Origin of the sequence: Brevibacterium sediminis (assembly GCF_013623905.1) — a bacterium.
GTDB lineage: Bacteria > Actinomycetota > Actinomycetes > Actinomycetales > Brevibacteriaceae > Brevibacterium > Brevibacterium sediminis.
On record NZ_JABKDD010000017.1, the window covers coordinates 1 to 57,671 of the forward strand.

The 57,671-nt window shown below is 65.7% G+C and carries 50 protein-coding genes and 1 riboswitch (1 of these 51 running past the window's edge); of the genes, 23 read left to right on the forward strand and 27 right to left on the reverse strand.

Annotation, left to right across the window (positions count from 1 at the left end):
• Nucleotides 1–162 precede the first annotated feature (162 nt).
• On the forward strand, nucleotides 163–798 hold the full coding sequence (locus HK108_RS16100) for a class I SAM-dependent methyltransferase (protein WP_181272251.1): 636 nt from the start codon (nucleotides 163–165) through the stop codon (nucleotides 796–798).
• 70 nt (nucleotides 799–868) lie between these two features.
• Here HK108_RS16100 and HK108_RS16105 read toward each other — a convergent pair whose 3' ends face one another.
• The 4 genes from HK108_RS16105 to HK108_RS16120 all read right to left on the reverse strand — a co-directional run bounded on the left by HK108_RS16105 (nucleotide 869) and on the right by HK108_RS16120 (nucleotide 5,806).
• A complete protein-coding gene (locus HK108_RS16105) occupies nucleotides 869–2,272 on the reverse strand; it encodes an aldehyde dehydrogenase family protein (protein WP_219922504.1) in 1,404 nt (467 codons plus the stop codon).
• A 124-nt stretch (nucleotides 2,273–2,396) separates the two neighbouring features.
• The gene (locus tag HK108_RS16110; RefSeq protein WP_229664227.1) at nucleotides 2,397–3,788 is read right to left on the reverse strand and encodes an APC family permease; all 1,392 of its coding nucleotides are present in this window, start codon (nucleotides 3,786–3,788) and stop codon (nucleotides 2,397–2,399) included.
• 289 nt (nucleotides 3,789–4,077) lie between these two features.
• Complete coding sequence (locus HK108_RS16115; RefSeq protein ID WP_181272253.1) at nucleotides 4,078–5,040, reverse strand: AraC-like ligand-binding domain-containing protein; 963 nt, start codon at nucleotides 5,038–5,040, stop codon at nucleotides 4,078–4,080.
• 169 nt (nucleotides 5,041–5,209) lie between these two features.
• Nucleotides 5,210–5,806, reverse strand: coding sequence for a TetR/AcrR family transcriptional regulator (locus HK108_RS16120; protein ID WP_181272254.1), 597 nt, complete (start codon nucleotides 5,804–5,806; stop codon nucleotides 5,210–5,212).
• Nucleotides 5,807–5,906: 100 nt separating this feature from the next.
• Between HK108_RS16120 and HK108_RS16125 the strand changes: the two genes are divergently transcribed.
• The 3 genes from HK108_RS16125 (at nucleotide 5,907) to HK108_RS16135 (ending at nucleotide 11,039) form a co-directional block, all read left to right on the forward strand.
• Entirely contained in the window at nucleotides 5,907–7,844 is a 1,938-nt protein-coding gene (locus HK108_RS16125; protein WP_181272255.1) for a primary-amine oxidase, read from the forward strand.
• A 194-nt stretch (nucleotides 7,845–8,038) separates the two neighbouring features.
• Entirely contained in the window at nucleotides 8,039–9,679 is a 1,641-nt protein-coding gene (locus tag HK108_RS16130; RefSeq protein WP_181272256.1) for a GMC family oxidoreductase, read from the forward strand.
• 124 nt (nucleotides 9,680–9,803) lie between these two features.
• Nucleotides 9,804–11,039, forward strand: a complete 1,236-nt coding sequence (locus HK108_RS16135; protein WP_181272257.1) for a threonine/serine exporter family protein — start codon at nucleotides 9,804–9,806, stop codon at nucleotides 11,037–11,039.
• Nucleotides 11,040–11,123: 84 nt separating this feature from the next.
• Here the strand turns inward: HK108_RS16135 and HK108_RS16140 are convergent, their stop codons facing one another.
• From HK108_RS16140 to HK108_RS16150, 3 genes are all read right to left on the reverse strand, one after another.
• Entirely contained in the window at nucleotides 11,124–12,089 is a 966-nt protein-coding gene (locus HK108_RS16140) for an aldo/keto reductase (protein ID WP_229664223.1), read from the reverse strand.
• Between the two features lie 72 nt (nucleotides 12,090–12,161).
• Nucleotides 12,162–13,025 (reverse strand): SDR family oxidoreductase, encoded by an 864-nt coding sequence (locus HK108_RS16145; protein WP_181272259.1) that lies wholly within the window; start codon nucleotides 13,023–13,025, stop codon nucleotides 12,162–12,164.
• Nucleotides 13,022–14,398: a flavin-containing monooxygenase gene (locus tag HK108_RS16150; RefSeq protein WP_181272260.1), complete on the reverse strand. Its 1,377-nt coding sequence runs from the start codon at nucleotides 14,396–14,398 to the stop codon at nucleotides 13,022–13,024. The genes HK108_RS16145 and HK108_RS16150 overlap by 4 nt, the downstream gene beginning before the upstream one ends.
• A 48-nt stretch (nucleotides 14,399–14,446) precedes the next feature.
• Between HK108_RS16150 and HK108_RS16155 the strand changes: the two genes are divergently transcribed.
• Nucleotides 14,447–15,127 (forward strand): TetR/AcrR family transcriptional regulator, encoded by a 681-nt coding sequence (locus tag HK108_RS16155; protein ID WP_180345638.1) that lies wholly within the window; start codon nucleotides 14,447–14,449, stop codon nucleotides 15,125–15,127.
• A gap of 77 nt (nucleotides 15,128–15,204) precedes the next feature.
• On the opposite strand, the gene HK108_RS16160 is transcribed toward HK108_RS16155, so the two are convergent.
• A complete protein-coding gene (locus HK108_RS16160) occupies nucleotides 15,205–16,050 on the reverse strand; it encodes a DNA-formamidopyrimidine glycosylase family protein (RefSeq protein WP_139469154.1) in 846 nt (281 codons plus the stop codon).
• Nucleotides 16,051–16,281: 231 nt separating this feature from the next.
• Here HK108_RS16160 and HK108_RS16165 point away from each other — a divergent pair, with 231 nt between their 5' ends.
• Entirely contained in the window at nucleotides 16,282–18,216 is a 1,935-nt protein-coding gene (locus tag HK108_RS16165) for an aconitate hydratase (RefSeq protein ID WP_181272261.1), read from the forward strand.
• 181 nt (nucleotides 18,217–18,397) lie between these two features.
• Here HK108_RS16165 and HK108_RS16170 read toward each other — a convergent pair whose 3' ends face one another.
• The 3 genes from HK108_RS16170 to HK108_RS16180 all read right to left on the reverse strand — a co-directional run bounded on the left by HK108_RS16170 (nucleotide 18,398) and on the right by HK108_RS16180 (nucleotide 22,212).
• Nucleotides 18,398–19,876, reverse strand: coding sequence for a catalase (locus HK108_RS16170; protein ID WP_181272262.1), 1,479 nt, complete (start codon nucleotides 19,874–19,876; stop codon nucleotides 18,398–18,400).
• Nucleotides 19,877–20,111: 235 nt separating this feature from the next.
• Nucleotides 20,112–21,479 carry a hypothetical protein gene (locus HK108_RS16175; RefSeq protein ID WP_181272263.1) on the reverse strand — a complete coding sequence of 456 codons (1,368 nt, stop codon included), beginning with the start codon at nucleotides 21,477–21,479 and terminating at the stop codon, nucleotides 20,112–20,114.
• 199 nt (nucleotides 21,480–21,678) lie between these two features.
• Nucleotides 21,679–22,212 (reverse strand): HutD family protein, encoded by a 534-nt coding sequence (locus HK108_RS16180; protein ID WP_181272264.1) that lies wholly within the window; start codon nucleotides 22,210–22,212, stop codon nucleotides 21,679–21,681.
• A 310-nt stretch (nucleotides 22,213–22,522) separates the two neighbouring features.
• Here HK108_RS16180 and HK108_RS16185 point away from each other — a divergent pair, with 310 nt between their 5' ends.
• Nucleotides 22,523–23,905 carry an MFS transporter gene (locus HK108_RS16185; RefSeq protein ID WP_229664224.1) on the forward strand — a complete coding sequence of 461 codons (1,383 nt, stop codon included), beginning with the start codon at nucleotides 22,523–22,525 and terminating at the stop codon, nucleotides 23,903–23,905.
• A 54-nt stretch (nucleotides 23,906–23,959) separates the two neighbouring features.
• On the opposite strand, the gene HK108_RS16190 is transcribed toward HK108_RS16185, so the two are convergent.
• Nucleotides 23,960–24,322, reverse strand: coding sequence for a VOC family protein (locus HK108_RS16190; protein ID WP_139469148.1), 363 nt, complete (start codon nucleotides 24,320–24,322; stop codon nucleotides 23,960–23,962).
• Between the two features lie 128 nt (nucleotides 24,323–24,450).
• Here HK108_RS16190 and HK108_RS16195 point away from each other — a divergent pair, with 128 nt between their 5' ends.
• The 4 genes from HK108_RS16195 (at nucleotide 24,451) to HK108_RS16210 (ending at nucleotide 28,545) form a co-directional block, all read left to right on the forward strand.
• Nucleotides 24,451–25,476: an ATP-grasp domain-containing protein gene (locus tag HK108_RS16195; protein WP_181272265.1), complete on the forward strand. Its 1,026-nt coding sequence runs from the start codon at nucleotides 24,451–24,453 to the stop codon at nucleotides 25,474–25,476.
• 14 nt (nucleotides 25,477–25,490) lie between these two features.
• Entirely contained in the window at nucleotides 25,491–26,165 is a 675-nt protein-coding gene (locus HK108_RS16200) for a nucleoside/nucleotide kinase family protein (protein ID WP_229664225.1), read from the forward strand.
• Between the two features lie 56 nt (nucleotides 26,166–26,221).
• Nucleotides 26,222–26,328, forward strand: a riboswitch (TPP riboswitch).
• Nucleotides 26,323–27,009 (forward strand): TenA family protein, encoded by a 687-nt coding sequence (locus HK108_RS16205; protein ID WP_181272266.1) that lies wholly within the window; start codon nucleotides 26,323–26,325, stop codon nucleotides 27,007–27,009. (Overlaps the previous riboswitch by 6 nt.)
• 54 nt (nucleotides 27,010–27,063) lie before the next feature.
• Entirely contained in the window at nucleotides 27,064–28,545 is a 1,482-nt protein-coding gene (locus tag HK108_RS16210; RefSeq protein ID WP_181272267.1) for a phytoene desaturase family protein, read from the forward strand.
• A 57-nt stretch (nucleotides 28,546–28,602) separates the two neighbouring features.
• Here HK108_RS16210 and HK108_RS16215 read toward each other — a convergent pair whose 3' ends face one another.
• Together HK108_RS16215 and HK108_RS16220 are read right to left on the reverse strand one after the other, a co-directional pair.
• The gene (locus tag HK108_RS16215) at nucleotides 28,603–29,799 is read right to left on the reverse strand and encodes a hypothetical protein (RefSeq protein WP_181272268.1); all 1,197 of its coding nucleotides are present in this window, start codon (nucleotides 29,797–29,799) and stop codon (nucleotides 28,603–28,605) included.
• The gene (locus HK108_RS16220; RefSeq protein ID WP_181272269.1) at nucleotides 29,796–30,785 is read right to left on the reverse strand and encodes an EamA family transporter; all 990 of its coding nucleotides are present in this window, start codon (nucleotides 30,783–30,785) and stop codon (nucleotides 29,796–29,798) included. Before HK108_RS16220 ends, HK108_RS16215 begins: the two co-directional genes overlap by 4 nt.
• 72 nt (nucleotides 30,786–30,857) lie before the next feature.
• Here HK108_RS16220 and HK108_RS16225 point away from each other — a divergent pair, with 72 nt between their 5' ends.
• A complete protein-coding gene (locus tag HK108_RS16225; RefSeq protein WP_219922503.1) occupies nucleotides 30,858–31,763 on the forward strand; it encodes a LysR family transcriptional regulator in 906 nt (301 codons plus the stop codon).
• Here HK108_RS16225 and HK108_RS16230 read toward each other — a convergent pair.
• The 3 genes from HK108_RS16230 to HK108_RS16240 form a co-directional block, all read right to left on the reverse strand.
• Nucleotides 31,760–32,644, reverse strand: coding sequence for an HTTM domain-containing protein (locus tag HK108_RS16230; protein ID WP_181272270.1), 885 nt, complete (start codon nucleotides 32,642–32,644; stop codon nucleotides 31,760–31,762). The genes HK108_RS16225 and HK108_RS16230 overlap by 4 nt on opposite strands.
• Nucleotides 32,641–33,261, reverse strand: a complete 621-nt coding sequence (locus HK108_RS16235; RefSeq protein ID WP_181272271.1) for a hypothetical protein — start codon at nucleotides 33,259–33,261, stop codon at nucleotides 32,641–32,643. Before HK108_RS16235 ends, HK108_RS16230 begins: the two co-directional genes overlap by 4 nt.
• Nucleotides 33,262–33,390: 129 nt before the next feature.
• The gene (locus HK108_RS16240) at nucleotides 33,391–34,206 is read right to left on the reverse strand and encodes a DUF8083 family protein (protein ID WP_172175322.1); all 816 of its coding nucleotides are present in this window, start codon (nucleotides 34,204–34,206) and stop codon (nucleotides 33,391–33,393) included.
• A 127-nt stretch (nucleotides 34,207–34,333) separates the two neighbouring features.
• On the opposite strand from HK108_RS16240, the gene HK108_RS16245 reads away from it, so the two are divergent.
• Nucleotides 34,334–34,543 (forward strand): DUF3073 domain-containing protein, encoded by a 210-nt coding sequence (locus HK108_RS16245; RefSeq protein WP_139470410.1) that lies wholly within the window; start codon nucleotides 34,334–34,336, stop codon nucleotides 34,541–34,543.
• A gap of 405 nt (nucleotides 34,544–34,948) precedes the next feature.
• Here the strand turns inward: HK108_RS16245 and purM are convergent, their stop codons facing one another.
• From purM to HK108_RS16260, 3 genes are read right to left on the reverse strand one after another with little or no spacing between them, the layout of a single operon-like run.
• A complete protein-coding gene (purM, locus tag HK108_RS16250) occupies nucleotides 34,949–36,046 on the reverse strand; it encodes a phosphoribosylformylglycinamidine cyclo-ligase (protein ID WP_181272272.1) in 1,098 nt (365 codons plus the stop codon).
• A gap of 1 nt (nucleotide 36,047) precedes the next feature.
• The gene (gene purF, locus HK108_RS16255; protein ID WP_181272273.1) at nucleotides 36,048–37,529 is read right to left on the reverse strand and encodes an amidophosphoribosyltransferase; all 1,482 of its coding nucleotides are present in this window, start codon (nucleotides 37,527–37,529) and stop codon (nucleotides 36,048–36,050) included.
• A gap of 44 nt (nucleotides 37,530–37,573) precedes the next feature.
• Nucleotides 37,574–38,059, reverse strand: coding sequence for a hypothetical protein (locus HK108_RS16260; RefSeq protein WP_181272274.1), 486 nt, complete (start codon nucleotides 38,057–38,059; stop codon nucleotides 37,574–37,576).
• Between the two features lie 188 nt (nucleotides 38,060–38,247).
• On the opposite strand from HK108_RS16260, the gene HK108_RS16265 reads away from it, so the two are divergent.
• The gene (locus tag HK108_RS16265; protein WP_181272275.1) at nucleotides 38,248–39,225 is read left to right on the forward strand and encodes a universal stress protein; all 978 of its coding nucleotides are present in this window, start codon (nucleotides 38,248–38,250) and stop codon (nucleotides 39,223–39,225) included.
• A gap of 12 nt (nucleotides 39,226–39,237) precedes the next feature.
• Here the strand turns inward: HK108_RS16265 and HK108_RS19150 are convergent, their stop codons facing one another.
• From HK108_RS19150 to HK108_RS16285, 4 genes are read right to left on the reverse strand one after another with little or no spacing between them, the layout of a single operon-like run.
• Entirely contained in the window at nucleotides 39,238–40,131 is an 894-nt protein-coding gene (locus HK108_RS19150; RefSeq protein WP_181272276.1) for an EamA family transporter, read from the reverse strand.
• A gap of 25 nt (nucleotides 40,132–40,156) precedes the next feature.
• Nucleotides 40,157–41,599: an aldehyde dehydrogenase family protein gene (locus HK108_RS16275; RefSeq protein ID WP_181272277.1), complete on the reverse strand. Its 1,443-nt coding sequence runs from the start codon at nucleotides 41,597–41,599 to the stop codon at nucleotides 40,157–40,159.
• A gap of 2 nt (nucleotides 41,600–41,601) precedes the next feature.
• Nucleotides 41,602–41,997, reverse strand: coding sequence for a sterol carrier family protein (locus HK108_RS16280; protein WP_172175334.1), 396 nt, complete (start codon nucleotides 41,995–41,997; stop codon nucleotides 41,602–41,604).
• Entirely contained in the window at nucleotides 41,997–43,121 is a 1,125-nt protein-coding gene (locus HK108_RS16285) for an asparaginase (protein ID WP_181272278.1), read from the reverse strand. The genes HK108_RS16280 and HK108_RS16285 overlap by 1 nt, the downstream gene beginning before the upstream one ends.
• A 33-nt stretch (nucleotides 43,122–43,154) precedes the next feature.
• Here HK108_RS16285 and purD point away from each other — a divergent pair, with 33 nt between their 5' ends.
• The 9 genes from purD (at nucleotide 43,155) to purQ (ending at nucleotide 54,141) form a co-directional block, all read left to right on the forward strand.
• Nucleotides 43,155–45,395: a phosphoribosylamine--glycine ligase gene (gene purD / locus HK108_RS16290; protein WP_181272279.1), complete on the forward strand. Its 2,241-nt coding sequence runs from the start codon at nucleotides 43,155–43,157 to the stop codon at nucleotides 45,393–45,395.
• Nucleotides 45,396–45,689: 294 nt separating this feature from the next.
• Nucleotides 45,690–47,408 carry an amidohydrolase gene (locus tag HK108_RS16295; RefSeq protein ID WP_181272280.1) on the forward strand — a complete coding sequence of 573 codons (1,719 nt, stop codon included), beginning with the start codon at nucleotides 45,690–45,692 and terminating at the stop codon, nucleotides 47,406–47,408.
• A gap of 15 nt (nucleotides 47,409–47,423) precedes the next feature.
• Nucleotides 47,424–48,611, forward strand: coding sequence for an ABC transporter ATP-binding protein (locus tag HK108_RS16300; protein WP_139906998.1), 1,188 nt, complete (start codon nucleotides 47,424–47,426; stop codon nucleotides 48,609–48,611).
• Nucleotide 48,612: 1 nt separating this feature from the next.
• Entirely contained in the window at nucleotides 48,613–49,776 is a 1,164-nt protein-coding gene (locus HK108_RS16305) for a polyamine ABC transporter substrate-binding protein (protein ID WP_181272281.1), read from the forward strand.
• Nucleotides 49,773–50,711 carry an ABC transporter permease gene (locus HK108_RS16310; RefSeq protein WP_139470422.1) on the forward strand — a complete coding sequence of 313 codons (939 nt, stop codon included), beginning with the start codon at nucleotides 49,773–49,775 and terminating at the stop codon, nucleotides 50,709–50,711. The genes HK108_RS16305 and HK108_RS16310 overlap by 4 nt, the downstream gene beginning before the upstream one ends.
• Before the next feature lies 1 nt (nucleotide 50,712).
• Nucleotides 50,713–51,576: an ABC transporter permease gene (locus HK108_RS16315; protein WP_181272282.1), complete on the forward strand. Its 864-nt coding sequence runs from the start codon at nucleotides 50,713–50,715 to the stop codon at nucleotides 51,574–51,576.
• Between the two features lie 36 nt (nucleotides 51,577–51,612).
• Nucleotides 51,613–53,034: an NAD(P)/FAD-dependent oxidoreductase gene (locus tag HK108_RS16320; protein WP_181272283.1), complete on the forward strand. Its 1,422-nt coding sequence runs from the start codon at nucleotides 51,613–51,615 to the stop codon at nucleotides 53,032–53,034.
• A gap of 115 nt (nucleotides 53,035–53,149) precedes the next feature.
• Nucleotides 53,150–53,407, forward strand: a complete 258-nt coding sequence (gene purS / locus HK108_RS16325; RefSeq protein WP_025780534.1) for a phosphoribosylformylglycinamidine synthase subunit PurS — start codon at nucleotides 53,150–53,152, stop codon at nucleotides 53,405–53,407.
• Entirely contained in the window at nucleotides 53,404–54,141 is a 738-nt protein-coding gene (gene purQ / locus HK108_RS16330) for a phosphoribosylformylglycinamidine synthase subunit PurQ (protein ID WP_139470425.1), read from the forward strand. The genes purS and purQ overlap by 4 nt, the downstream gene beginning before the upstream one ends.
• A 126-nt stretch (nucleotides 54,142–54,267) precedes the next feature.
• Here purQ and HK108_RS16335 read toward each other — a convergent pair whose 3' ends face one another.
• From HK108_RS16335 to HK108_RS16345, 3 genes are all read right to left on the reverse strand, one after another.
• Nucleotides 54,268–55,050 carry a hypothetical protein gene (locus tag HK108_RS16335; protein WP_181272284.1) on the reverse strand — a complete coding sequence of 261 codons (783 nt, stop codon included), beginning with the start codon at nucleotides 55,048–55,050 and terminating at the stop codon, nucleotides 54,268–54,270.
• A gap of 490 nt (nucleotides 55,051–55,540) precedes the next feature.
• A complete protein-coding gene (locus HK108_RS16340; protein WP_181272285.1) occupies nucleotides 55,541–56,035 on the reverse strand; it encodes a peptidoglycan-binding domain-containing protein in 495 nt (164 codons plus the stop codon).
• A 266-nt stretch (nucleotides 56,036–56,301) separates the two neighbouring features.
• On the reverse strand, nucleotides 56,302–57,671 hold the 3' portion of the coding sequence (locus tag HK108_RS16345; RefSeq protein ID WP_181272286.1) for an LPXTG cell wall anchor domain-containing protein. 331 nt of this gene lie beyond the right edge of the window; only the last 1,370 of its 1,701 coding nucleotides appear in the window; its start codon lies beyond the right edge, outside the window; the stop codon is at nucleotides 56,302–56,304.

Consider the following 57,671-nt stretch of genomic DNA (forward strand, 5'->3'; position numbering starts at 1 on the left):
TCCCGACGAGGACATCGTTCGAGTCAGTAGTTCTGCGGGTCATGATGATCGATGGGACGGTCAGTTCCTACTCTGCCAGCCAGTCCCAGACCAGCCACCATCAATACTCACAGTAGTTCTGAGAGCGCGAAGTTGGTGCGGAATGAGTGAGAGACTATGGGGATGGTGCATTCGACCGATCTTTCGGACTACGCCGCAAAGATGCGGCGGTTGGCTCATTCAAGTACCGATCTCGAGGTCGACGCCCGGTTCATCGACATGATTGTGCCTCGCAAATCAACGGTCCTTGACATCGGCTGCGGCATCGGCAGTGCGGTCGCGGCACTGCGCAGAGCCGAACACCGGGCATTCGGCATCGACCCGAATCCCGAGGTGCTGCAGGTGGCGAGGGAGCTCTTCGACTCTGTTTGGTTCCGGCAGTTGTCAGCGACAGACCTGTCACCCGGAACGATGCCAGATCATCAGTTGCCGAAGCGCTTCGATCTCATTCTCATGTCAGGCAATGTGCCGGCTTTTCTGACTCGAGTGGAGCTCGCAAGGGCATTCGCCACTGCCGACGAGCTGCTGGCACCTGGCGGTCGCCTCGTTGTCGGAACAACGACCCACCGACGAGGCGGTCCTGTCGATCTCGATCACTGCGCGGCCGGAACATCACTGAGACTTGAGCATCGTTATGGAGACTGGCACCTCGGCGCATTCGACTCCGACTCACCGTGGTCGGTCAGCGTCTATTCGGCCCTAGGTACCCGCCGCACAGCTGACGGCCCCGACGGCATTCACGCATTACCACCCGAATAGCCCTCCCAGAACTACCTGACGGCGGCCCAGCAACCTCGCGCGAGGTTGCTGGGCCGCCGTCAGGTAGTAATTACCAGGAGATAACTTGGGGGATGCTCACGTGCTTGAGGCCCTCGAGACCGAATTCGAGACCGAAGCCGGACTTCTTCACCCCACCGAACGGCACGCGGGGGTCGACCGCGCCGTGCTTGTTGATCCACGTGGTTCCCGCCTCGAGACGGTCCGCGACCTGTCGGCAGGCGTCGAGGTCTGTGCCCCACACCGAGGATCCGAGGCCGACTTCGAGCTCGTTGGCCCATTCGACGGCCTGGTCGAGGTCGGTGTACTTGATGATCGGCAGGACCGGCCCGAACTGCTCCTCGGCCACCAGCGGGTTGTCGTTGTCGATGTCGGCGACGAGGGTCGTCGGGTAGAAGTAGCCGGGCTGCTCGGCAACGGGATCGCCGCCCATGAGCACGCGCGCTCCCCCGTCCTTCGCCGCGTCGACAAGGCGAGCGACGATGTCGTACTGCTGCTTGTTCTGCAACGGCCCCAGCACGTTCTCCTCTTCCAGCCCCACACCCATCGGGGACTGTCCGGCCACCTCGACGAGGGCCTGGCAGACCTGGTCGTAGAGGGATTCGGGAACATAGAGCCGCTTCATCGCAGCACAGGTCTGCCCGGTATTGATGAACGCGCCCCAGAACAGGTCTCCCGCAATCTGGGCCGGATCGGCGTCTTCGAGGACGATACCTGCATCGTTGCCGCCGAGCTCGAGGGTGATGCGGGCGAGGTTGTCCGCGGCCGTGCGCATGATCGCCTGCCCGGTCTTCGTCGATCCGGTGAACATGATCTTGTCGACGTCTGCATGGCTGGTCAGTGCCGCGCCCACAGAAGCATCACCGGGAACGACGGAGAGCACATCGGCCGGCAGCACCTGGTTGACCACAGCCACAAGCGCCTGCACGGACAGCGGCGTGTACTCCGAGGGTTTGAGGACGACGGTGTTTCCCATCTTCAGAGACGGCGCGAACTGCCAGACGGAGATCATCATCGGCCAGTTCCAGGGGCCGACCGCACCGACGACGCCGACGGGCTTGTAATGGAGTTCAGCATGGGTTTCGCCGTCGTCGACGAGGACCTCGGGTTCGAGTTCGAAGGACGCGTTCGCACGCAGCCAGGCCGCGCAGGCACCGACTTCGAAGCGGGCGTTCGGTCCGTTGAGGGGTTTGCCCTGTTCGCGTGAGAGCAGCTCAGCCAGCGCCTCGGCGGAGGCTTCGATGGCGTCGGCGGCTTTGCTCAGCAGCTCGCTGCGCTCCTGAGAGCTGCGCGCTGCCCAAGCAGGCTGAACCCGGCGCGCGGCCGTCACCGCAGCGTCGATCTCTGCCGGTGTGCCTTCGTGAGTGCGACCGACGACCTCACCGGTGGCGGGATCGTGGATCTCGCGTCCGGAGGGGTCGACGATGGCGGCGAGAATTCCAGCGGTGGTGGTCATTTCGGTGGCGGTTGCCTCGGCGGTCATGGTGCTCCTTTGATCGGCGACCGGGTGGTCGACTGCGGTTGGTGTGGTCATCTTCTGGCGGTGTGTACGGCTGTTTCAGGCGGTCGGAACGCTGACGTCATCCCAGGGAACCACCTGAACCGATTCCTGCATAGAGGTTCGGCGAGGACGAGCGGAGGACGATGGCCCAGATCGTGCCGATGAGCCCGGGGACGAGAACGATGGCCGGCAGCAGCCAGGACAGGACCGTGGTGCCCTCTGCGCCGATGAGAACGTTGAAGTTGATGACGATGGCGACGAAGAGGACGAGGAGTCCGATGGCTGACAGGCCCGGGGCGATCGCGCGGGTCCACAGCGAATACTCCCCCGACTTCGTGCGCAGGAATCCGACGACGGCGAGCGCAGTCAGCGCCATGAGCAGGACGAGTCCGAAGGCCCCCATGTTCGTCAGCCAGGTGAAGAGCGTGACGACGGGGAACAGCGGGTCATCGCTGCCGGAGCCGACCACGGCGAAGACGAGGATGATGACAAGCGCCAGTCCCGATTGGGTGAGGGAGCCGGCCACGGGCGCACCGGTGCGCCGCGAGGTCCTGGCCAGCGACGACGGCAGAACCCGGTCTCGACCGAGGGCGAAGACGTAGCGGGCGACGATGTTGTGGAAAGCCACGAGCGCGGCCAGCAGCGAGGTGAGGAACAGCAGGTTGCCGAGGTCGACGAACCACACCGGGGCGTGCTCGCCGAGGAAGACGAACATGAGGTCGGGCCCGAATTCCTGGGACCGGCCGATGACCTTCGAGGCGCCTTCGCCGACAACCATCGCCCAGGCGGAGAACGCGTAGAACACCGCGATGATGCTCACGGCGATGACGGTGGCCCGACCGGCCGTGCGGCGGGGATCCTTGACCTCCTCGTTGTAGATGGCCCCGGATTCGAAGCCCATGAAAGCCGCGATCGAGAATGCCAGGGCCGCGCCGACTCCAGGGGCGAAGAGCTGGTCGAAAGCGAGCCCGTCGCCGGTGATGCCTTCGGGGCTGTGCGCGAGTCCGATGATGTCGAAGACGATGACGACGAGGAACTCCGCGCCGACGATGATGCCGAGCACCTTCGCAGAGAAGTCGACGCGCAGCACTCCCATGATGCCGACGATGACCCAGGCGATGAGGGCGCAGACCCACCAGGACCAGGAGATGCCGAAGAGAGTGTCGAGGAACGAGGAGAAGACGAAGCCGAACATTCCGGCGATGCCGATCTGCATGGCGTTGTACGCGACGAGCGCGGTCATCGCCGCTCCCATTCCGGTGGGCTTGCCCAGCCCTTTCGAGATGTAGGCGAAGAAGGCCCCGGCGTTGTGGACGTGGCGGCTCATCGCCGCATAGCCGATGGCGAAGAGGATGAGAATGATCCCGAGGACGACGAATGACAGCGGAATCCCCACCAGGCCGGTGACAGCGAAATTGCTGGGGACTCCGCCCGCGACGACGGTCAACGGCGCCGAGGCGGCGATGATCATGAAGACGAGCGCGGGGATTCCGATGCGGCGGGCATCGAGTGAGGCCGTGGCCGAGGGTGCCTGCCCGACGTCCGTGGAGGCCCGATCGGCGGCATTGCCGATCGGGGAACCCATGCCGCCTTTGGCAGGGTCCGAGCTGAGAGTGCTCATGTGATCCACCTAACAGTCAAAGTGATTACTGCCAGTGTGGGTGCCGCCTGCCGACCGCGTCTTGGCTTTGCAGGCAGAGTTCTTGACGATTCGCGCATCCGCGTCGGGGCGCTTCGGTTCAACCGGTGCGAAGACCGGTTCAGTCGGCGTGGATGCTGCGGCGGTACCCGGCGGGCGGCTGGCCGACTGCACTGCGGAACAGCCGGGAGAAGTGTGCGGGGTCGCTCAGTCCCCAGCGGGCACCGATGGCGGCCACCGGGGTCTGTCGCTGTCCGGGGTCGGCGAGGTCGACTCGACACTTCTCGATGCGGCGTCGCCGGATCTCTCCGGCAACGGTCTCCCCGGTGCCTTCGAAGATCTGGTGCAGGGTGCGCACCGAGATGAAGTGGGCGGCGGCGATGGCCGAGGGGGTGAGCTGCGGGTCCGAGAGGTGGACATCGATGTAGTCGGTGATCTCGGCCCACAGTCGCTGCCGTTCGTCGATCTCGCCGCCCGCGGCAGAGAGCTCGTCGGCCATCACGGTGGTGAGCAGATCGACGACGTTGCCGGCCAGCCGCACACCGGTCGCCCGGTTGAGGGTCGGCAACATAGCCCCGGCCTGGGAGATGACCTGGGCGACGACCGCGCCGAGCTGGTGGTCGGCTCCGATCGGGGTGGCGGTGAGTTGGCCGACGGTTCCGGCAGGAAGGTTGACCCGTGATTGCGGGAACATCATGACGTAGGACGAGAAGTCCGAATCGAAGCTGAGCGTATACGGTCGGGACGTGTCGTAGATGGCCAGCGATCCGGGCGCCAGAGCCATCTCACGTCCGTCCTGGATGAGCAGTCCGTGCCCGTCGAGCTGCAGCGAGACCTTGAAGTAGTTCGTGCCGGCCGCGCAGCCGTGCGCCTCCGATCGGGTTCGGGCGATCAGCTCGGGGGTGCGCAGGACGGCATGGGGGTTGGCGTTGATCTGCGACATCACCACGGAGTCGTAGTCGCGCGCGCTGATGCGACCTTGGAATCCGCCTCGGCGCTGGGGTTCCGTATCGAGCGGGACGAACGAGTCCGAGACCAGGCCCTGCCAGCCGTCGAAGTCGTTCGCGGTGTCTTCAAGCAACATCGTCGTCCTTAGATCACTCGGCCCCGACCGCTTCGCCGAAGGCCCGTTGTCCGGTCACTCTATCCCCAACCGTCGCGCCAGTCACGACCCCGAGCACGATTACCGACCATTTGGTCACCCAGCTCCGACAAGGCTCCCTCCGCCCAAGGTTCGCCCCGGTTCCGCCGGATCAGCTCGGTCGGCCGAGTCGGGCGATGACGTAGTCGAGCTGGGCCCGAAAGCCGGCGAAGTCGAATCCGCGCCCGCCGATGATCGCACTGGTCTGCGCCCCGAGCAGATACGTCAGAAGCACTTCGGTCTCGGATTCGATATCGACCTCGGCGCGCAGACGACCGTCGGCGTCGGCCTCGCCGAGCCAGGACACGATCCACGCCCTCCACAGCTCCATGGTCTCTGCGGTCGCGCGGGCGTGTTCGGGGTTCTGGGCCACCTCGGCGAGATAGGACAGGACGACGCGGGCTTCGTCGTGCAGCGCGGGGGTCACCGGGAGCACCTCGTATGCAAAGGCGCGCAGAGCGTCGAGCCCGCGCAGGCCCGTCGTCGAGGTCGCGACCCGGGCGTTCGTGGCCTCGAAGACGTAGAGGTAGGTGGCCGCGAGCAGGTCCGCCTTCGAACCGAAATACGTTTTGACGACCCCATTGGCGAACCCGACCTCGGTCGCGATATCGCGCATCGTCGCCCCGTTGAGGCCCTGCCTGACGATCAGGCGCAGCGTCGCCTGCACGAGGTCCAGTCGCCGCTGGTCGTGGTCGACGATCTTGGGCATGGTTCCTCCACAGCGATGCAGATCGGGTCTTGACTTTATTTCCTACGAGTGTAGATTTTAGCGTGACTCAGCCCACAGGCCCAGATTGCAAAGGTGCACAATGTCCTGCCATTCCTCCCCCTCCGTCGCCGAGGCGACCACCGCCACCCCCTTCACCCTGCCGACCGAGGCCGAGATCTCGACCGTCACCGCGGTGCTGCGCGCGGCCGGGCACTTCCCGGATACCGCGCGCATGGCCTACGTCGGCCTGCTCGATCCCGTGCGCGGTACGAAGCGGGCCATCGCCGAGGTGGATCGCCGTTTCCGTGCCTTCATCCTCGACAAGTCCGCAGGCACTGCCCGCGATATCGTCGTCTCGGCCACCCGTGAGACGGTCGAATCCGTCGCCGAAGTGGACTCCACCGAAGAGGGCGAGTTCCCCGTCATGGAAGAGGAGTTCGAGGTCGTCGAAGAGGTCCTCGCCGCCGATCCGACGTGGCTGGCGAGCCTGGAGAAGCGAGGGCTGTCCGTCGCAGAGGTCCGGGTGGCGCCGTTGTCGGCCGGGGTTTTCGAATACCCGGAGGAGAAGGGACGGAGGATCCTGCGCGGGCTGGCATTCCACCAGCAGCATGAGTCGGACTCGGCGTGGGCGCACCCGATCGACGGACTCGTCGCCTATGTCGATGTCACGAACAGAACCGTCGACCAGGTCCTTGACCTCGAGAACGTTCCGGTGCCGGCCGAGCACGGGAACTACACGGATCCGGAGCTGACCGGACCTGTGCGGACCACGCAGAAGCCGATCTCGATCACGCAGCCGGAGGGGCCGAGCTTCACCGTCACCGAGGGCAATCACATCGAGTGGGAGAAGTGGTCGTTCGATGTCGGCTTCGATATGCGCGAAGGCCTCGTCCTGCACAACATCGCGTTCGACGACGGTGAGCGCCGTCGCACGATCCTCGATCGGGCGGCGATCGCCGAGATGGTCGTTCCCTATGGTGACCCCTCACCGGTGCGATCGTGGCAGAACTATTTCGACACCGGCGAATACCTCGTCGGGCAATGGGCGAACTCGCTCGAGCTCGGGTGTGACTGCCTCGGCGACATCACCTATCTGTCGCCGTGGGTGGCGAACAACCTCGGCGAACCTCGGCAGATCAAGAACGGCATCTGCATGCACGAGGAGGACGCGTCGATTCTGGCCAAACATTCGGACCTGTGGTCGGGTGTCGCCTATACCCGGCGCAACCGTCGCTTCGTCGTCTCGTTCTTCACCACGGTCGGCAACTACGACTACGGGTTCTATTGGTATCTCTACCTCGACGGGACGATCGAGTTCGAGGCCAAGGCCACCGGTGTCGTCTTCACCTCGGCGCTGCCGAACGGGTCGACGGAATTCGCCTCGGAGATCGCGCCCGGACTCGGTGCCCCGTTCCACCAGCATCTCTTCGGGGCTCGACTCGACTTCGCCCTCGACGGCGGCAGATGCCGAGTCGAGGAGGAGGACGTGGTGCGCCTGCCGGTGTCTCAGGACAACCCGCGCGGCAATGCCTTCAGCCGGTCCCGGACCGTTCTGGCCACCGAACTGGCTGCGCAGCGGGATGCGGATCAGTCGAAGGCGCGGACGTGGGTGGTGACGAACCCGGAGTCGACCAACCGCCTCGGCGAACCGGTCGGGTACAAACTGCACCCGACGGGCCTGCCGACGCTGCTCGCGGCCGAGGACTCGTCGATTCATCGCCGTGCCACGTTCGCATCGAAGTCGCTGTGGGTCTCGCAGTATCAGGAGGACGAGCGCTACCCGACCGGGGATTTCCCGAACCAGCATCCCGGACATGCAGGGCTGCCGGCGTGGACGACAGCCGATCGCAACGTCGACGGGGAGGACATCGTGGTCTGGCACAGCTTCGGCCTCACCCACTTCCCGCGGGTCGAGGACTGGCCGATCATGCCCGTCGACACCGTCGGCTTCAAGCTGCGACCCGAGGGATTCTTCGACCGCTCCCCCGTCCTCGACGTCCCCGCCCCGGAGTCCGGCTCCCCCTGCTGCGACTCCTAACCTCCCCAATTGCTACCCGACGGCGGCCCAGCAACCTGGCGCCAGGTTGCTGGGCCGCCGTCGGGTAGCACGGAGAGGTCGGGTGGGACCGGAATTGACGATGCGCGCACGACCGTCGCCGACGGCTTGCCGAATCGTGCACACCTCGTCCGCAGGCATTCCTCACCGGTGACCGACATCACTAGCCTGAGGCCATGACAACCGAGCATGAATCAGGCACCGTGGCCTCGAACACCTCAGACCACCCGGACACGTTCCCCACAGAGATCCCGAACGAGCGATTCGACTACATCGTCGTCGGTGCGGGATCGGCCGGGTGCGTCCTCACCCGCCGGCTGCTCGATGCCGGAAAGAAAGTCTGCCTCGTCGAAGCCGGCGGAGACGAGACCAATCCGAACATCGACCATCTCAACAACCTCGGCCTGATCTGGCATTCGCAGCAGGACTGGGACTACTACACTCCCCCGCAGCCGGCGGCGATGAACCGCCGCATCCACCTCCCCCGCGGCAAGGTCCTCGGCGGGTCGAATGCCCTCAACGCCGTCATCTGGGTCCGCGGCGATGCCTGGGACTACGAACAGTGGGTCGAATCCGGGTGTCCGGGATGGTCCTGGGACGAGGTCTGGCCGGTCTTCGCCGCAATCGAGAACTTCGACGGCGACATCGCTGAGAATCGAGGCACCGACGGTCCGATGGATGTGCGCGTCGACTATGCGCGCAATCCGCTGCAGGAGGACATGTTCACGGCCGCCGCACAGACCGGCATACCCGTCAATGACGACTACAACTCCGGATCCGTCGAAGGCATCGGAAAGATCCAGCTCAACGTACGCGACGGCAAACGACTCAACACATGGCGCGCCTACCTCAAGCCCCGCCTCGGCGATGAGAACCTCACGATTCTCACCTCCGCGCACGCCCGTCGGCTTCTCCTCGACGGGACCGCGATCACCGGTCTCGAGATCGATTTCCGCGGCCGCGTCGGCACCGTGTCCGCCGACGAGGTCGTCCTCTCCGCGGGTGCTCTGGCCTCCCCCGAGCTGCTACTGCGGTCGGGCATCGGTCCCGCCGAGGAGCTTGCCGAGGTCGGCATCGACTCGGTGGTCGATCTGCCGGGCGTCGGCAAGAATCTCCAGGATCATTGGCTCTCACCGGTCATCTTCTCCACCGGAGATCGGGAGGTGTCGATGGGAGAGGTGGCGCCCGCCGAGGTGCACTTCTTTGCGAAGTCCCGACCGGATCTGCCGGTCCCCGACACTCAGCCGTTGTTCTTCTCCGTGCCGATGTATGCCCAGGATGCGGCGCCGGCCGGGCAGACCGGACCAGGACCCGGCGGAGCATTCACTCTGCAGGGCGGCCTGGTTCGCCCCGAAAGTCGCGGAGAGGTGCGGCTCAGCGGGCCGAATCCACAGGATCCGCTCGTCGTCGATCCGCAGGTGCTCTCGGCACAGGCCGATGTCGATGCTCTCGTCGCCTCGGTGAGGCAATGCCGTGAGATCGGGCGAGCCGAGGCCCTGTCATCGTGGCAGCCCACCGAGATTCACCCGGGCCCCGAGGTGGCCGACGAGGACCTCGAGGACTACGTCCGCGGGTCGGTTGTGACCTATCATCACCAAGCCGGGACCTGCCGGATGGGGACGGACGCCGAGGCGGTCGTCGACCCGGCCACGTTCGAGGTCCGGGGCGTGAGCCGGCTGCGGTTGGCCGATGCGTCGATCATGCCGCTCGTGCCGACCGGGAACACGAACGCTCCGACGATCATGATCGCCGAACGCGCCGCGGCCGCTCTCGTCGGCTCCCCAGCCGAAGGAATCACCGCACCCGCCTCCCATTGATTCCCCTTATTGCTACCCGACGGGGGCGCAGCAACCTGGCGCCAGGTTGCTGGGCCCCCGTCGGGTAGTAGGAGGCTGGTATCTTCTACTTCGTCGGCCGATCTGCAGACGAGAGGGATTGGGAGTGCACGAGGCAAGCGAAAAGACCGTCCCCGCACAGGAGCTGCTGGTGACGATCGGGACGGGGCTGCTCGCCGGTGGGATCTCCTCGGTCGATGTCGAAGACGCTCTGACCGGGCTGGCACCTGCGCTCGGCCTGAAGTCCATCAACGTCGCAGCTCTTCCCAAGGGCCTGTTCCTCACCATCGGCCCCGGCAGTCCCACCCGGTTCGAACGCATCGGTCCTGACCTGCGGTTCGACCAGACAGCGAAGCTGCTCGACATCGTCGACGCCGTGCGGTCGCGTCGGCTCGGCATCGACGCCGCTCGCCGCATGATCGAGGCCGAGGTCTACGGCACTCCCCCGCGCTGGCCCGGATGGGTGACCTGCCTCGGCGCGGTGCCCGTCGGCGTCGGGCTGTGCCTGCTGCTCGAACCGGGACTGGTCAACCTCGCCTTCGCCGCTCTCGGTTCGCTCATCGTCGCGGGTGTGCTCGCCGTCAACGCCCGCCACCCCAGCCTCGGACCGCTGCTGCCGGTCGCCTCGGCGTTCATCGTCGCGGTGCTCATCCTCATCGGCTTCCGCCTCGACTGGCTGGACAGTCCCCTGCGCACGATCGTCGCCACCCTGGCGCTGCTGCTGCCCGGCAGCGCCGTGGTAACCGGGCTGACCGAGATCTCCGCCGGCGCCCTCTCGGCAGGCAGTTCCCGGCTCGTCTCGGCCACCGTCCAGTTGGCGATGTTCATCGCCGGAGTCGCCGGTGCCGCCGTCGTCACTGGCACCGGCGCCGAGGCGCTTGCGAACTCCCAGCTCACCGCCTCGACATGGTGGCTCTCCGCCCTGGGCGTGGCCGCCGCGACACTGGGCCTCATCATCTATCTGCACACCCCTCTCGAGCACACCGTGCCGATCGTCCTCACCATCACTGCGGCCGCGCTGGCGCAGCTGGGCATCGGTGCCGAATTCGGTGCGGCCATCGGCGGTCTGGCCGGCGCTTTGACCGCATCGGTGGTGGCCGTCGTGCTCTCGCGCCTGCCGAAAGGCCCGATCTGGCGGATCAGCTTCGTGCCCGCGTTCCTCGTCGTCGCCCCCGGGTCGTTCGGGCTCCTCAATGCCTCACAGATCGAATTCGGTGACGGCGCTGGGGTTGCCGGCAGCATGCTGGCGGCTGCGACCACGTTCTTCACGATCGCCATCGGCACGGTCATCGGCGCCGCCATTGCCCACACCGTCGAGCCCAAGGACGAAATCGTCGCCTGAGACACCCCTAGAGCTACCTGACGGCGGCTCAGCTACCTCGCGCGAGGTTGCTGAGCCGCCGTCCGGTAGTAATTGGGAGGGAAGTCAGGACGGTTCTTCTACAGCGAACGGTGTCGAGGCCCGGTCGAGACGGTCGACCTCGTCGGTGCTGAGCTCGAGCCCGGGCGCGGCCATGACCGCCTCGAGCTGCTCAGGTGTGCGGGCCGAGGCGATCGGCGCCGTCACGCCATTCGCCAACAGCCAGGACAGCGCCACAGTCGTCGGAGCGACATCGTGCGAATCAGCGATCGCGACGAGATCGTCGACGACCTTGAGCCCCTCGGCATTGAAATATCCCTGCACCATGCCACCCCGATCGGCCCCCTCGAGGTCGGCTTCGGTGCGGTATTTGCCGGTGAGGAAGCCGGCGGCAAGGCTGAAGTACGAGAACACCGCGAGATCCCGCCGCTCGGCGATTGGGCGCAGATCGGTCTCGAACTCCCGCCGATAGACGAGGCTGTACTGCGGTTGGATCGCGACCGGCTTGACCAGCCCTTCGTCCTCAGCCGCTGCGAACCACCCGGCCAGACGCGCCGGCGAATAGTTCGACACCGCGGTGTGCTTGGCCTTACCGGAACGGACGATCTCATCGAAGGCGCGGGCCACCTCGGCGATGGGGGTCACCTCATCGTCACGGTGGGCGTAGTAGAGGTCGACGTGATCGGTCTGCAGACGCTCCAGTGAGGCGTCGATGGCGGTGCGGATGTATTCGGGATCCTGCGTCTTGTGCTCGGGATGGTCGCCGACCTTCGTGGCGATGACGACGTCATCGCGGTTGTCCCGCGAGTCCAACCAGGTGCCGATGATGGTCTCGGATTCGCGGCCGGTGTTGCCGGGCACCCACGCAGGGTAGGACTCGGCGGTGTCGAGGAAATTGCCGCCGCCTGCCACGAAGGCGTCGAGGACGGCATGGGACTGCGCCTCATCGGCCGTCCACCCGAAGGTGTTCGTGCCGAGATTGATCGGGAAGACGGACAGGTCGGTGCCGGGGATCTGCTTCCGTGACGTCAAATTTTCCTCCATTCGCAGAATGTCCGGGCCTCAGATGGCCCGCACCTCTGCACAACGGATAGATCTGGAGGACTATTCCGCCGAGGCGGCCCACCCCTGACCGCGCCCCGCGCGGGAGGTCGTGAACGCCGCGACCTCGTCACCGGCGCGGGCGTCGGCCCTCACCTGCGCGACCTGGTCGGGCACCATGGCCCCGAAGATACGGTCCCTGACCGGCTGCGGCAGGAGATCGGCCAGGCGGGTCACGGGACCGATGAAGCCGGGTACGGTGATCTCGAAACGGGGCCGGGCGACCGCACGGACGACGGCGGCCGCGACATGGTCGGGACGCAGCAGCGGACCCGCACCGGTGCCGGTCCCCGCGGCCAGGACGGTGTCGACGACGGCGGGCATGACGGCGGTGAAGTGCACCCCGGTACCGCGCATCTCCGTGCGCACAGCCTTGAGGTAGCCAAGCACTCCGTGTTTGGTCGCCGCGTATGTCGCCTCGCCCGGGGTGGGCAGGATCGATGCCGCCGAGGCGACCGTGATGAGGTGACCGTGCCCGGCCTCGCGCATGGCAGGTGCTGCGGTCTTGATTCCGTTGATGACGCCGAGGAGGTTGACCTCGAGCTGAGCGCGAGCCGCTCCGTTCGGTTCCTCGTCGAAGGAACCGACCCACATGATGCCGGCATTGTTGACGAGCACATCGACGGGGCCGAGATCGCGGCGGACGAATTCGAGGAAATCGGCGAAGGATTCCGGGTCGGTGACGTCGAGGCCGAAGGCGCGCACTCCCAGTTCCGCGGCGGTGTCCTCGGCCGCTTCGAGGTCGCGGTCGCCGATGGCGACTCGAGCGCCGGCCGCGGTGAACTGTGCGGCGATCGCCTTGCCGATTCCGCGTGCCCCTCCGGTGACGGCGACGATCTTCCCGCGGGTCGTGCCGGAGCGTTTCATGCGGCGATAGCTCCCTTCTTCATCTCCCGGTCGATCTCCCACAGATAGTGGTCGAAGTCGACCTCCATCGTGTGCCGGGGCGAATCGTAGAACTGCTTCTTGTTCCGGCGGTCATCGCGAGCCATCTGTCTGACCATGTCCCGGCTGCTCGGCAGTTCGCAGGATCCCGTGAGGATCTTCGCCACCAGCTTCGACTGGGCTTCGGACAGCGGCATGACCGCACCCACCGGCTGGAGCAGGCCGATGAAGAACAGCCCCGGCAGGTCGGGGTGGACCATCCGCTTCCACAGCGGCAGGTCGTTGTTCGCGACATCGACGACGTCGGAGGACAAGAACGGAAACGACACTCGGTACCCGGTGGCCCAGACGATGAGGTCGGCCGGGGCCGAGGTTCCGTCGGTGAAGACGACGCGGTCGCGCTCGAGGCGTTCGATCCCGGGACGCACCGTCACGGTACCGGCCTTGAGGCGATCCCGGATGGCATCCGACTGCACGGGGTGGGACTGGCCCGGCGTGTGGCCGGGCACCGGCAGTCCGTATTTCTTCAACCCGCCGGAGAGGATCGCGCCGAGGCGCAGCCGGGCCGAGGTCATCCACCACGGGGCCCACCCGGGCAGGACGATCTGGTCGGCCGCCATGCCCATGATCGTCTTCTTCATCACCCATTGGCCGCGTCTGATCGAGAGGGTGACGTTGTTCGCCCGGCGCGAGCCTTCGACGGCGATGTCCATGGCCGAGTTGCCGGCACCGACGACGACCACATCACGTCCCTCGAGCTGGTCACCGCTGCGGTAGTCGTGGGCGTGGATCTGTTCGCCGGCGAAGTCCCCCGGGTAGGCAGGGTCGGGCCAGCGGGCATCCCAGTGGTGGCCGTTGGCGACCATCACGGCATCGTAGTGCCGGGTCTCCGACACGGCATCTTGACCTATTCCGGATCTGATGTCGACATCCCAACCGCCACGGCCGCCTCGGCGAACATCGGTGACTTCGGTGTTGAAGGTGATCGTGTGACCGAATCCGAAGTGGTCGACGTAGTCACGGAAATAGTCGAAGACCTGATCGTGGCTGGCGTAGTGCGGGTAGTGCTCGGGCATCGGGAAGTCGGAGAAGGCCATGCGCGGGCACGAGGTGTTGATCTGCAGGGTCTCGTAGCAGGCGCTCTGACCATTGGGGTTATCGAAGAGCCATGTGCCGCCGATTTCGCTGCCCTTTTCGAAGCAGTCGAAGGGGATGGCTGAGGTGTAGAGCGTCTTCGCGGCGGCGATGCCGGAGGATCCCGCTCCGATGATGCAGACCTTCGGCAGTGAGGGGTCCGGGGCGATCGGGGCGGTGGGGGCCGGTGCGCGACGACCTTGTCGAATCATGTAAGCCATGTCACAGAGTATGCCAGTGAAAATATGAATTTTCACTATTATGGGAGGATGGATTCTTCTCCGGCCCAGCCTTCGTCCCCACGTCGCTGGCACGGCACCCTGCGGTCGGAACGGGATTCGGCGCGTCGTACGCGCCTGCTCGACGCGGCGCTCGAGCTCTACGGAACGATCGGGTTCCGCAAGACCTCGGTGCAAGCCCTGTGCCAGGAGTCGGGGGTCTCCAGCCGGTCCTTCTACGAGCTCTTCCCGACTCAGGAGAGTCTCCTCGAAGACCTCTACATCGAACTCAACGAGGAGATCACCACGGTCCTCGACGAGGCGCAGATCCCCTCTGACGCCACTTTGGCCGAAGCTGCCAGGCTGATCGTCGGCGCGGCCCTGTCGCCGATGCTCGATGACGAGCGCAAGGCTCGCGTCCTCGAGGTAGAAGCCGTCGGCATCTGCGACTCACTCGAGGAACGGCGTCATCAGACGATGCGACTGCTGGCCGCCTCGGTGCAGGGAGCCTTCGACGAACTCGATCACGCCTACGGCCTGACCGCGCCGGCGGCGTCGAATGACCTCACAAGCATCGTCCTCGTCGGCGGAATCACCGAGACGCTCGTGCAGCGCATCCACACTCCCGCCGATGAGCGATCATCCCGGGATGAGTTCCTCACCGACATCACCGAGGTGGCCCTGCGTGCCCATGGCATCGCCGACCGCCATTTTCGCCTCCGCCCAGCGTGAGAGTGCGGTGAGCGCGGTACAGATCCTGTCGATGGTGCCGTCCATGCCGGTGGTCGGACCTCACTTGAGGAGGCGCATCACTTGAGGAGGCGGTCCATTCGACGGTCGGAGAGCTTCCTTCCGCCGGTCTGACAGCCGGGGCAGTACTGGAGGGATTTGTCGGCAAAGGACACCTCGGCGATGGTCTCCCCGCAGACATGACAGGTCTCACCTGTGCGGCCGTGAACGGAGAATCCGCGTTTCTTCGCGGTTTTGATCTTGCCCGGCGGCAGGCCGACGAGGGCTGTGCGGGCGGCATCGAGCACCTCATGGATGGCGGTGTGCAGCGTCTGCGGGTCGACGGTCTTCGCGGTTGCGAACGGGGAGAGCTTCGCAGCGTGGAGGATCTCATCGGTATAGGCATTGCCGAGGCCCGAGATGATTCTCTGATCTTCGAGGACCGTTTTGATCCGGGAGGTCGACTCGGACAGTGCCGCGGCGAGTTCGTCGACGGTGAGACTCAGGGCGTCGGGACCCAGCGAGGCGAGGGCGGGCACCTCGGAGGGGTCACGGACGAGGGACACGGCGGCGTTCTTCTTCGATCCGGGTTCGATGAGGTCGAAGGCGGCTCCCGAGGCCAGGGTTACGCGCATTCCCAACGGCCCCTTGCCCATCCGGACCGGACCATTCGGTGCGGTGTCGTGCCAGTTCAGCCAGCCCATTCGGGCGAACCGGCAGACCAGGTTAAGTCCGTCGAGACCGATGACGAGGGCTCGCCCACGGCGGGCCACCTCGGTGATTGCAAGTCCGGCGAGCGCATCGATGCTCGGGTCGACGGTCTTGAGCAGGCTGAGCTCGGCGATGTCCGCGCGGGTGACGAAGTCCCCGACCAGCCGAGGACGCAGGAAGTCGACCAGCGCGTCGACCTCGGGCAGCTCCGGCATAGTCCCAGTATCCTCCTCACCTCCCAATCCCAACACCCCCAATTGCTACCTGACGGCGGCTCAGCAACCTCGCGCGAGGTTGCTGAGCCGCCGTCGGGTAGTTCTGAGACGCGCAAACCCGGTCGCAGGAGGTGACCGACCTTGAGAACCCGTCGGTCGAGGACTAGCGTGGATTGACCACCGCAAACCGAGTGGCTTCGGTGGATCGCTGACTGCCGAAGGAGGCGGACAATGGCTGAGAACGTTGCTCAGAAGCTCATCCGGTCACATCTGGAGTCCGGGGAGCTCGCTCCCGGAAACGAACTCGGGATCCGGATCGACCAGACTCTCACCCAGGATGCGACGGGCACCCTGGTCATGCTCGAGCTCGAGGCGCTCGGCCTCGACCGCATCCGCACGGAACTGTCCGTGCAGTACGTCGATCACAACCTGCTGCAGACCGATGAGAAGAACCCGGAGGACCACGAGTTCCTCCGCTCTGCCGCGGCACGGTTCGGTCTGTGGTTCTCCCCCGCCGGCAACGGCGTCTCCCACCCCGTTCACCAGTCGCGATTCGGAAAGCCCGGAGCCACTCTCATCGGTTCCGACTCACACACCTGCGCTGCCGGCGCCCTGGGAATGCTCGCGATCGGCGTCGGCGGGCTCGAGATCGCCATGGCCATGGCCGGTGAACCCCTCTTCATCAGCGCGCCGCAGATCATGGGCGTCGAACTCACGGGCACTTTGCCCGACTGGGTCTCGGCCAAGGACGTCATCCTCGAGATGCTGCGTCGCCACGGCGTCAAAGGCGGAGTCGGAAAGATCATCGAATATCACGGGGACGGACTGAAGAGCCTCACGGCCATGGACCGTCACGTGATTGCGAATATGGGTGCCGAGCTCGGCGCCACCGCCACGGTCTTCCCCGCCGACGATGCCGTCCGCGACTACCTTGAAGCCGTCGACCGCGGTGAGGATTTCACGCGCATCGAGGCCGATGAGGGCGCCGAATACGACCTCACCGACGCCATCGACCTCTCCCAGCTCGAGCCGCTCATCGCCGCACCTTCGTCGCCGGGCAATGTCACTCCGGTGCGCGAGGTCGCCGGCGAAGACGTCTTCCAGGTCGTCGTCGGCTCCTCGGCGAACCCGGGTCTGAGGGATTTCGCCGTCGTCGCCGAAACACTTGCCGACCGCCAGATCCACCAGCAGATCTCACTCGACATCAATCCCACCTCACGGGAGGTCCTTGCCGACCTCATCGCCGGCGGGTGGCTGACCTCTCTGGTGGGATCCGGGGCCCGGATCCACCAGTCCGGATGTATGGGCTGCATCGGCATGGGTCAGGCTCCTGCGGTCGGGCGCAACAGTCTGCGCACCATGCCGAGGAACTTCCCCGGCCGGTCCGGCACCGACGAGGACGCCGTGTGGCTGTGCTCGCCGGAGACCGCGGCCGCTGCCGCACTGACCGGGAAGATCACCGATCCTCGCGATCTCGACATTGACTATCCCGAGGTGCGGTTGCCCGAGAAGTACTCCGCGAACCGCAAGATGCTCGTACCACCGCTGGAACCGGAGGAAGCCCGGTCGGTCGAGCTCGTCAAAGGAACGAACGTCTCGACCCTGCCGGACTTCGAACCGCTGCCCGATGACATCGATCTGGAGATCCTGCTCAAGGTCGGCGACAACGTCTCCACCGACGAGATCATGCCCGCCGGATCCCGCGTTCTGCCGTACCGGTCGAACATCCCGAAGATCTCCGAGTTCGTCTACATCCAGGTCGATGACACCTATGCCACCCGCGCCGCCGAGCACGACGGAGGGCACGCGATCGTCGGTGGGGAGAACTACGGTCAGGGGTCCTCACGCGAGCATGCGGTCATCGCTCCGCGCTATCTCGGACTGCGGGTCGTGGTGGCGAAATCATTGGCGCGGATCCATTGGCAGAACCTCGCGAACTTCGGCGTCCTCGCTCTCGAGTTCACGAACGAGGCCGACTACGAATCCCTGTCCCAGGGTGATGTGCTTGAGTTCCGTGGTCTGCGCGATGAGCTCGGCGAAGGGACGACGATCACCGCCGAGGCGGCCGGCCGAAAGTTCGAATTCCGCCATGGCCTGTCACCGCGTCAGGTCGAGATGGTCCTCGCCGGCGGTCGCATCGCCCAACGCGCCGCCCACCTCAGTTGACTCCACGAACTACCTGACGGCGGCGCAGCAACCTGGCGCGAGGTTGCTGGGCCGCCGTCAGGTAGTAATTGGAGAAGAAGGAAAAGAGAAGGCGGCCCGGACGCTCCCGCGGTGGGGAGGTTCCGGGCCGCCGTCTCGTGCCGAACTCCGAGCGGTCAGGCGCTCAAGATCTCAGGCTGCTTCAGCCCTTGACCTTGGCCTCGATGGCTGCGCCGACCTCGGCGTCGATGTTCTTCCAGTACTGGATCGCGTTCGACAGCACCGGCTCCTCGACTCCGTCGGAGAGTGCGCCGGCCACGGTCTCGATGAGCCCCTGGCGCTCCTCCTCGGAGTAGACCTCGCGAACCAGGGTGTGTGCCTGGCCGAAGTCGTCGTCCTCGGCGTGCAGGCTGTAGGCGCTGCGGACCAGCTCGCCATCGGCCTCCCAGCCGTTGTCGACCGGACCCTGCTCGTCCTGGAAGGAACGTCCGTACGAGTTCGGGGCGTAGACCGGTGCATTACCCGAGTGGTGGTACTGCATCTGGCCTTCCTTGTCATACGAATTCGTCTTCGTGACAGGGGCGTTGACCGGCAGCTGGTTGAAGTTCGTGCCGATGCGGTTGCGCTGTGCATCCGGGTAGGAGAACACGCGTCCCAGCAGCATCTTGTCCGGCGAGAGCCCGGTTCCCGGCACGGTGTTCGAGGGGCTGAAGGCAGCCTGCTCGATCTGCGCGAAGTGGTTCGACGGGTTCTCGTTGAGGGTGAACTTGCCGACCTTGATGAGCGGGTAGTCCTTCTTCGACCAGGTCTTGGTCAGGTCGAAGGGGTTGAAGCGGTAGTCCTTGGCTTCTTCGTACGGCATGATCTGCACGCTGAAGGTCCAGGACGGGTAGTCCCCGCGCTCGATGGCATCGAACAGGTCGCGGCGATGCATGTCCGCGTCCTCGCCGGCCATCCGACCGGCTTCCTCGTTGCTCATGTTCTCCACGCCCTGGTCGGTGTGGAAGTGGTACTTGACCCAGAACTTCTCACCTTCGGCGTTGATCCACATGTAGGTGTGCGAGGAGTAGCCGTTCATGTTCCGCCAGCTCCTGGGCAGACCGCGCGGTCCCATGAGGTAGGAGACCTGGTGGGCCGACTCGGGCGAGAGCGACCAGAAGTCCCACTGCATGTTGTTGCTGCGCAGACCCGAATCGGGCAGGCGCTTCTGCGAGTGGATGAAGTCGGGGAACTTCATGGGGTCGCGGACGAAGAACACGGGGGTGTTGTTGCCCACCATGTCGAAGTTGCCCTCTTCGGTGTAGAACTTCAGCGCGAATCCGCGCACGTCGCGCCAGGAGTCGGGGGAACCGAGCTCACCGGCGACGGTGGAGAAGCGGGCGAGCATCGGGGTCTTCTTGCCCGGCTGCAGGAAGTTCGCCTTCGTGTAGGCGGAGACATCTCCGGTGACTTCGAGCTCACCGAAGGCGCCGGAGCCCTTGGCGTGTGGGCTGCGCTCAGGAACTCGCTCACGGTCGAAGCGAGCAAGCTTCTCAACCAGAGCCACGTCGTGGAGCAGCAGCGGCCCGTTCGCGCCCACACTCAGCGAGTGAGCATCGGATTCCCGCGGCGCACCGGACTCGGTGGTCGTTGCCTTCGCACTGTCGTGTCCGGCGTATTCATGATCTGTATGTTGCGTCATCACATCTCCTTCAACCGTTTGACATCAGGCGTCGTCGCCCAGCCCGCGATCACGGCCACCGGTGAGATGCGGTTCCCGCCGGTGCAGCTGATCGATCGGCTGAGCGCCGTTCGCCCAGTCTCGTTATCCCGACTTCGGCAGAACACTGTCGGAGTTGGTTTCAACCTAGCGATGTTCTCTACTTCATACAACCAAGGGTGGGCTGTCTAAATTCCCGTCCTCGACGTTGTCCGGCTCACCCCTCCGCCGAGGCGGCCGACCCACCACCGGAACCGCCGGTCGAGCCGCCGGTTCCGGATCCGCCCGAACCCGACGAGCCGCTGCCGGAACCGCTGCCCGAACCGTCCGAGCCGGATCCGGAGCCTGTGCTGCTGTTTGTGCCGCCGCTGGTGTCCCCGGTGCTGCCGGTGCCATCGGTCGAGGTGGAACCGCTGCTCGTTTCGGTGCCGTCGGTGCTCGTCGAACCGCCGGTGGAATCGCTCGTGCCCGTCGTCGTGTCCGTACCCTGAGAGTCCTGGCCCTCGGCCGCACCTTCGGTGCCGGTCTCCCCCGCCGAGGTGGACTGACCGTTCTGCGTGTTCGAGCCGCTGTTCGATGAGCTCTGACCGCCGTCGGCGCTCGACCCGGATCCGCTCGACGATTCGTCTCCTGCGCTCCCGGAGTTCGAGGTTCCGTCGTCGGTGACGGATTCGTCGTTCGTCGACTGCCCGGTCACCGATCGTGAGATCTGCGAGGTGCCCGGTGAGATATCGACTTCGGTGAAGTTCTCGGCCACGACGACCGCGCCGAGTCCGATTCCGAAGGCGGCGACGCCGATCGTCAACGGGTAGAGGACCCGTTTGCGTCGCAGCTTCTGCCACCAGGAGCGGGGCTCGCTCTCGGTTTCACTGCTGTCGCCGTCTTCGGCTGTTCTGTCGTGCGGCACCGAGGCGGCTGACGCAGTCGCGTGGCCACCGGTGGGCTCCGGCGGGGCGAAGGCCGAATCCTCGGCAAGTGTCTGATCGACAGCTGCGGTCTTCGCGGTGGGGTTCTTTGCGATCTTCGCCTTGACGGCCGGGGCCAGCTTGGAGCCGACCTCTTGGATCTTCTCTTTGCCTTTGTCGAGGCTGCGGCCGTAGAGGGTGACGGCGAGACCGGTGACGATGCTCGCGATGCCCGCGCCGACGACGGTGCCGGCGACGCCGAGCTGACCGCCGATGACCGAGGAGGTCGCCGCGGCGCCGGCACCCGCGATCAGCTGGGTGGCCGAAATGCGCCCTTCGGACTTCTTCTCGTCGGCACCGCCAGTCGCTTCTCTCGCCGGGCTTCCGTCCCCCGACGGCACCGAGGCGGTCCGCTGCCCGTCCTCGGTGCCCACGGTCTCCGCCGACACGCTCCTCGCCGGACTTGCTCCGGTCCGATCGTCACTGCGGATCGGATTGGGCGGCATCACCGGAGTAGTGACATGCTCGGTCGGCGCCGCCTCGGCACGAGGCCTCTCCGCGATCTCCTCGGTGATGAGCGGCAGAGTCTGAGAGTGCCGCGGCGCGCTCGTCGGAGCCTCACTGCCGGGAGTCGTCCGCTGCTTGTCCGTCTGGTCGGTTTCGCCGTGATTCGATGCCAATGGTCCTCCATAAACACGTACTTCTCACCAGTATCGGACTCGAGTGTGCGGGCATCCTGACCCACCCCCTCGCAGTCTGGGAGATCGCTGACCCAGCCGACCACGGGTAGGCGTGGTGACCTGCGAAAACGACGACCGGTGTGATGCGGCAGACACGCGCTTCACACCATTTCCCCAGCCGTGTGAACCCCGTCTTCCCTCAGCGCAGGAGGACTCCGCCGAGGCGGTCCGCCGGACCGTCGGAATCGGTGAGTTCGAACAGCTGGAAACGCGGGTGGTCCGGGCTCGACGCGAGGGTGAGGAGGAAGGCGGCGCCGTCGTCCGCTCTCACTGCGTGTTCCTCGTCGGGGCCGATCATCACCAGCCCTCGCCGAGGCGGGTCGACCGAATCCGCCTGAGCGACCATGAGATTGACTGCGAAGCACGGCTCACCCAGTTCAGTGAGCACGACGGCTCGGTCCCCGCGGAAGCGCAGCGGAGTCAGCCGGGGAATGCGGTGTGTTCGACCGTCGACGGACAGCACCACCTCGGCGGTGGGCAGGAAGGTGCGCACCATCCCGGGCAGGGCGGAGAACTCGGCGGTGCGATCGAGCCGTGCGATGCTCAGTCGCCACGGCCGCGCAAGCGGGGTCAGATTCCCGGAGTCGGCGAGGGAGACGAGCTCGGTCGTCTCCCCGGCACCGTTGGCCCAGGGAACGGGATCACGATCGTCAAAGCTGGTGAGAACGCGCATGGAACCACTTTAGACGGACCTGCGACGGGCTGTTCACAACCTCGGAATCGGGGGTTCCCGCGCAATCGGGGTTGCCATGAGAGCTGAGAGGACTAGCCTTGAGTGGTGTTTTTGGTCGGGGCGACCCGGCTGAGAACAACGACATCAACCAGAACGATGAGGGGCTCGCGGAGACGACTGCGCGTGATTCTCACACTCTGTGGATTCGCGCCCGGGTCGCGTTCCCGCAAGCCTCTCACCGGCAATCGGAGGGAGGGACATGTTCGGACCGGATAATGTCCGCCGGCGGTGGCGGCCGGAAGAGATCACAGTGACCAAGCCCGACGTCACGAAGCGGGCCATCGGCGCCGCGGCCATCGGCAACATCACCGAATGGTACGACTTCGGTGTCTACGGCTACCTCGCCGTCGTGATTGAGGGAATCTTCCTGCCGGAGGACTCAGGACCGATCGGGACCGTCATCGTCGCCGGACTCTTCGCCGTCGCCTTCCTTGTCCGTCCGCTCGGCGGTCTGGTGTTCGGCCCTTTGGCCGACAAGATCGGGCGCAACAAGGTGCTGGCGATGACGATGATCATGATGGCCGCCGGCACCTTCCTCATCGGTGTCATCCCCGACTATGCGACCGTCGGCCTCTGGGCACCGTTCCTGTTGCTGGCCTGCCGTCTGCTCCAGGGCTTCTCCACCGGCGGCGAGTACTCGAATGCGATGACCTTCATCGCCGAATACGCACCCGACCGGCGCCGCGGCTTCCTCGGCAGCCTGCTCGAGGTCGGAACGTTCACCGGCTACGTCCTCGGTGCACTCGTCGCCACGATCATGCAGGCTGTTTCGACTCCCGAGTTCCTCGAGTCGTGGGGCTGGAGGATCCCGTTCTTCGTCGCTCTGCCTCTCGGCTTCATCGGCGTCTACCTGCGCACGAAGCTCGCGGATACTCCTGCCTACAAGGAGATGGAGAAGCTCTCCGAACAGGAGGAGCAGAAGAACCACGCTAAGGGCGAGTTCAAGAAGATCTTCAAGCTGTGGCCGAACCTGCTGGCCTGCTGTGGTCTGGTGCTGGCCTGGAACGTGACGAACTACATGCTCACCTCCTTCATTCCCGTGTACTTCCCGATGGTCGAAGACCTCCAGGGCAGCGGCGGAGTCTCAGAACTGACCTCGCAGGTCCTGCAGATCATCGTCATGGCCTGCTGTCTGGCGCTGATCCCGGTCATCGGCAAGCTCTCGGACAGGCTGGGCCGCAAGGCCGTTGTGCGCGCGGGAGCGCTCTCGCTCATCGTGCTCTCGTTCCCGTCACTGTGGCTCATCCGCGGGCACAACGACTTCGTGGTCTTCCTCGGCCTGCTCATCATGGGGCTCAGCCTCATCTGCTTCAGCGCTACGATGCCCTCGACTCTGCCGTCGCTGTTCCCGACGATGGTCCGCGCCGGTGCACTGGCGATCGCGTTCAACGTCTCGATCTCGCTGTTCGGCGGCACGACGTCGTTCGTCATGACCTCGCTCATCAACGCCACCGGATTCCTCATGTGGCCGGCGATCTACCTCATGGCCGCTGGAGTCATCGGGCTCGTCACGATCCACTTCGTGCCTGAGAGCAATCGTCGTCCGCTGTGGGGTTCGACTCCGTCGGCGGCGTCGAAGGAAGAGGCGAAGGACCTCGCCCAGGAGCTCAACGAGGAGGCCGACCTGGTCTGAGCCGGCGCGTGTCAGCGCCGATGGTCTCTCCGGATCAGCTCTGGGCGGGGCCGGTCATCCCTTGCACAGGCAGAACGGGTGGCCAGCCGGGTCGAGGAACACTCGGAACGTCTCTCCCGGCTGCTCTGGGGCCTTGCCTGCGCCGATCTCGAGCACGGCTTCCTCGGCGACGTCGAGATCATCGACCATGACGTCGAGGTGCATCTGCTGCGGGTGGGCCTGCCCGGGCCAGCTGGGTGCGTGGTAGTCCTCGACCTGCTGGATGCAGATCGGCGGCCAGGAGTTGGAGACGACTTCTGCCCAGGTGCCGTCTTCTTCGACGGTGACCGACCAGTCCAGGAGTTTGCCGTAGAACTCTGCGAGTTCACCGGCGTCAGGGGCGTCGAGCACGACAACGGGCTGCTTTGCGATAGCCATGCCCCGAGTCTACGCCGCCGCACTGACACAGCGAAGGGCTGGACACCAGGGCGTAGGATTGTTGAGCAGATCCGCCGATGTTTCCGCGTACTCTCGGCCGCACCGGCTCCACACGATGAAGGTTCGCGATGAGTTCTCATGCCCTGCCCGTCGGCGACGGTCCGTCGGTCTATGTCATCCATGACAATCCGGAATGGATCGCTCCGTTCACGGATGCGCTCGACCGCCTCGGCGTCGCCCATGTCGAATGGCTCCTTCCCGACGCATCGATCGATCTCGCCGCCGAGCCCCCACAGGGGGTGTTCTGGTCGCGACTGTCTGCGTCGGCGCACACCCGGACCGATCCGCATGTGAAGGAGTACGGGCGTGCGGTCCTCGACTGGCTCGCGGCCGCTGGGCGCCGGGTCGTCAACGGTCGCGATGTCTACGAGCTCGAGGTGAGCAAGGTCCGTCAGCATCGCGAGCTGGCCGGCCGAGGGTTCGATGTGCCGCGCACCGCGGCCGCGTTCGGACCGCGGGCGCTCGTCGGGGCCGCGGCCGGCTTCACTCCCCCATTCATCACGAAACACAATCAGGGCGGCAAGGGCCTCGGTGTGCGTCGCTTCGACTCCCACGCCGAGCTCGAGGCGGTCGCCGATGAGTTCGCGCCCGGTGGAGCGAATGCGCCGATCGACGGCATCACCCTCATCCAGGAGTATGTGCAGCCTGCCCAGCCGTTCATCACCCGTGCCGAATTCATCGGCGGACGCTTCCACTATGCGGTGCGCGTCGACGTCTCAGGTGGGTCGTTCGAGCTGTGCCCGGCCGATGCCTGCACGATTCCGAGTGCCGGGGCCGATCCCGACGTCGAGGCGGTCCCACAGTTCGCCCGCCGTGAGGAGATCACGGCCGGAACACCGCTCATCGCTCGGCTCGAGACGTTGTTGGCCGACCTCGGCATCGAGATCGCCGGCGTCGAGTTCATCGAGACCGCCGACGGCCGTCAGGTCGTCTACGACATCAACACGAACACGAACTACAACCCGTCCGTCGAGTCCGCCGAACAGTCGGCAGGTCGTCAGCCTGCCGCGGACCGTATCGCCGATTTCATCGCCGACACCCTCGCCGAGGCGGCCCCACAGTCGGTATCCCCCGCCGGGTCCGCAGCCCGGTGAGGTCCCGCGCCCGCGTGCTCACTGAACTACTGGCGGAACTGCGAGCAGTCCGGCCAGGGCGTCGTGCGCTCATTGCCCTCGATGGGGTCGACGGTGCGGGGAAGACGATGCTCGCTCACGAGCTCGTGAATTTGGCCAAGACCGCTGCGGACGTTCCTGGACATGGTTCCGACCGCCGGGTCACCGCCATCAGCATCGACGGGTTCCACCACCCTCGGGCGATCCGCTACGCCCAAGGCAAGGGGCCAGACACCTTCTATCGCCGTTCCTATGACTACGGAGCTTTCGTCGATTCCGTCGTCGAACCATTTCGACGAGGCGGCACGGTCGTTCCAGCCGTGTGGGACGTCGACAAGGATCGGCCGATTGCGCCCGAACCTCGGAATCTGCCGAACGACTGCGTCCTCCTCATCGACGGAATCTTCCTCCACCGTCCCGAGCTTGTGGACCTCTGGGATGCGAGCGTGTGGGTCGATGTTCCCTTCGAGGTCTCGGTCCCGCGAGGAAACGAGCGGTTTGCCGGAGCCTTCGATGCCGATCCCGAGGATGAGTCGAATCGCCGCTACGTCGGTGGTCAGCGACTCTACTTCGCCGAGGCTGCTCCGTGGGAAAACGCCACATGGGTGCTCGACAATCGCGATCTGGAACGGCCGACCCTGATCCGCCGGTCCGGGCCCGACCGGCCCTGATCTGCCGGCCCTGGCCCGTTCGCTCTGACAGCACACCTTATCCCGATGATAGTGTCGAAGTGCTACAGGGGAGCGCCGAAAGGACCGGCGCTGAGAGTGCGCATGCAGACCCTTTGAACCTGATCCGGTGAGCACCGGCGGAGGGAGTGGACAAGCAATGACCACCACAGATTTCGACACATCGATCACCGTGGACGCCGACGGAGCTGTATCAGCACTGGTGAGTTCGACCAGCCGGCAGTGGGCGGGAGCGGTCGATCACCGGTTCGTCCGGGAACTGTTCGTCGGCAGCATCGACGACGCAGTGATGCGCGACTATCTTGTGCAGGACTATCAGTTCTTCGAGTCGTTTCTGTCGATGCTCGGCGCGTGCGTGGCCCACGCCGATGAACTCGAGGCGAAGCTGCGGTTCGCCCGGCAGCTGGGAATGCTCGTCGCCGATGAGGACACCTATTTCGTCGACTCCTTCGCCGAATTGGGAGTCGATACAGCCGATTATCTCCACCCGGAGCTGACCGCCCCGACGGTTGGGTTCCGCGATCTCATGGACTCGTCAGTCGCTTCGGCGTCGTATCCGCAGCTGCTCGTCGTCCTCGTCGTCGCCGAATGGCTCTATCTCGACTGGGCCGAGTCCCGGAAGGACATGCCGCCGCGACATATTCACCGAGGCTGGATCGATCTCCACCGAGGCGAGGCCTTTCACGGGTGGGTGCAGTTCCTCGTCGACGAACTCGAACGCGTCTTCCCCTCCGGCGACGCCGAAGCCGCCGACTCCTTGACCCGCGTGTGGCGGCACGCCGTCGATCTCGAATGCGCTTTCTTCGACAACGTGTACGACAACTGAGCCGCCAGGGAACGCACACCGCAGCCGTCCATCTCACTGACCTAGACTGGTCACATGAGCACAGGTGTTGATGCAGTCGTCATCGGATCCGGCCCGAACGGCATGGCCGCCGCCGTCACCATGGCCCGTGCCGGGCTGAGCGTCGAAGTCTACGAGGCTCAGCCGACGATCGGCGGCGGCGCCCGCACCCTCGACCTCGGTCTGGCCCCCGGCGTCACTCATGACATCTGCTCGGCCGTCCACCCACTGGCCATCGCCAGCCCCTTCTTCGTCGACTTCGACCTGCGTGCCCGCGGCCTCGAGTTCACCACCCCCGAGATCTCCTACGCCCAGCCCCTCGACGGCAAACCCGCCGCGCTGGCCTTCCACGATCTCGAAAAGACGGTCGACCACCTCGGCGCGGCAGGACCGGAATGGCGGCGTTTCTTCGCTCCGCTGCTCGACCGGGTCGATGACGCGATCTGGCTCTCCCTCGGTGACAAACGTTCTGTGCCGGAGACCCTGCGCGACCTTCCCGGCATCGCGAACGTCGTGAAGTTCGGCCTGCGGCTCCTGTCCCAGGCCAGTCCCGCGTGGAACATTCCGCTCTCCCATGAATCCTCCCAGGCCCTGTTCACCGGTGTCGCCGCGCACGCAATCGGCGGGCTGCCGGCGATGGGCACCGCGGCCACGGCCACGATGCTCTCGACCGTCGCCCACGCGGGCGGCTGGCCCTCCCCCATCGGCGGATCGCAGTCGATCATCGACTACCTCGTCGCCGACCTCGAAGCCCACGGCGGAACCGTGCACACGGATGCGCGCATCGACCATGTATCGGACATGCCCGCTGCCCGCGCCTACCTGCTCGACACCTCGGCGCTGAACGCCGCGCAGATCTTCTCCGGCCTCATCCCGAGCCACGTCGACAAAGCCCTGCGCAGCTTCAAACACGGCAACGCCGCTGCCAAGGTCGACTTCGTCCTCGACGGCCCGGTCCCCTGGTCCGACCCCGAGGTCGGCCGTGCCGGCACTATCCACATCGGCGGATCCCGGGCGCAGATGGCCGCCGCCGAGGCACAGGTGATGTCCGGTCGCATGCCCGCCGATCCCGTGTGCCTCGTCTCGGATCCGACCGTCTTCGACCCATCCCGCGAGGTGAACGGCCTGCGACCGCTGTGGACGTATGCGCACGTGCCCTTCGACTGCCCGCTCGACCCGACCGAGTACATCACCCGCCAGCTCGAACGCTTCGCTCCCGGCTTCCGCGACCGCATCGTCGCGCACAACGCGATCCCCGCCTCCGAGATGGCCGGCCACAACCAGAACTACATCGGCGGGGACATCGCCACCGGCATCGTCTCCTTCTACCGGATGATGGCCCGCCCGCGCACCAGCTGGGACAACTACAGCCTCGGCGTGCCCGGTGCCTACCTGTGCTCGGCAGCGACCCCGCCGGCACCGGGCGTGCACGGGATGAACGGCTGGTTCGCCGCCCGCCGGGCTCTCAAGTCCCGGTTCGGGATCACGGAGGCCCCGAGCCTGGCCCCGGGCGACTGATCCCTCCCTGCCGGCCCCGACCGTCTGAGCGCGTCTCCACAGGGACGCGCGGCCGGCTCAGCCCCGCACCCACCGATCAGCGTCGCTGTCATAGTGCCATTCGGCCACCTCGGTGACGGCCTCGATGACGTTGTTCAGCCAGTACGTAGTATCCGGGTGCCAGCCCGCCACGAGACTCGCGGTCCGATCGTCCGTGTTACCTGCCGTGGGGATGGTCTCCGATTCCTCGCCGAGGCGGCCCTCCGCCACGTCGATGACCGCACCGGCCGTGCGCAGATAGCCGGCCAGACCGACGTGGACACCGTCGAATTCCTCGGCCACCCGTGACCAGTCGGGGATGACCCAGCGGCCCTTGCGCCCGGTGGTCTCGGACCAGACATAGCGGCGCTGGGCGGTGACGTCGAGCGGGTAGCGGCGGCACAGATCGGCCCAATCCTCGGGTGTCCGGATCTCGGCGATGCGAGCGTCCGGGCGCAGTCGCAGACGGCAGGCTCGGGCACGCTCGAGACCGAAATCGTCCTCGACGAGTTCGACGCCGATCAGGGTTCCGTCCGGCCAGGTCCCCGTCGACGACCAGAGCCCGTCTGGCGGAGTCGACCACCATTCGCCGCTGAGCTCCATATACGGGTTCTTGGCGAAATCGTGACGGTAACGGGTTCCCGTGGTGAGGACATCTGCAAGCCACTCGTCCAATCCCCAGGGGAGCCTCGTTCCGTCTTCGTCAAGAGGCGGGTATAGATCGGTCAGAGTGATTTCTATGCGCTCATCCGTCGGGCCTGTCTCGAGGTCGAAGACCGCGGGCAGTCCTGTGTGGCGTCCATTGACTTCATTGAGTTCTTTGTCGTCCCAGCCCAGCGCCCACTGATCATCGGGATCGAGTGGCTTCGACCAGGCATCTAGTAAGCCCGTGGAAACGAGCATCTCGGCGAAGGGACGCAGAGCCTCGCGCACCTCGCCGATTTCCGCGGTCCCCCAATCGTCATCATCAGGAGGCTGCCAATACACTGCAGCGTCGACTACGTCGGACATGGCTTCCTTAACTGCACTCCAAGTCGGCGCAATCGGGCACAGGCACCTCAGATTGCGCACCACCGCCTCCGCGCCTGGGGCTTCTTCATCGCCAGTCCACGGAAAACTCTCGACCTGCTCGAGGGCCAGCCCGAACACGAGCGAGCGTCCCCGCGGGGACGCGAGCAGATCCTCGGCGGACAGGCGGTCGTCATGAAGGGTCGGAGGCGCATCATCGGCGGTCATGACCTCAGACTACGCGAACACCTGTCAACTGGCCCTGATGGAATCGCCCGCGTCGAATCCTCCGTTGGCGCGCTCACCGGCACGACCGCCTCAGCGGCGGCGAGAATCCGCGCCCCTTTCGCGGCCTTCAAACCCGCGCCGAGGACCCCGATGATGACGAGGACGGCCCCGCACAGCTCGCCGACGGTGACCCGCTCGCCGAGGAAGACGAACGCCGCGCTCATTCCGACGACGGGCACGAGCATCGAGAAGGGGGCGACGACTCCGGCGGGGTTGCGCGACATCAGCCACGACCACACGCCCGAACCGAGGATCGTCGCGATGACCACTGTATAGATCAGCCCAGCGATGGCAAGAAGTCCGGTTGGGGTGGTCAGTCCCGAAAACGACGCCCCGACCCGGTCGGGTCCTTCGACCGCAAGGGAGAGGGCGAGCATCGGCACGGGCGGGACGAGCGACATCCACATCGTCAGCTTGATCGGCTCAGTGGTGTGAGCCTGCCGGTTGCAGATATTGCCGATCGCCCAGCCGAAGGCGCCGGCGAGGGTGAGGAGGAAGGGCAGGAAGCTCGCGTTCGAGTCGAAGCGCTGCCAGCCGACGACGGCGAGCCCTGCCATCGCGATGAGGAGGAAGGCCATCTGCGAGCCGCGGACCCTCTCGCGCAGGAATGTCATGCCCAGCAGCACCGTGAAGGGGCCCGAGGCTTGGAGGACGAGGGACGCGAGGCCCGCGGGCATGCCGGCGGCCATCGCCCAGTAGAGGAAGAGGAACTGCAGCAGTCCGAAGCCGAGTCCGTAGCCGATGATCCACCGCGCTTTGACGTCGGGCTTCGGTACGAAGAGCAGCGCGGGAACCGCGAGCAGGGCGAAGCGCAGAGCCACGAGGAAGAAGGGTGGGAACTGGGCCAGGGAGAGATCGATGGCGAGGAAATTCAGTCCCCACATGACCGCCACCGAGGCGGCGAGAAGGCAGTGCTTGAATGACATGGCCCCATTCTCAACTTCGAGAACAATGAAGCACAATCGCAGAGTGCTTCATCGACTCTGTAGCATGGCTTCATGGTCATCGATCCGAAGCATCTTGAGCTGCTGCGCCTGTTCGACGAATACGGCAGCGTCACCGCCGTCGCCGATGTCACCCATCGCTCCCCGTCGGCCGTCTCTCAGCAGCTGAGGCAGGCCGGGAGCGAGATCGGCCACGCTCTCGTCGAACCCGCCGGTCGCGGACTCACGCTCACAGCCGCGGGACGACTGCTCGCCGACGGTGGTCGGGACGTGGCCCGCACGCTTGCCCGGGTGCAGGCCCGATGGGAGGGCCACCTCGGCGAAGCTGCCGGAGAGATCGCCCTGGCCGGGCTGCCGAGCGCGCTCACCCACCTCCTCCCCGATGCGCTGCGCAGGCTGCGGGAGGACCACCCGCACATCGATCTGCGCATGGACGATGTCGACCTCGCCGAGCACGAATTCGCGGGGCTGACCCGAGATGTCGATATCGTCGTCGCACACAGCCTCGTCGCCGAACGCCCCCTGGGTACCGACGGACTCACCGTCGTCCCGCTCGCCCGCGAACCGATCGACGTGGCCCTCGCCATCGGCCATCGGCTTGCCGATCGCGCCGAGCTGACCCCGGACGATGTCGTCGATTGTCGCTGGGTGGGAGTGCCCCGCGGATACCCCTTCGACACGATCCTCACCTCGATCGAGCATCTCACCGGTCGCGACCTCGACGTCGTCCAACGCATCCGGGACAACCGGCTCATCGAAGCGATCGTCGCCTCCTCGGACCAGGTCGCGCTCCTCCCCCGGTTCACGACGCCGCGCGATGCGGGACTGTCACTGGTGCCACTGACGGGGGTGACGACGACACGCTGGATCGTAGCCGTGATGCGTCCGGACACGGCCGAACGTGTCGCGGTGCGCGCTGTGATCAGCGCGCTCAGCCGGGTCGACGACGCCGCGGATTAGGCGGTGCCCGTGCTGGTGAAGCGCTTGGGCACGAGCTTCTCCAGGGGCAGGAACGCCGCCCAGCAGATGACGGTCGGCAGGAAGTGGATGCCCAGCGCCAGGTAGGTCATGAGGTGGAAGAGGAAGAAGAAGGCTACGGCCCCGTACAGCCACCCGCGCTTGAGGAACAGCACAACCGGCGAAAGGAACTCGAAGACGAGTGTCGCCCATTGCGCGGCGATGAGGAGGCCGGGCATCTCGAGGAACGGTTTCGACCATTCGGCGCCGCGGCGCATGAGCGCCCAAATGATGACCGCACCGTTGGCCCAGTGGGTGATGTTGCCCGAGGCGATCCACTTCATCACCACCGAGTAGAAGTAGGTGAGGACGACGGAGATCTGCACCATCCGCAGCGCCCAGCCGGCCCGCGCCGAGGCGGTGCCGACGTCCCGGAAGCGCGCCGTTCCGATCGTCGGCAGGACGAAGGCGGCGATGACGAGCGCCATATGATCGTGGGCGACGTAACCGTAGCCCTGGGTGTAGAACATCCACGCGCCGAAGCTGAGCGCCACCGCCCAGCCGCTGAGGCGCTGAAGGATTCCGGCGGCGGCGAGCAGCGAGAAGACGATGATGAGGGTGAGCAGGATCTGCGCACCGAGGACGCTGACAGCAGGGATGTGGAGGAACCGGGCCAGCCACAGCGGCTGGTAGAACTCGGGCGTCCAGCCGTGGGCGATGACATCACCGGAGATCGTGAGCACATCGATGATGATGAACAGGTAGATGAAGACACGGAACACGGCCACCCGAGCGAGGGGGACCTCGGGCATGAACCAGCGGAGGAGCGGATTCGTGGGGGCCGCCTCGGTGGGGGTGGATCTCAAGGTCGGGATGCTGCTCATCGGACCTCCCACTTCGCCAGCGTCGTCTGTTCGGGTTCGCCGACGGCCAGGCCGTTCTTCAGCTGTGTGGTGGTGCGGCAGAGGATCATCGTTTCGGGCTTCGGTTCGTCCGGGTGCAGCCGGATGTACGAGTCGGCCATCGACTGCAGGAGTTCGGGGTGGGCGATGACTCTGTCGAGCTGGGATTCGACGTCACCGCGTTCGATGCCGACGGTCGCGGCATTGAACCCGAGGCGGCGCGGTTCGTCCTCGCCGGGGAACTGAGCTTCGATGCACGTGGAGTTCACGGTTCCGTTGAGGTCTTTGGCGGTGGCGTACTGGGTGAGCGATCCGAGCGGGAAGAAGTCGTTCGTGTTGAGGAACTGTCCGCAGGTGAGGATGACGAAGGCGATGGCGGGAACGACGATGCGCCAGCCGACGGAGACCTTCGACAGCGGTTTCACCCGGGTCGCGGGGTTCGGGGTACCGGTGGACGTGGCAACGTCGGTCGCGGACTCATCGGAGGCGGACTGATCCGAGCCGGGCTCGCCTGTGCGTGAGGCGGACGATGCGGCGGGGTCAGGCCCCTGAGCAGCGGGGTCCTGGCTCGTCAGGAGACGGCGCTTCTTCTCTTCCATACGCTTGCGGGACTCGTCCTCTCGGGTGCGGCTCGTTCGCAGACAATCCTATCCGCCCTTCTTACTACCTGCCGGGGGCTGAGCAACCTGGCGCCAGGTTGCTCAGCCCCCGTCAGGTAGTAATTGGGGTCAGGAGCTGCGGGCGTAGAGGTTGAGCTGTTCCCAGCCGGCCGCATATTTCTGGAAGGCGGCGACCGCTGACTCGGAATCGTTGTTGCTCAGTGCCGTGACCCACGAGTCGACGAGTTCGGCGGCTTCGCTCGGCCACAGCACATCGGACATCCCGCCGAGGTCGAGTTCGAGGACCGAGTTCATGTCGAAGGTGTCGATCCACTCGGCCAGAACCGAGGTCTGCTCGACCATATCGACGACCTTCGAGGTGTCCGCGATCGTCTCCGAGGCCCATTCCATGCGCGCCGAGGCGGCCAGGATATCCGTACGGATGAGCACCCGGAGGCCCTCGTCGGTCTCCTCGGTGATGATCTGATCCTCGGTCAGAGAGAAGAACAGCCACCACGACGGGGGCACGTCCCAGGCAGAGACGCGGGTGAAGATCCGCGTGTCCTTGGCGTCCTGCAGCCACTCCGCACGACGGCTGGCGGCACGTCGGCGAGCGGACTTCGGAGCGACGATGTCCAAGGTCGCCTTCGAGGTGTGCTCGGCCAGCGAATCGAGCGCCTCCCATCCACGAATGTCTTCCTGAGCAGGACAGAAACGGTCCACCCCGTCCGCGGTCTGAGACGCTGGGAGGTAGATCGGAGTGCGCCGAAAGGAATCAGCCACGGGCGAAGGCGGCAGGGAGATCAAGCGCTTGTCAGCGTCGTGGGAGATCTGCTCCTCGATGCGTGACCGGTTGTCCTCCACCTGCCTGTCTTGCAATTCGGAATGCACCACAAGGGGTTCGAAGATCCGCAGGGTGACGACATAATCGCGACGGTAGGCCATGGGTTCAGCCTATCCAAGGTCCACTCACAAAATGGAACTTCCCAGTATGAACAGGTAGGATTTAAGCGCATAGCAGAGATCTAGTCCGGGGCCATTCGCCCCATTGACGACGGAGGGGGTCACGCCAGTGGGTCGCGGCCGCGCAAAGGCAAAGCAGATCAAGGTAGCTCGGAAGCTGAAGTACTACAGCCCGGATACCGACCTTAATAGACTCCAGCAGGAGCTGGGCGCCGACGCGAGCAAGTCCGGTCCGTCCGATCCGTACGACGATGAACCCGACTACTCGGATTACGCCGACAAGTACAATGTCGACGATGACGACGAGTACGAGAACTGATCTCGGATGAGTCCAGCCGCACACGGCTGATCTGACACGCACTGAGGGCGGGGACTTCGGTCCCCGCCCTCTGTCGTGCGCGCAGACGGTCGTGGGCCCGCCGGTCCATCCGCTCGTGGGCATTCCCCCGCCGAGGCGGCACTCGCCATGCGCAACCGCGCCGAATGACCGAGAACTCGAGTTCCATCCCCTCGCCGAGGCGGCTGTGACCGAGGAGCATCACGCACCGTTGAGTGCAGTTCCTCCACTCCCGCGGCCATTACGCACCGCAAGCAGCACACCCCCGTGCAGGAACACGAGGGTGTGAGACTAACGGTGCGCGAAGCCTCTGCGCCGAGAAGGCGAGACTAACGGTGAGGGATGCCCCGCGACCAGGCCAGCCGGCTGCGCGAGGCACGCGACCCATTACTGCAGGATCGCGGCGCCGCCGTCGACGCCCTTGGCGCCCTGCACATAGTAGGGATCGGTCGCCAGAGAACCGTCATCGGCGGCGACCTCGCCGAGCACCCAGGCTCCGGGGCTCGCCTTGAGCACACCATCGACCGACGCTGCGTCGACGACGAGAACCATGCCGACGCCGAGGTTCCACGTGCGTTCGCGGTCGTCCTGCGGCACTCCGCCGAGGTCGCCGAGCACGGAGAACACCTCCGGGATCTCCCACGAGGCACGCGACATCGTCGCGACCAGCCCCTGCGGAAGAACTCTGGCCACATTGGCCGAGAGTCCCCCGCCGGTGACGTGCGAGACCGAATGCACCGCGTCGGGCAGTGCGTCGAAGAGAGCGGCGAGCTCGCCGGTGTAGACATGAGTGGGAACGAGCAGCTCCTCGCCGAGGCTGCGCCCGAACTCCGACACATGCTTGTCCAGACCCCATCCCGCCTCGGCGATGATGTGGCGGACCAGCGAGTATCCGTTGGAGTGGATGCCCGAGGACGGCAGACCGATGAGCACGTCCCCGGCACGGACCTTCTCCGGGCCGAGCAGCTTCGAAGCCTCGACGACTCCGGTGGCGGCACCGGCGACATCGTACTCATCGACCCCGAGCAGACCCGGGTGTTCGGCGGTCTCCCCACCGACCAGTGCGACACCGGCCGAGGCACAGGCGTCGGCGATTCCGCGCACGATATCGGCGATGCGTTCGGCCACGACCTTGCCGCAGGCGATGTAGTCGGTCATGAACAGCGGCCGGGCACCACAGACGATGATGTCGTCGACGACCATGCCGACGAGGTCATAGCCGATGGTGTCGTGCTTATCCATGGCTTGAGCGATGGCGACCTTCGTACCCACTCCATCGGTCGACGAGGCAAGCAGCGGACGCTCGAAGTCCTTGAGCACGGAGACGTCGAAGAGTCCGGCGAATCCGCCCATCCCACCGACGACCGAGGAGTTGTGAGTGGCCGAGACCGCGGCCTTCATGAGTTCGACGGCGCGGTCTCCGGCCTCGACGTCGACGCCTGCGGCGGCATAGGTGGTGGACTTCGGGTTCGCGTCGGAACTCAACTCAGCATCCTTTGTCGGCGGGGGTGTTGTTGACGGGAATCGGGTATTCGCCCGAGAAGCAGGCGGTGCACAGCTGGCTGCGCTCCTGCTGGGTGGCGGCGATCATGCCGTCCAGAGAGATATAGCCCAGAGAGTCCGCACCGAGGTTCTCGCAGATCTCGTTCGTCGTCAGCCCGTTGGCGATGAGCTCGGCACGGGTGGCGAAGTCGATTCCGTAGAAGCACGGCCACTTCACCGGCGGGGACGAGATGCGCACATGGACCTCTGCCGCTCCGGCTTCCCGCAGCATGCGCACCAGCGCCCGCTGGGTGTTTCCGCGCACGATCGAATCGTCGACGACGACGAGGCGTCGGCCTTCGATGTTCTCCCGGATCGGGTTGAGCTTGAGGCGGATGCCCAGCTGCCGCAGGGTCTGTGAGGGCTGGATGAACGTGCGTCCGACATAGGCGTTCTTCATCAGCCCCTGGCCGAACGGGATGCCCGAGGCCTCGGCATAGCCGACGGCCGCAGGGGTTCCGGATTCGGGAGTGGCGATGACGAGGTCGGCGTCGACCGGGTATTCCTCGGCGAGCTGCCGGCCCATCTGGGTGCGCGCGGCGTGGACGTTCTTGCCGGCGAGCATGCTGTCGGGACGGGCGAGGTAGACGTATTCGAAGACGCAGCGGGCCTGGTCCGGTTCGGCGAAGCGGTGCGAACGCAGACCGTCCTCGTCGATGGCGATGAGCTCTCCGGGTTCGATGTCGCGGACGAACTTCGCGCCGACGATGTCGAGCGCCGCGGTCTCCGAGGCGACGACCCAGCCGTTCTCCAGCCGTCCCAGCGACAGGGGCCTCACCCCGTGCCGGTCCCGGGCGGCGTAGAGGGTGTGCTCGTCCATGTAGACCAGCGAGAACGCACCTTCGACATGGGGCAGCAGGGTCAGGGCCGCCTCGGTGAGGTTCTCACCCTCTTCGGTCGCGAACAGCTCGGTGACCAGGGAGGTGTCGTTCGACGAATCACGGAAGGGCCGGGTGCGGGACGTCTTCTTCGTGGCCTCCTCGACGACCTTCGTCGCGTGGTCGCGACGGGAATCGGCCATGGCCTCGAGGGCGTCGAAGTTCGTCAGATTGCCGTTGTGCGCCAATGCCACGGTGCCGAACGGAGTCGGCCCCAGGGTGGGCTGAGCGTTCTCGAACGACGGTGATCCGGTCGTCGAATACCGTGTGTGCCCGACGGCGATATGGCCCTGCAGAAGCTCGAGATCGCGCTCATGGAAGACCTGGGAGACCAGGCCCATGTCGCGGTAGATGAGGATCTGCTTGCCGTTGCTGGCAGCGATTCCCGCGGACTCCTGTCCGCGGTGCTGCAGGGCGTAGAGCCCGAAGTATGTGAGTTTGGCGGTTTCCTCGCCGGGGGCCCAGACTCCGAACACACCGCATTCGTCCTGCGGTCCGCGGTCCTGGGGGTCGATTTCGTGCGTCAGCTGCCCGTCTCCTCTTGCCACGAGTGAAATTGTCTCATACCCGCAACGGCGCTCTGACCCGGTGATCAGACTGTGGAACCGGGGGCCGTATCCCGACCCGTTCCCGCCTCGTCCGCGTCGTCCGCCTCGTCGGCAGTGGGCACAACATCCTCTGCCGCAGGTGCGGCATCCTGGCTCGCCGAGGCGGTCCCACCCTCGGCGGCGCCGGCATCCGGGTCCTCCCCGCGGGCTTCGGCGATGCGACGGCGCGCGATCTCCTTCGGGTCGTCGACCATGTCGATCTGCGCACCGACCCGGAACTCCTTCGACTTCTTCCGTCCCAGCCAGTCGAGGATGAGCGCGACGAGTCCACCGAGGAACAGTCCGCCGATCCCGAGGACGAGCAACAGCAGGCCCAGTCCCTTGGCCACCGTGTAGCCCATCGGCATATCGGCCGGGTCGACGAAGACCGCGAGGATTCCAGCAAGCACGATGCCGAGCACCGCGCCGATGCCCATGAACACCGAGTACTTGGGGCTGCGACGGACGGAGACGTCGATCTGGTCCTTCATGATCTCCTTGGACACGTGGCCTTGAGGCCGATGAAACGCCGGGATCGCCCCGGAACAACAGGTCGCGAACAGTCTAGTCGAGTCAGCCTGAGGTTCCTCCCAGGCAGTCTCATGCCAGTTCCCATAAACTGGACACAACTATGCTGGACTCAACCAGATTGACGGTCACTGAAGACAGAGGTTCCGATATGTCCCATACGATCATCGTCGGCATCGACGGTTCCGACAACGCCGAATGCGCCCTGCAGTGGGCGATCACGCATGCACAGAAGACCTCCTCCGAGATCCGCATCGTCTCCGCCTACACCGTCCCCGGCGTCAATATGAGCCAGGCCGACATCGTCTTCCCCGCCGACTTCGACAGCGCTGTGAAGAAGACCGTCGAAGACATCGCCGAGGCGGCCGCCGCCACCGTCACCAAGGCCGGCGTTCCCGTATCGACGACGATCGCGCCCGGTGACGCCTCCGGGGTCATGGTCGAGCATTCGAAGAACGCCGCCCTCGCCGTCGTCGGCGCCCGCGGTCGCGGCGGGTTCGCCGGTCGTCTCCTCGGATCCGTGGCCCTGGCGATGCCCGCGCACTCCCAGTGCCCCACCGTCGTCGTCCCGAGCACGTGGCCGACCCGAGTCATGCCGACGACTCCCCTGCCCGTCGACGATCCCGTCCGCACGACGGATGATCCCTCCGCCGAGGCGGAACGACGAACCCGACCCGACTTCTCCGGGGAGGTCGTCGCCGCCGTCGATCCCTTCGAGACCGACACCCCGGTGCTGCGTGCCGCGGCCTCACAGGCCGCGATCTACGGTGTTCCGCTGCGCCTCGTCGGAGTCACCGCCACGCATATCCTCTCGCCCGAGTGGATGCCCAGCGAGGAACACCTCATCCGGATGTACGACGAAGCGGCGACGTCCTTCACCGCCGCTGCCGACTCCCTCAAGGGCGACTTCCCGGATCTCGAGGTACGGTACTCGGTCTTCGATGCTCCCGCCACCGAGGTGCTCGTGTCCGCCACATACACCGCCGATCTCATGGTCATCGGCTCCCGCGGCCGCGGTGGGTTCGTCGCCACCGTCCTCGGGTCGACGTCGCAGGGTGTGCTCTCGCACGCCGTATGCCCGGTGCGCGTGGTGCGGGTCAACCGACGTCAGCCCGGGCGCCGCCGCTGAGCCGCGTCCCTCTCACCCGAGGGCGATGAGCCCGATACCCACGACCACGATGAGGGCACCGGCGAGTTTGAGCACCACGTTCCTCTCTCCGAAGAACCACCAGGCCAGCAGGGTGCCGACGACGATCGAGGTCTCCCGTACGGGCGCCACGAGCGCCACCGGTGCCTGCTGCATCGCATAGAGGACGAGCACATACGCCAGGGGTGAGAGGATCGCCACGGTCACGAGCGCGCGTTTGTGGCTCGTCAGGATCTCCCTGAAATCGGCGCGCTTCTCCCGCCCGCCGGGAAGCGCGTAGGCTCCTGCGGTCATGATCAGCCCGACGCAGGCTTCGGAGACGGCGAAGTAGAGCAGCGGGGAGTCGCTGACATGGTTGACGGCGAAATCGTCCCACAGCGTGTATGAGGCGATGAACGCTCCGATCAGCCCGCCCCACGCGAGCCCGCGGCGCAATCCGTGGCTGCTGGTGGGGCCGTCCCCGCCGCGGGGACGGATCGTGACGACAGCGATCCCGGCGATGACGGTGAAGGCTCCGGCCGCCTCGGCGAGGGTGGGACGCTCACCGAGGACGGCCACGGCGATGATGATCGTGACCACGGGCCCGGTGCCGCGCGCCGTCGGATAGACGACGCCGAGCGGGGCGTGGTCGTAGCCGGACTGCAGGGCCACGGAGTAAGCGATGTGGAAGACCGCGCTCAGCGCCGCCGCACCGACCAGACCCCAGTTCAGCGACTGCGTTCCGGAGGCGATGATGACGATTGCTATCGGAGCGAGCAGGATCGCCGAGAGCCCGTGGTAGGCGAGCACGAAGGCAAAGCCCTTGCCGGTGACGGACTTCGCGGCGAGGTTCCATACGGCGTGGGCGACGGAGGCGATGAGGACGAGCCCGAGGACTGGGAAGGTCACCTCAGCACCGCCCTCTTCGGCACCGTCACAGTTTGATGGCGACGGTCTTCGTCTGCGTGTATTCGTCGAGAGCTTCGATGGACTTCTCGCGTCCGTAGCCGGACTTCTTGAATCCGCCGAAGGGCAGTTCGACTCCCCCGCCGGCACCGTAGGTGTTCACGAAGATCTGACCGGCGTCGACCTCGGCGGCCAGTCGGTGGGCACGGGAGATGTTCTGCGTCCACAGGGCCGAGACCAGACCGTAGTCGGTGCCGTTGGCCAGCGCCACGGCCTCATCGTCGTCGGCGAACGGCAGGGTCACGACGACGGGACCGAAGACCTCCTCCTGGGCGATCCGGGACTCCGGGTCGACGGAGTCGACGATGGTCGGGGTGATGAACGCCCCGGCCGCAAGGTCATCGGCCAGCCCGTCGGGCCGAGTGCCTCCGGTGACGATCTGCCCGGAATCGACTTCGGAGAGGAACCCGTCCACCCGCTCATGCTGCTTGGCCGAGATCAGGGGTCCGAGCATCGGGTCGTCGAGACCGTAGCCGATGGTCACCTGCGCCATGGCGGCGGCCATCTTCTCGACGACCTCGGCGTGGATGTCACGGTGGACGATGAGCCGGGACCCGGCCGAGCAGGTCTGCCCGGCGTTCTGGATGATGGAGCGCACCAGCGACGGGATCGCCGCATCGATATCGGCGTCGGAGAAGACGATGTTCGCGGACTTCCCACCGAGTTCGAGGACCGTGGGCACGACCCGATCGGCAGCGGCGTGGGCGATGGCCGAGCCGGTCTGTGTCGATCCGACGAAACCCAGATGTGCGACTCCGGGGTGGGCGCTCAGTGCCGCTCCCGCCTCGGCGCCGAGGCCGGTGACGACGTTGAAGGCTCCGGCCGGGAAGCCGACGGAGTGGATGAGTTCGGCCAGCCGTACGGTCGACCGCGGGGTCTCGTCCGCGGGTTTGGCGACGGCGCAGTTGCCGGTGGCCAGCGAGGTGGCGGCGGCGCGGCCGATGAGCTGGAGCGGGTAGTTCCAGGCCACGATGTGCCCGGTGACGCCGAAGGGCTCTCGGCGCGTGTAGACGTGCATGTCCTCGGCCAGCGGGATCGCGTGACCGTAGTAGGACTCGATGGTGTGCCCGTAGAACTCGAAGTAGCGGGCGCACACGTCGACGTCGGCACAGGCCTGGGTGAGAGGTTTGCCCGTGTCCTCGGATTCGATGCGGGCCAGATCGTCGCGGTTGGCGGTGATGACGGCCGCAGTGGCGATGAGCAGGCGGGAGCGCTGTTCGGGGCTCGAGCGCTTCCATTCCTGCTGTGCCTTCGCCGCAGCCTGCACCGCCCGATCGACTTCATCGGCCCCGGCGCGGGCGATATCGCCGAGCTGACCGCCGGTGGCCGGATCGATATTGGCGTAGGTGAGCAGGGACGGCACATGCCGCCCGCCGATGAACGACGTCGTCTGCGTGATCTGTGCGCTCATGCTCAGGCCTCGAGTTCTGCAGGAGTGAAGAGGGGCAGGAAATCGCCGAGGTCGGCTCGGGTTCCCGAGGCGTCGATGTCCCCGGCGGCGAGCGCGGCCTGGAAGTCGGTGCGTCCGGTGACCAGGCCCAGCCACACCTCGGCGGAGGTCTCGACGACGTTCGGCGGGGTGCCGCGGGTGTGCCGGGGACCGGCGATGCACTGGGTGACGCCGAACGGCGGGACCCGGACTTCGACGCTGTTGCCTTCGGCGCGGGAGGCGAGCTCCTCGAGGGTGAAGCGCACTGCGGTGGCGGTGGTCGATCGGTCGGCCGGGGCCGCGTCGAGCCTCGCCTGCGTCAGCCACAGCTCGAGTGCGCTGCGTCCCTGATCGGGGTCGATCCTTCTGCGAATCGCCATCAGTCCCTCTTCCTCTCACCGATATCGGCAATATCTTCCCCGAGCTCCAGGCGTCCGACAACGTTCGTCCGCCCCTCGGAATCCGTGCCCCCGGTGACCGGGTCCGTGATCGCTGCGATCACGGCGTCCACCGTGTCGTTCTCCGGCGCCGAGGCGGCTCCCGGCTCGGCGCCGAACGCTCCCGCCCGCTGGAGCAGGGTCAGCGCCACGAACCCCGTGGCCCGGGAACTTCCGTCGAGGCATTTCACGGCGACGGCGTACCCGGTCCGGGTGGCCATGACGATGACGCCCTCGGCCCCGCCCTTGGCGAAGACGCCGAGTCGGTCGATGACGGTCGAATTCGGTCGGCCGTGCCCCTCGATCGTCCATGGGTCGGCGAAGACCGCCTCGGTGAGGGTGCGGGCCTCACGCTCATAGGCAGTCCATGGTCCGGCCGTCTCCTCAACCGCGCCGTCGGCGCTGCCCATCCGGATGACACGGCCGATGGCCCGGGCCAGACCGGTGAGGCTGAGCGCGAACACGGGTGCCCCGCAGCCGTCGATGCCGACCGCGGAGGGTTCCTCGGAGGCGAAGGTCTCGACCACCTCGGCGACCTTCTGCTGCACGGGGTGGTCCGGGGACAGATAGGTGGAGGTGTCGGCTCCGATGGCGCGGGCGGCGGCGAGGAACGCAGCGTGCTTGCCGGAGCAGTTGAAATACAGGGGCGAGCGCGGGTCGGTGTTTTCGTCCCCCTGCGCCCGTGCGCGTTCCTGCAGTTCGCGGCGGAAGGCTCCGTCGGCGGGATGGGCGGACGGGCACTGCAGGTCGGATACGCTCAGCCCTGCTGTCTCCAGCATCGATTCGACCACCTCGACGTGCCCGGCTTCGGACTTGTGCGAGGCGGCGGCCAGGGCCGCGGCGGGTCCGGTCAGCTGCGCCCCGAGGCTCATCGCCGCGATCGCCTGCAGCGGTTTGAGACTCGAGCGTGTGAACACTGCAGCATCGGGGGCGCCCAGACTGATCAGCGGTGATCCGTCCGGGTCGAGGACGACGGCGGACCCGATGTGTCGGGATTCGATGAAGCCGGAGCGCTCGACGACTGCGAGCTCGCCAGCCTGCGCGGGGGTGAAAGTCGAGAAGGTCACGCACTCAAGCCTACGACCCTTTAGGCTGGTGGCGTGAAGGTTCTTGTCATCGGTTCGGGCGCCCGTGAACACGCCCTTGTCCTCGCTCTCTCGCGCGACCCGCAGGTCGACGCCGTCATCGCTGCTCCCGGCAATCCCGGTATCGCGCAGATCGCCCACACCGAGGCGGTCGATGCCTCGGATGCCGCCGCCGTGACCGCGCTGGCTGAGACCCTCGACGTCGATCTCGTCGTCATCGGGCCCGAAGCCCCGCTGGTCGCCGGAGTTGCGGATGCTCTGCGCGAAGCTTCCTTCCCCGTCTTCGGCCCCAGCGCGGAAGCCGCGCACCTCGAAGGCTCGAAGGCGTTCGCGAAGGAGGTCATGGAGTCCGCGAACGTGCCGACTGCACGTACGGTGGTCGCCTATTCGACCGACGAGGCGGCGGCCGCACTGCGCGAATTCGGCGCCCCGCACGTGGTCAAGGCCGACGGCCTGGCCGCCGGCAAGGGAGTCGTCGTCACCGATGACCTCGATGCCGCGCTGACACATGCGAGCTCCTGCCTCGAGGTCTCCGACCGGGTCGTCATCGAAGACTATCTCGACGGCCCCGAGGTCTCCCTGTTCGTCCTCTGCGACGGCACGACCACCGTTCCCCTGGCCCCGGCTCAGGACTTCAAACGCATCGGAGACGGTGACACCGGCCCGAACACGGGCGGGATGGGCGCGTATTCGCCGCTGCCGTGGCTGCCTGCCGGCACCGTCGACGAGATCATCGACACCGTCGCCCAGCCCGTCGTCGATGAGATGGCCCGCCGCGGCACCCCGTTCACCGGGCTCCTCTACTGCGGGCTCGCGCTGACGTCGAAGGGTCTGCGCGTCATCGAGTTCAACGTCCGCTTCGGCGATCCGGAGACCCAGTCGGTGCTCGCCCGCCTGTCCAGCCCCTTGGGCCAGACGCTACTCGCCGCCGCCGAGGGCCGCCTGAACGAGACCGCACCCCTCGAATGGGATCCGCGCTCCTCGGTGACCGTGGTCATGGCAGCCGAGAACTACCCGGGCACTCCGAGCACCGGAGACATCATCCGCGGGCTCGACACCGTCGCGACCCTGCCCGACATCAGCGTCCTCCACGCAGGCACGAAACTCGCGACCGGTCCCAGCGGCGGATTCGCCCCCGAAGATGCCGTGATCACGAAGGACATCGCCGAGACCGGTGACATCGTCACCTCCGGCGGCCGCGTGCTCTCCGTCGTCTCCCTCGGCGACGACCTCGACGATGCGCGGGCGAAGGCCTATGCCGCGGTCGGCCAGATCAAGTGGGACGGTGAGCAGCACCGCACCGATATCGCCGAGGCGGCCGCCGCCGGACGTATCGAGCTCGCCTCCGGATACGCCGCCCCCGCACCGGTCGCCCCGGTGCTGCCGGGCTGGAAGCACGTGTATTCGGGGAAGGTCCGCGACCTCTACATTCCCGCCGACGCCGCCGATGCCGCGAGTGCGCAGCAGCTGCTCATGGTCGCCTCGGACCGCATCTCCGCCTATGACTGGGTGCTCGACTCGGAGATCCCGGACAAGGGCAAGGTGCTCACCGGACTCAGCCTGTGGTGGTTCGATCAGCTCGCCGATGTCATCGGCAACCATGTCATCAGCTCAGACGTGCCCGAGGCCGTGGCCGGCCGCGGCCTCATCGTGCAGAACCTCTCCATGTTCCCCGTCGAGTGCGTGGCCCGCGGCTACCTCACCGGATCGGGAATGTCGGACTACCGGGCCACCGGGTCCGTGTGCGGCATCCAGCTGCCGGCCGGACTCGTCGAGGCCGATCGCCTCGAGCCTCCGATCTTCACTCCGGCGACGAAGGCCGAGCTCGGCGAACACGATGAGAACGTCAGCTTCGAGGCCGTCGCCGAGACCGTCGGGACCGAGACCGCAGAGAGGCTGCGCGACCTGACCGTGGAGATCTACCAGCGTGCCGAGCAGATCGCCCGGGAACGCGGGATCATCCTCGCCGACACGAAGTTCGAGTTCGGGACCCTGCCCGACGGCACGATTGCCCTCGGCGACGAAGTGCTCACCCCGGACTCCTCCCGCTTCTGGGACGCCGAGGGCTATGAGGCAGGCAAGGCTCAGTCGAGCTTCGACAAGCAGTTCGTCCGCGATTGGCTGACCGAAGAATCCGGCTGGGGCAAGGCATCGGACACGCCTCCCCCGGCGCTGCCCGCCGAGGTGGTCGAGAAGACCCGTGCCCGCTATATCGAGGCTTTCGAGAAGCTCACCGGAGAGACCTTCCCCGGCTGAAGCGCTCAGTTCTCAACCCCACAGAAGCCGCGGGGCATCGACGACAAGTCGGTGCCCCGCGGCTTCACCATTGCCGCCAACGACTCCTGTGCGAATATCGCAGTGTGAGACGCTGAATCAGCGCTACTGACAATCCGTGTTGCAGTTTCCCTCACTTGACGCATATTTCTGCAACGGAATCAGTGGAATCACGGGGGATGTTCCGCTAAGGTGACTTCACAGTGATCCACAACACACTCAGAGAGCGGGCTCGGCAATCCGCCTCTGCCACGACACTGCAGTCGGGAGGCAGCATTGGACCTCGATATCCTCGATGTCACGATCTTCGACGGTGAGGCTCTGCGCGCCGAGGATCGCGTGAGCATCCGCGACGGGATCATCACCGAGATCGGCACCGGACCCGCAGCTGTGCCCGCGTCGCGCACGATCAAAGCCGCCGGGAAGCTGCTCACTCCCGGCTTCGTCGATGCGCATGTGCACACGACCTTCGGCGGTCAGGAGGCCCTGGCCTGCGATATCAGCGGAGCGGACAGCCTCGAGGCCGCGCTGCAGATGGTCCGCGACTATGTCGCCGACACGAACCGTGATGACGGCGCGACCGACCCTGCGAACGACTGGGTCATCGGCGGCGGCTGGTCGATGGCCCACTTTCCCGGAGGAGACCCGACCGCCGACATCCTCGACGTGGCCTGCCCCGATCGGCCGGCGATCCTGCTCAGCGCCGACCACCATTCGGCATGGGTGAACACGCAGGCGATGACCGCAGCCGGACTCGACGAGACGTCCACGGCACCTGCCGGCGGCGTCATCGTCGCCGATTCCGCGGGCCGCCCCACCGGGTGCCTGCACGAATCGGCCATCGACCTCGTCTCAGCCCACGTTCCCTCCGCCTCCGAGGAGGAGGTCCTGGCCGGTCTGCGCGAAGGTCAGCGCTACCTCAACTCCCTCGGCGTGACCGCGTGGATGGACGCCATCGTCGGCGACTACGGCGGTCACCGCGACCCGTACGACACCTACGTCGGCGCATCGGAATCCGGCGAGCTCCGGTCAGAGGTCGTCGGCAGCCTGTGGTGGCCGCGCGGAGTCGAGGACATCGACGCCGAGGTGGCCCGACTGACCGATCTCGCACGCTCCGACGGACGCTTCCGCGCCACCTCGGTGAAGTTCATGCTCGACGGGATCGTCGAGTCCCGGACCGCGGCGATGACGACCGAATACACGTGCACCTGCGGTGGCTTCGGGACGAGCTATTTCACTCGCGACCACCTCGAGGCCTCGTTCGCGGCCCTCGATGCGGCCGGCTTCGACATCCACTGCCATGCGATCGGCGATGCTGCAGTCAAGGCCGCCCTCGACGCTTTCGAGGCCGTCCGCAGCCAGGGCACGGCCGGCACCGGGACGACCGGCGCAGCTGACACCGGCGAACGCCGTCACCATATCGCCCACGTCCAGGTCGTCGATCCCGCCGATGTCCCCCGCTTCGCCGAACTCGGCGTCACCGCGAACCTGCAGGCGCTGTGGGCCTGCTATGACGAGCAGATGATCGACCTCAACCTGCCGTTCCTCGGTGCCGAGCGCAGCGGCTGGCTCTATCCCTTCGGGTCCCTCAACCGCTCCGGCACCCATCTGGCGATGGGTTCGGACTGGCCGGTATCAACGGCGAACCCGTGGGACGCGATCCATGTCGCGCTCAATCGCTCGCACCCGACCGCCGCGGATGAGTCGCCGCTGCTGCCCGACGAGGCGATCGACCTGACGACGGCGCTGCGTGCCTACACCGCAGGTTCGGCACACCTGCTGCGCTCGGCCGACAACGGCCACATCCGCACCGGTCAGCCGGCCAACCTCGCCTTGGCCAGCGCCAACCCGTTCACGCTGCCGCCGACCGATATCGCGGAGATCACGAACGAACTGACGATCTGCGACGGGCGCATCGTCCACGACGCCCTGCTGCCTCGAACACCGGCACCGACCACGCCGTCCGCCCCGACCGCCACCGGCTCAGCCAGCTGAAGACGAAAGGCCATCATGACCAGTACAGCCACCTCGACGCCGTCTGCGGAGACCGGACTCGACCACCTCGAGATCCAGGGTGTGAAGAAGGTCTTCGGCGACAACACCGCCATCGAACGCCTCGATCTGAACGTCCGCAAGGGCGAATTCCTCTCCCTGCTCGGCCCCTCCGGCTGCGGAAAGACCACCCTGCTGCGGATGATCGCCGGCTTCGAGACCCCCACCGACGGTGCGATCCTGCTCGCCGGCAAGGACATCGTGTCCCTGCCGCCGCACCGCCGACCGGTCAACACGGTGTTCCAGTCCTACCTGCTGTTCCCGCATATGAACATCGCCGACAACATCGCCTACGGACTCAAGCAGGCGAAGGTCCCGAAACCGGAGATCGCGCAGCGCGTCCGCGATGCCCTCGCCCTTGTGCAGATGGAGGACTTCGCCGGGCGCAAACCCGAACAGCTCTCCGGCGGTCAACAGCAGCGCATCGCCCTGGCCCGGGCGCTGGTCAACCGGCCGCAGGTCCTCCTTCTCGACGAGCCGATGTCGGCGCTCGACAGGAAGCTGCGGGAGGAGATGCAGCTCGAGCTCAAACGCCTCCACACGAAGCTCGACACGACCTTCGTCTTCGTCACCCACGATCAGGATGAGGCGCTGGCGATGAGCGATCGCATCGTCGTCATGTACGACGGCGTCATCCAGCAGATCGGCTCCGGTGAGGACATCTACGCGAACCCGCACAACGGCTTCGTCGCCGGCTTCATCGGCAAGCAGAACTTCATCTCCGCCGAGGTGGCGTCCACCGATTCGACGACCGCGACCCTGCGCACGGCTAACGCTGTGCTCACGGCCCCGACGCTGACACTCAAACCGGCCACCGCCGCCGGTGAACCCCGGAATCTCGAGGTCGGCGACCGAGTGCGCGCAGCCATCCGTCCCGAACGGATGCACGTCGCCCCCGCAGGCGAGAGCTCCGGAGAGGCGAACACGGCCCGCGGCTCCGTGATCTCGTATTCGTTCCTCGGCGACGTCATCCAGTACATGATCGTCGTCGGTGACAACGACGAGATCCTCGCCCGCGTGCCTGCCGCCGGGCGGGAGCCGATCAGCGCTGGCACCGAGGTGGAGCTGAGCTGGAATGCCGACGCCGTCGCCGTGTATGACCGTGAGCCGAGCGCGGTCGCGTCCCTCCTCGAAGGCGGTGCCTGAAATGGCCCGGAAGAGACCCGATGTGACGTTCCTGGCCCCGCGGGCCGCCTCGGCGAGGTTGAGCCGGCGAGCGCTGCTGGCCGGATTCGGTGTCGTCGGGCTCGGGGCACTGAGCGCGTGCGGCAAGAACACGAAGATGGCGGCATCGCCGCCGACCGACGGAAAGCTCGAATCGAAGCTCAACCTCTACTCGTGGGGCGACTACGACAATCCCGAACTTCTCGACGCCTTCAAATCCCAGAACGACATCCTCGTCCAGGTCGACGCCTACGGATCGAACGAGGAGCTCGTGGCGAAGCTCTCGACCTCACGCGGGACGTCCGGCTACGACGTGGTCGTGCCGACGGGGTCGAACATTCCGCAGATGCTCGAACATGACCTGCTCCAGGAGCTCGACCTCACCCTGATCCCGAACTTCGAGCATATGGATCCGAACTTCACTCATCAGTACTTCGACCCGGACAACACGTACTCGATCTGCAAGGCGTGGGGCACCACCGGTTTCGTCTACAACACGAAGAAGATCACCCGGGAGCTGACCAGCTGGCAGGACTTCCTCGATGCCGCACAGAAGGAAGCGGCCGGCACGACCGCTCTGCTCGAGGACCCATGGGAGGTCTCGGCGATCGCTCTGGCTGCACAGGGTTTCAGCCTCAACACTCAGGACGAAGGAGAGCTCGACAAGGCTCGGAAGATCATCGTCGACGATCTGGCCCCGAACGTGAAGGCCTATGTCGGCAACGCCGCCACGAGCATGATTCAGGGCAGCTTCACCCTTCTGCACGCCTTCAACGGCGACGCCCGGCAGGGCCTGACCGAGGTCAAGGACCCGGAGAATTGGAAGTTCGTCTTCCCGACCCCCTCGGCGAATCTGTGGATGGACTGCTGGGCGATCGCCACCGGCGCCCCGCACCCGGATTCCGCTCACGCCTTCATCAACCACATGATCTCGCCGGACACTGCAGTCGACCAGCTCGACTACATCGGCTACCCGATCGGAACGAAGGGCCTGGCCGAGCAGGCGAAGAAGGCCGACCTCGACCAACAGGACCTCATCTTCCCGGCACAGAAGGTCCTCGACCGTCTCGAACCGAGCAAGCAGACTCCGGCCGATCAGATTCGGACGAAGATCCTCACCGACGCCCAGGCCAGGAGCGGAGCATGAGCACTCAGACCCGACCGCAGCAGCCACGACCGAAGAAACCGGCGACGAAGTTCTTCGGTCCGGCGGCCATGTCGTTTCCGACATGGGCCTATGCGCTGTTCTTCTTCATCATTCCCCTCGCCCTCATCGTCTTCTACAGCTTCGGGTACAAGCCCGACCAGTTCACGGCCATCGCCACCGATCGCCTGTCGTTCGGTCGGTACCCGGAAGCGATGAGCGCAAGCTTCGTCTCGACCTTCTTCGCGACGCTGCGCATCTCGCTGCTCGGCACCCTGCTGTGCCTGATCATCGCCCTGCCGTTCGCGTACTGGCTGGCGATCAAGGTTGCGCCCGCCCGCAGGTCGCTGGCTCTGGCCCTGGTGATGGTGCCGTTCTGGACGAACTTCCTCGTGCGCACCCTCGGCTGGCAGATCATGCTCTCCCCCGACGGGTTCCTGTCGAACTGGCTGCAGGGGCTCGGGCTGCTCGACGGACCTCTCGACATCCTCTACACGCGGACGGCGGTGCAGATCGGCGTCGTCTACAACTATCTGCCGCTGATGATCCTGCCGCTGTTCGTCGCCATCGACGCCTCGGGCAAGAAGCTGCGCGAAGCCAGCTACGACCTCGGCGCGGGGAAGGTGAAGACCTTCATGCGGGTCACGCTGCCGATGGCGATGCCCGGGGTCGTCTCCGGCTGCCTGCTCGTGTTCATCCCGCTCAACGGCGACTACGTCACCGCGACCGTCCTCGGAGGAGCGAGCGGCTCCATGGTCGGTCAGCTCATCGCCAATCAGTTCAACACCGCACAGAACTGGGCGGTCGGAGCGGCCATGGCGATGATCCTCATCATCTCCACCTTGGCCGTCGTCGGGGTCGGCTTCGCATTGCTCAAACTCGGGCAGGCGATCACGGCCAAATTGAACAGTGTTCCGCTGCATGACGGGAGGGCCTGAGATGCCGAAGAAGAACACGTTCGCACGTCGGACTCCGACCGATATCGCCCTGCACGTCTGGGGCATCCTCGTCTTCATCTACCTGTTCGTGCCGATCGCGGTGATCATCGCCTATTCGTTCAACAACGGCAAGGTGCTCGCGAACTTCCGCGGCTTCGGCCTGCACGCCTACATCAGCGGCATCAACAACGACATCATCGTCTCCTCCATTGTCACGAGCCTGCAGGCCGCTGTCGGCACCGCCATCGTCTCGACGATCTTCGGCACCCTCGGCGGAGTCGCTCTGGCCCGGGCCCGAAGGGGCGCTTGGTGGGCACTCGGATTGACCGCGATCCTCGGACTGACCCTGGTCACCCCCGAGATCGTCGACGGCATCTCCTTCCTGCCGTGGTTCGTCACCGTCGGCGTCGATTGGGGAATCACCCCGCTCAACAACGGCCTGGTCAGGCTCATCATCTCGCATGCGATGTTCTCCATGGCGATCGTGACGTTCATCGTCAGGGCCCGGCTCGCCGGAATGGACACCCAGCTCGAGGATGCCGCCGCCGACCTCGGTGCCACCCCGTGGAATCGGTTCAAGGACATCACGCTGCCCATTGCGGCCCCCGGCATCCTCGCCGGTGCTCTGATGTCGTTCACCGTCAGCCTCGACAACACGATCCTCTCGAGCTTCGTCCAACAGCCGGGCTACACCCCGTGGCCGGTCTACATCTTCTCCGCCGTCCGCGTGGCCCTGCGCCCCGAGGTCGCGGCGATGTCGACGGTGATGTTCGTGCTCACCCTCGCCGCGCTCGGTTTCGTCGGCTTCGTCCTGCGCAAGGCCGGCGGGAACGCCACGGAGATCATCAAGACGATGGCCGCATGAGGCACACAACTCGCACCGCGAAGAAAGTGAAGTGACATGGACGTCAATGCCGCATTGGCCGACGCCTCGACCATTCCGTTCTGGCTCGACACCGACCTCCGTCCGGAGCCGCTGCCGCCGCTGCAGGAGAATCGAGAAACCGACCTCCTCGTTGTCGGCGGCGGGTTCACCGGTCTGTGGACCGCACTGCAGGCGAAGGAGCGGGACCCGGACCGTCGGGTCGTGCTCGTCGAGGCGAACTCGATCGGGTGGGCCGCCTCGGGGCGCAATGGCGGATTCTGCGCGGCCAGCCTCACTCACGGCTACGACAACGGGGAAGCTCACCTGCCGGAGGAGAACGATCGGCTCGCGCAGCTGGGCCGTGAGAACCTCGACGCCATCGAGGCAGCGGTGGCAAAGTACGGGATGGACGTCGAGTTCGAACGCACGGGCGAACTCGATGTCGCCACCGAGGACTACCAGGTCGCCGAGCTGCGGGAGGCCCACGATCCCGATTCCGGTTTCATCTTCCTCGACCAGCAGGAGCTCGCGGGGATCGTCAAGTCGCCGACGTACAAAGGTGCGCTGTGGGATTCTCGCGAGGTCGCGCTCGTCCATCCGGCGAAGTTGTGCTGGGAGCTGCTGCGGGTCATCCGCGAACTCGGGGTCGAGGTCTATGAGGGTACGAAGGTCACCGATGTCAGCGACGCGAAGACGAGCGTGCGAGTCCAGACCCGCGTGACCGCGGAGACGCTCGAGGACTGCGCGGCCGCTCAGTGCAGCCAGGTCACGGCGAAGCGGGTGGCCCTGGCGACGAATGTGTTCCCCTCGCTCCTCAAGCGGGTGAGTCTGCATACGGTTCCCGTCTACGACTATGCGCTGATGACCGAGCCGTTGAACAACGAGCAGATGGCTGCGATCGGATGGGAGGGCCGTCAGGGCATCGGCGACTGTGCGAACAGATTCCACTACTACCGGCTGAGCGCTGACAACCGGATCCTCTTCGGCGGTTGGGACGCCGTCTACCACTTCGGGCGGCAGCTGTCGTGGAGATACGATCAGCGGCCCGAGACCTTCGAGACCCTCGCCGAGCACTTCTTCGAAACCTTTCCGCAGCTAGAAGGGCTGAAGTTCTCCCACAAATGGGGCGGACCGATCGACACCTGTTCACGGTTCTTCTCGTTCTTCACCAGCGCCTATGGGAAGAAGGTCGCCATGGCTGCGGGGTTCACCGGCCTCGGGGTGGGTGCGTCTCGGTTCGCTGGAACAGTCATGCTCGATCTGCTCTCCGGTGAGGACACCGAACTGACCGAGCTCGAGATGGTGCGCAAGCTGCCCCTGCCGTTCCCGCCCGAGCCGATGGCGTGGCTGGGCATCAAGATGACGACGAATGCGCTGATCAAGGCCGATGAGAACGAGGGTCGTCGCGGTCCTCTGCTCAAAGTCCTCGATGCAGTGGGCATGGGCTTCGATTCCTGAGGGCTCCGGCCTGTCCGACGACCGGACCGCGGGCGGGGAATTCGGCCGTGGTTGGTAGACTCTGGGTGAGCGCGGGAGGAACTCCCGAACACTTTCACAAAGGAGCAGTACACGCATGGCACGTGTCGTCGTTGAGGTGATGCCCAAACCCGAGATCCTTGACCCCCAGGGCAAGGCGATCTCCGGCGGACTGACCCGTCTGGGCTTCACCGGGTTCGGTGAGGTTCGTCAGGGCAAGAGGTTCGAACTCGAGGTTGACGGCGAAGCCACCGAGGAGGTCCTCGCCCAGGCACGCGAAGCCGCAGAGAAGCTTCTGTCGAATCCCGTGATCGAAAACGTTGTGGCAGTCCGCGTGGCCGAGGACGCATCGTGACCGCTGTCGCGGCTGATCCCACCGCCGAGGCGACCGCAGAGTCCGGTGTCTCCGTCGGAGTCGTCACGTTCCCCGGAACTCTCGATGACCGTGATGCCGCTCGCGCCGTGCGTCTGGCCGGTGCGAACCCGGTGAACCTGTGGCACGCGGATTCGACCCTGTCCGGAGTCGACGCCGTCATCCTGCCCGGCGGTTTCTCGTATGGTGACTACCTGCGCTGCGGTGCGATCGCCGGATTCGCTCCGATCATGGAGTCCGTCGTGGCCGCGGCGAATGCCGGTATGCCGGTGCTCGGCATCTGCAACGGCTTCCAGATCCTCTGCGAATCCCGTCTGCTGCCCGGTGCGCTCATCCGCAACGATCACCAGCATTTCATCTGCCGCGACCAGGACCTGGTCGTGGAGAACGCGAACACCGCGTGGACGAGCGACTATGAGCAGGGTCAGACGATCCGCATTCCGCTGAAGAACGGTGAGGGCGGGTTCGTCGCCACCGACGAGGTGCTCGACGAGCTCGAGTCCACCGGACGCGTGGTCTTCCGGTACCAGGGCTTCAACCCGAACGGGTCTCTGCGAGACATCGCCGGAATCACGAACGAAGCAGGCAACGTCGTCGGCCTCATGCCGCACCCCGAACACGCCGTCGAGACCGGCTTCGGCCCCGAGTCCGGCGGCGGAATCGACGGTCAAGGGTTCTTCTCCTCGGCCGTGCGCACGCTCGTCGCCAAGGGCTGAGCCGACCGGCTGCCGCGGAGAAACCGACAGACGAACGACGCAGGGTCCTTGACTCAGAACCAGTGTTCTGAGTCAAGGACCCGGCGTCGTTTGCATCCTGTTGGCGGGTGGAGTGATCACGGGCCTCTATTCGTCGATGTACACCCTCAGTGGCGCCGAGTCTTCGAGGTCGCCGCATTCTGCAGTGATGACGTATCTGCCCCACAGGTCCTTGCTTGAATCCGCTATGTATCGGACCGATGCGGACTCATCTTCACCGGCGAGTTGACGCTTTTCCCAGACCTTCGTCTGACCATCCGTGTTCTTCTTGAACACGCGGAACACGGCCTCGTCTTCGGCCGAGCAGTTGACCATTGTGAGATTAACTCCGTCGGTGCCGAGAGCCGTGTCGTTCGTGTCCTCCTCTGGGTTCACCAACAGAGTGCCATCGTCGTATTCACCTCGATCGCCCTCCGAGATGAGGTCGACTCTGGTGAACATCTCTCTCACTGTCTCACCGTCGCGTTCGACATAGACCGTGAATGGAAGGTCTGTCGGGACGTCCGGTTCCTCATCCACGACAACCGAGCCGTCGAATGGCCCGTCCTTCTTCACCACGGACTTCTTGTCGTTGAGGCTCGTGGTGACGACGTCCCCTGCTTTGAGTCCGTCGACGGTGTATTCGATACCCTTGCCGTGCGCGACCTCGTACACTGTCATCGTCGCGTACCTCAGCGCCAGATCTTCATCGTGAGACTTGGGGTCGTCCTCCGCGGCTTCCTCCCCTGCTGCCGCAGATTCACTCGAGTGATTTCCGTCGGTCGGCACAGAGCCCGAAGGTGCGGCATCGAGACTCGAAGCGGCCGTCGGGCCGGCTGCGAGGGCAGAGATCCCGAGGGCGACGGTTGCGGCGAGTGCGAGCTTCTTCATTGTGATCATCCTTCTTTCGTCCTTGCCAGTGATGCTCTGAAAGCGTTGTCGGGTTGATCTGCCGTATTCGGTTGTGATGCGACCGTAGGCAAGACGAAAGGGTTCTGTGGAGTTCTGATCATTGTGGTCATGACAACTTCGAAACAGCGTTCCGAACGGTTTCGAGACGTCAATGTGACCTGCCGATTCGAACGCTGAGCCGACGTTCAGACTCACGCGCCGCCTGCAACGGCACCCTCGCCGAGGCGCCACTGTCGTTCCTGGTCATCCCCTCTGGCCCAGCATGGCCGGGTCGGACCGGGTCCTGCCAGAAACGGCGAGGTGAAACGCGCACACAGGTCCTGATCAGTTTGCCGATCACATCGTCATCACTCCGTGGAATTCGGCAGGCTGAATTGTTATTGCCGATTTCGGAGATTTCAGTCCGCGGTCCCCTGCTCGCGACTCCGGAAGCCGGAGACCAGTACCGTCAGCAGCACCCTGGCCGGAATCAGTCCTCGGCCCAGTCGAGTCCGACAGCGGTCTCGAGAGTGCTGTTCGTGGCGTGCAGTGGGACGGCCCATGTCTTGTCCCCGACGATGCCATCGGAGTCGACGCCGCCCCACTTCTGAAAGCCCTCCACAGACTCCTTCGTGCCTGCCCCGAAGTCTCCGTCGGCTTCGCCTGGCGACGGCCAATCACCGCTGTCTGCACCGGAGATGAGTACCTTCTGCAGGTCGCGGACGACATCACCTTTCGACCCGGTCTTCAGCAGAGGCATCGGACCACCGTTCGGAAGTGATTCCCAGGTGTCTTTTCCGACGATGCCATCGACCGTCAGTCCGGCACTCTCCTGAAATCGTCTGACCCCAGCTTCGGTGTCCGGTCCGAAATCACCGTCGACTGCGACGCTGTGATCGGGAGTTCTCCGCAGTGCTCGCTGGGCACGCAGGACCGCGGCGCCCTTGTCACCGCGTTTAGTTTCGGGCTGACCTGGATTGGACATGGTTGTGCTCCTCTGTCATCGGTTTCGTGGAAGCTTCCTTGCCTCCACGACCACCAAGCTAGGCCCGTTGTTCCTGCACCGGCAAGGCGCCGACGAGACTCAACGGGCGTGCACGCGAACTGTTCGGCACTGCCTGTGAAGACAGCACAGATCGGCCCCGGTTCTTCTACTCGAAGTCGAGGAACCGGGGCCGATCGCTTCCGCCAGGACCGCCTCTCGCCGTCGGGCCGGGTGGAGTCACCAACCCGACGGATCACCGGTCACTGTCAGCTCTTGTTCTTCCTGCGAGCCAGTCCGATGGCTGCTCCACCGCCGAGGATGAGCAGGGCACCTGCGGTCAGTCCGGTGAGTTCAGCACCGGTGCGAGGCATCGACGAACCGCCGCCGGCTTCGCCGGAGTCTCCTCCGTTGCCGCCACCGGACTCACCGCCGGTGACTTCGAACTTTCCTGACCTGCTGACGTCCATGCAATCGGCGAAGACCTGGTAGGTCCCGACGTAGTACGCGGGATCATCCCCGAGTCCGTAGACGTGGATTCCGGCTGCTCCTTCCTCATTGGTCGTCGCGGTCTGTTCATAGAGTTTCTCGCTCTTGTCCCCGGAATAGACCTCGAAGTGGACTTCGGCGTCCGGGACGCATTCGTTGACCATCAGCTGCACACCTTGGTCCCGGTCGATGAAGTCCTCCCCCGAAATCGTTTCGGGATTGATCGAGAGCTTGGGATCGACGACGCTGCCGTCATCGGTGACCGTGAACGTGGTCTCTGCGCTCTTGTCACCGCAGGAGGCCAGGACGTTGAAGTCACCGATCCAGCCCTTGCCGCCGTCACCATCAGGCAGGAACTGGACGGATCCGGCTGCGTCCTCACCGGCTTCCTGGGTCTCGTCCCAGATCACGGTGTCGGGATCTTTCGCGGAGCTCACCTGGAACTTCACCTCGGAGTCGACGTGGCAGTCGACGAGGGTGATGTTGACACCGTTCTCGAGGAAGTCGGCGAGCTTCTGGCTCTGCGGGGTGACGCTGAGATCTGCATCGGAGCTGTCGTCGTCTTCAGTGACGGAATACGTCGTCTCTGCGCTCGTGTCACCGCATTCTGCGCTGACGACGAAGTCACCGATCCATCCGTCACCGCCGGTGCCGGGCATGAATGATGTGGAGACCGAACCGTCATCGCCGGCGGTCTTCGTCTCTTCCCAGATGTTCGTATCTTCGCCCTTGCGGACGATGGTGACGGTCACTTCTTCGCCCGCCTCGCAATTGCTCACGGTGATGTCGACACCGTTGTCGAGATACGAGTCGATCCCCTGGCTCTGCGGGTCGACGCTGACGGCCGCATCCGAGTCATTTTGGCTGTCGGTGATCTCCACACTGCCGCTGAACGTCTTCGACTCCTCGCCGTCGCGCGCGACGGTCACGGTGACATCGACGACGTCGCCGACCTTGAGCTCGGTGTTGCCACGGAGCTCTCCGTTGAACGTTCCGTCACTGTCGACGGTGATGGAGCCGTTCTCGCCGGGTCCGGCGGTGACGGTGTCTCCGGCTTTCAGTCCGGTGATGGTGTACGGGATGGCCTCGGCTGCCTCGTCGACGGGCATCGACGACTGGTCGAGGGAGAACGAGGCATCGATCGGGGTCG

Bases quoted from the DNA above. Each gene is read 5' to 3' on its own strand.
- HK108_RS16280 (WP_172175334.1), bottom strand. From the start codon at position 41,997: ATGGCGATTCGCAGAAGGATCGACCCCGATCAGGGACGCAGCGCACTC.
- HK108_RS16205 (WP_181272266.1), top strand. From the start codon at position 26,323: ATGACCACCACAGATTTCGACACATCGATCACCGTGGACGCCGACGGA.
- HK108_RS16225 (WP_219922503.1), top strand. From the start codon at position 30,858: ATGGTCATCGATCCGAAGCATCTTGAGCTGCTGCGCCTGTTCGACGAA.
- HK108_RS16195 (WP_181272265.1), top strand. From the start codon at position 24,451: ATGAGTTCTCATGCCCTGCCCGTCGGCGACGGTCCGTCGGTCTATGTC.
- HK108_RS16190 (WP_139469148.1), bottom strand. From the start codon at position 24,322: ATGGCTATCGCAAAGCAGCCCGTTGTCGTGCTCGACGCCCCTGACGCC.
- HK108_RS16230 (WP_181272270.1), bottom strand. From the start codon at position 32,644: ATGAGCAGCATCCCGACCTTGAGATCCACCCCCACCGAGGCGGCCCCC.
- HK108_RS16165 (WP_181272261.1), top strand. From the start codon at position 16,282: ATGGCTGAGAACGTTGCTCAGAAGCTCATCCGGTCACATCTGGAGTCC.
- HK108_RS16125 (WP_181272255.1), top strand. From the start codon at position 5,907: ATGTCCTGCCATTCCTCCCCCTCCGTCGCCGAGGCGACCACCGCCACC.
- HK108_RS16220 (WP_181272269.1), bottom strand. From the start codon at position 30,785: ATGTCATTCAAGCACTGCCTTCTCGCCGCCTCGGTGGCGGTCATGTGG.
- HK108_RS16240 (WP_172175322.1), bottom strand. From the start codon at position 34,206: ATGGCCTACCGTCGCGATTATGTCGTCACCCTGCGGATCTTCGAACCC.
- HK108_RS16160 (WP_139469154.1), bottom strand. From the start codon at position 16,050: ATGCCGGAGCTGCCCGAGGTCGACGCGCTGGTCGACTTCCTGCGTCCT.
- HK108_RS16215 (WP_181272268.1), bottom strand. From the start codon at position 29,799: ATGACCGCCGATGATGCGCCTCCGACCCTTCATGACGACCGCCTGTCC.
- purS (WP_025780534.1), top strand. From the start codon at position 53,150: ATGGCACGTGTCGTCGTTGAGGTGATGCCCAAACCCGAGATCCTTGAC.
- HK108_RS16115 (WP_181272253.1), bottom strand. From the start codon at position 5,040: ATGTTGCTTGAAGACACCGCGAACGACTTCGACGGCTGGCAGGGCCTG.
- HK108_RS16315 (WP_181272282.1), top strand. From the start codon at position 50,713: ATGCCGAAGAAGAACACGTTCGCACGTCGGACTCCGACCGATATCGCC.
- HK108_RS16340 (WP_181272285.1), bottom strand. From the start codon at position 56,035: ATGTCCAATCCAGGTCAGCCCGAAACTAAACGCGGTGACAAGGGCGCC.
- HK108_RS16305 (WP_181272281.1), top strand. From the start codon at position 48,613: ATGGCCCGGAAGAGACCCGATGTGACGTTCCTGGCCCCGCGGGCCGCC.
- HK108_RS16120 (WP_181272254.1), bottom strand. From the start codon at position 5,806: ATGCCCAAGATCGTCGACCACGACCAGCGGCGACTGGACCTCGTGCAG.
- HK108_RS16170 (WP_181272262.1), bottom strand. From the start codon at position 19,876: ATGACGCAACATACAGATCATGAATACGCCGGACACGACAGTGCGAAG.
- HK108_RS16145 (WP_181272259.1), bottom strand. From the start codon at position 13,025: ATGAAACGCTCCGGCACGACCCGCGGGAAGATCGTCGCCGTCACCGGA.
- HK108_RS16105 (WP_219922504.1), bottom strand. From the start codon at position 2,272: ATGACCACCACCGCTGGAATTCTCGCCGCCATCGTCGACCCCTCCGGA.
- HK108_RS16335 (WP_181272284.1), bottom strand. From the start codon at position 55,050: ATGAAGAAGCTCGCACTCGCCGCAACCGTCGCCCTCGGGATCTCTGCC.
- HK108_RS16300 (WP_139906998.1), top strand. From the start codon at position 47,424: ATGACCAGTACAGCCACCTCGACGCCGTCTGCGGAGACCGGACTCGAC.
- HK108_RS16150 (WP_181272260.1), bottom strand. From the start codon at position 14,398: ATGGCTTACATGATTCGACAAGGTCGTCGCGCACCGGCCCCCACCGCC.
- HK108_RS16265 (WP_181272275.1), top strand. From the start codon at position 38,248: ATGTCCCATACGATCATCGTCGGCATCGACGGTTCCGACAACGCCGAA.
- HK108_RS16235 (WP_181272271.1), bottom strand. From the start codon at position 33,261: ATGGAAGAGAAGAAGCGCCGTCTCCTGACGAGCCAGGACCCCGCTGCT.
- HK108_RS16100 (WP_181272251.1), top strand. From the start codon at position 163: ATGGTGCATTCGACCGATCTTTCGGACTACGCCGCAAAGATGCGGCGG.
- HK108_RS16110 (WP_229664227.1), bottom strand. From the start codon at position 3,788: ATGATCATCGCCGCCTCGGCGCCGTTGACCGTCGTCGCGGGCGGAGTC.
- HK108_RS16260 (WP_181272274.1), bottom strand. From the start codon at position 38,059: ATGAAGGACCAGATCGACGTCTCCGTCCGTCGCAGCCCCAAGTACTCG.
- HK108_RS16130 (WP_181272256.1), top strand. From the start codon at position 8,039: ATGACAACCGAGCATGAATCAGGCACCGTGGCCTCGAACACCTCAGAC.
- HK108_RS16210 (WP_181272267.1), top strand. From the start codon at position 27,064: ATGAGCACAGGTGTTGATGCAGTCGTCATCGGATCCGGCCCGAACGGC.
- HK108_RS16320 (WP_181272283.1), top strand. From the start codon at position 51,613: ATGGACGTCAATGCCGCATTGGCCGACGCCTCGACCATTCCGTTCTGG.
- HK108_RS16275 (WP_181272277.1), bottom strand. From the start codon at position 41,599: ATGAGCGCACAGATCACGCAGACGACGTCGTTCATCGGCGGGCGGCAT.
- HK108_RS16310 (WP_139470422.1), top strand. From the start codon at position 49,773: ATGAGCACTCAGACCCGACCGCAGCAGCCACGACCGAAGAAACCGGCG.
- HK108_RS16180 (WP_181272264.1), bottom strand. From the start codon at position 22,212: ATGCGCGTTCTCACCAGCTTTGACGATCGTGATCCCGTTCCCTGGGCC.
- HK108_RS16155 (WP_180345638.1), top strand. From the start codon at position 14,447: ATGGATTCTTCTCCGGCCCAGCCTTCGTCCCCACGTCGCTGGCACGGC.